Source organism: Kitasatospora phosalacinea, from assembly GCF_000716545.1.
In the GTDB taxonomy this organism is placed as follows: Bacteria; Actinomycetota; Actinomycetes; order Streptomycetales; family Streptomycetaceae; genus Kitasatospora; species Kitasatospora phosalacinea.
Map to the genome: position 1 here is coordinate 1 of NZ_JNWZ01000066.1, position 57,671 is coordinate 57,671.

The window sequence follows — 57,671 nt, forward strand, 5'->3', positions numbered from 1 at the left end:
GGCCCGCGCAGCCAGGAGACGCTGCACTGCCCGCTGGTCCCCAGGGACTCGGTCGCCCCACCGCCCCGGCTCTGACCCCGGGACGGTGAAGCACCCACTATCGACTCGAAACGGTAAGGTTCGGCGCTCGTTGATCCGGGCGTGACGGATCTGGTGGGGGACACTCGGCGGCTGCCACCGAAGGCTCGAAAAACTCTGCGAATGCGGGCGGTGGCGGCGCTTCGGGCGGGCCGCGAGCGGCACGAGGTGGCCGAACTCCCGGGCGTGACCGTGGAGTCGGTCGACAGCTGGTGGGCTGCCCGGCAGGTCGGCGGGCGGGACGCTCTGGTCTCCAGGACCCGTGGCCGACGGGTGGGCGAGCACCGGGTGCTCGATCCGGACCGGCAGCAGTGCGTCCGGCAGGCGTGGACGACGCGTGGTCCCTGGCAAGTCCCCAAATCTCCCGCTCCGATCTCATCGCAGTGATTGATCTGGGCCCCTCTCTACGGCTCTCTCAACTTGCCGAGCAGGTGCTCCCACGACGGGACAGCCCCCGGCTGCACGGGGTTGTCCCGCTCCCTCGCCGAGCAGGGCACGGCGAAGGCCAAGGAGGCGGTCCGGATCGAGGCCGGCCTCGCCAAGTGCAGAGCCGCGCGCGAACGCGATGCCCAGCGGCGGCAGCGCGAGCAGGAACGTGCGGAGCGGGAACGGGAGCAGGCCGAACACGAGGCACTGGAGCAGCAGTTGGAGGAGGGGGCCGAGCGGCGCAGCCATGAGGTCGCGGCCGTGCTCGCGAGTCGGAGGCGGTGCTGCGCGACCGGCCTGACCTGCCGCAGATGGACCCGTTCGCATTCGAGCGCCTGGTGCGCGAGCTGTTCACCGCCATGGGCTACGAGACCTGGCGCACCCGGAACTCCCGCGACGACGGCCTCGACGCCGTCGCCGTGTTGGGAGACCGCCCACCGCAACGGCCAGCGCCTGGATCTGATCGACGGCCGCAACCTGAAGGCCCTGCTCCTCGAACACCTCGGCATCGACGCCCTGACCGGGCTCCCAAAGATCCCGCCCGGCCGGCAGCCGAGTGACGTTGACTGAGCGGATCGGGCGGGTTGCACGCACGGCCCGTTTCCTCCGGGACGGCGTCCGCAATCGCGCCCCGGCCGATTTCACGATCCGTGTCGGCACAACCGTCTGCCGGTGGTACTTCAAGGGAGGTCATCCGTACGGCATGCGACCGGGTATCCGTCCCGATGGATCTGGCGAAGCGGAGGCGGTCGTCGGCCCAGGCCCGTCGGCGGTGCCGCGGCTCGAGTCCGGTGCTCAGAGTGCTGCGGGTGCCTCGTGCGTACCGCCGTGCCCACCCGTCGCGGCCCCCACGACGATCATGTCGGCGGCGCGAGGGCCCCGATGGGGTCGGCCGGTCAGGGCGCGGCGGGCAGTGCCATCACTGGCAGCACCGGAACAGCCGGCTGCGGACAGGGATGGGGCCGCTGCTCGACGGCCGAGCCGGGAGGGGAGTTCGACGACGTGGCACCCGGCGGCATTCAGACGATCACGGATGGCAGCCGCCTGGGCGTCGTCAAGGGAGAAGACCCACTGGCCCGGCACGAACACGACCTGGAGCATCCCGCGCTCTGTGGCGGTGAGCAGGTTCTGCAGGGCGGGTTTGTCGGCCGCCCGGGAGGGCACTCCCGAGTCGATGAGCAGGTACGGCGCCGAGAAGCCGTGCCGCAGTGCGAGGCGGCGCAGCGCGTCGGCGAAGTTCCTCGTCTCCCACGGATCGGCCGGGTAGGAGCGCAGGTAGCAGGCGGCCTGCGGGTTCGGGGCGTGCACCGTGGCGGCGGGTGCCCCGTGCAGGGGTGAGGTTTCGGTCTCCATGGTGGGGTTGCCTTTCGAAGGAGCCGAGAGGGTTCGAGCGGGCGGCAAGGGCACTGCTCGGCGCCGGTCGAGGGCCGCCGTCGGCGACAGCGGCCATGCGGTCAGTGGGAGGGTGAAGCAGCGGGCCCTGCCGTACGGCGGTCGTCGGTCTGTTGCGCGTTCCAGGGACTGGGGAACCGGTTCGGTCCCGGTCTCTTGGCGAAGGGCCGACGGCGGTGGCGAGGCCGTTGCCTCTCACCCAGTCCCCGGATGCCTCCGGTCCGGCTGCGGCGTCGGGCGGGAACCGGGTGATGAGCGACGAACGGCCCTGGCGGTCGCCCGGTCGGATCAGCCCCGTCGTCCCGCTTGAGGAGAGGCGCTGCACGGCGGCTCTTCCGTGGCCGCGGTGTCGTCGTCGAAGGTCATCTCCGGTGCGGGCCGTCGGAAGCCCTTGGTCAGGACGGCCAGGTAGACGATGCCGATCGCCAGCCAGACGCCGCCGATCTGGAGTGCGACGTGACCGAGCTTCGTGAGCAGGTAGAGGGAGACGACGGCGCCGACGGCCGGCATCACCAGGTACGAGAAGAGGTTGGGGGTGCGGCCGTGTCGGCGCTCTCGGACCAGGTGGGCGATCACGCAGACGTTCACCAGGGCGAAGCCGAGGAAGGCGCCGAAGTTGATGAACGAGGTGGCTGTGGTCAGGTCGAGGTTGATGGCGATGACACCTGCGGCCGCGGTCAGCAGCAGGTTCAGGACGGGCGTGCCGGTCTTCCCCGACAGTCTGCCGAAGACGGCCCTGGGCAGCGCGCCGTCGCGTCCCATGACGTACATGAGACGGGCGGCGGAGGCTTGCAGGGCGATGCAGGAGGCGATGGATCCGGCGATGGTGACGAAGTTGATGGTCTCGGCGTACCGCTGGCCGCCGACCTGGACCTTCAGGTGGTAGGCGGCCGCGTCGACGTCGGCGAACTCGGCGCCGGGGTGGACCAGTTGCATCACGAAGGACAGCACGATGAAGATCGCTCCGGCGGCGATGACGCAGCCGATGATGCCGCGGCCGATCGTCCTCGCACCGCCCCTGGCCTCCTCGCCCAGGGTGGAGACGGCGTCGAAGCCGAGGAAGGAGTACGCGGCGATGGCGGCGGCGGCGGTGACCGCACCGATCGAGGTGCCGGAGTTCCACAGGGCGTCCGTGGCGGGGGCGGACGAGCCGTGCTTGCCGAGGAAGACGACGCACAGGGTGGCGAAGAGGACCAGCGACCCGAGGGCGATGAACATCAGGACCTTGTTGACGCGGTCCGCGAGCTTCATGCCGAAGACGTTGACGGCGGTGGTGACGCCCACCGAGACGATCAGCCAGGCCCATTTGGGCACTACGGGGAACTGGGCGTGGAAGTAGATCGCCGTGATCAGCCAGCCGACCATCGGGATGAAGAAGTAGTCGAGCAGCATCGCCCAGCCGGACAGGAAGCCGATGCGGCTGTCGAGCATCCTGCGGGCGTACGTGTAGACCGACCCCGCGCCGGGCACAGCGCGTGCCATCTTCGCGTAGCTCAGTCCGGTGAGCAGCATCGCGAGGGTGGCGACGGCGAACGCGGTCGGGGCCGCGCCCCCGCTGGTGGCGGCGACCACGCCGAAGATCGTGACGACGATGCCCGGGGAGATGTAGGCCAGGCCGAAGAGGACGACGGAGAGCAGGCTCAGGTCGCCCTTCAGTCTCGTGGTGTTCGCAGTCGTCGCGCTGTTCATCGCGGGGGCTCCTGGGTGGGGCTGGCGGGGCGCCAGGTGGCGGGGTCGATGCGGCCGCCGTAGAGCGGGAGTTCGAGGACCGGGTCGCCGGGGCGGAACTGGTCCCAGATGCGGTTGAGACCGGCGGTGCCGTAGCGGCGGACGTTGCCGACCTCGTCGAGGTCGATCACGTCGGTGAGGGTGGAGTCGCCGGCGTCGACGGTTTCGGCGCGCACCGTGCCCTGGGGGTCGATGACGAGGCTGCGGCCGGTCCCGGAGGGGGCGGCGGAGTTGACGCTGGCGACGAAGACCTGGTTCGCGATGGCGTTGGCGCGGTTGAGGACGACTTCCTGGGCGCGGTCGCTCGTCGGCGTGCGGACCACGTTGACGATCAGCTCCGCACCCATCCAGGCCAGGTGGCGGGAGATCTCCGGGAACCAGGTGTCGTAGCAGATGGACAGTCCGATGCGGCCGATGCCGGCGAGGTCGACGACCTCGAACCCGGTGCCGGGCGTGGTCGTCTCGTACGGGCGCCACGGGCAGATCTTGCGGTAAGCGGCGACGCGCTCGCCCTGCGGCGAGTAGACCGGTGTCGTGTTGTGGACGCGGTCGTCGGCGCCCCGTTCGTAGACGCTGCCGGGTACCAGCCAGATGCCCAGATCACCCGCGAGTTCGGCGAAGACCGCGTCGCGTTTGCCGTCGAGCGGCTCGGCTCCCTCCTCGGGGGCGGCCGGGACGCCGGGGGCGCTCTCACCGAGGTGCAGTTCGGGGTAGACGACGAGGGCGCCGGGTGCGTGCAGTTGCACGCGCCGCTCCACGTCGGCGGCGAAGCCCGCGAGGTCGTCGACCGGGCGGCCGGGCGCCTGGGCGAGGATCAGGGGCAGGGGGCGGGCCATGGGGGACACCAGCCAATCGAAGGACTGTTCTGCGAAGAGAAGTCGGCGGGGATTCGGGTGCCGGTAACCAAAAGTTCCGGTGAGACAAGAATGCGACCAGCGGCCCATAGCCTCAAATACTTGGTGGGGCTTACTATCATGCCTCCGAGGCATGGAGGTGCCTGCCTCCCCCGTCGTCCGAGGGACCACCGCCGTGGAAATCCGAGTACTGCGCTACTTCCTGACCATCGTGGAGACCGGCTCCGTCACCAAGGCAGCTGAAGTGGTCCACGTCGCCCAGCCCTCGCTGTCGCGCCAACTGCGCAGCCTGGAAGGGTCCTTGGGGATGACGCTGTTCGACCGCGGCGGCAAGCAGATGGTCCTGACCGCAGCCGGCCGGCGCTTCCTCCCCCTGGCCCGCGACCTGGTCGCCCGCGCGGACACCGCCGAGGCCGCGGTCGGTGCGCTGGCCGCCGGCCGTGCCATGCGGATCACCGTGGCGGCACCGCCCACCACCATCACCGACGTGATCGCACCGTTCCTCGCCACCTGGGGGCCGGAGGATCCGCTGGTCACCGTGCAGGCGGAGAGTCCGGCACACGCGTACCAGGCGCTGGCGAGGGGCGCCGACGTCGCCATCTCCTCCGCACCTCCGCGGCGCCGTTTCGCCGGGCTCCCGGTGGCCCGCCTGCCGCTGTGGGCCTACGTCCGTGCCGACCACGCCTGGGCGGGCCGGGACCGCGTCACCATCGGGGAACTGGCCGCGGAGCCCCTCATCGTCCTCACCCTGGCGCACGGCACCCGCCGCATCCTGGACCACGCCGTGCAGGATGCGGACGCCTCGTACGACATCGTGCTCGAATGCGACACCCCGCACGTCGCACAGGCCATGGCGGCTTCGGGCCACGGTGTCGCGGTGGTCTCCGACGATCCCCGCTTCGACCTGCACCCGTTGCTGATCCTCGACAGCACGGGCGAGCCGCTGCAGATCCACCTGCACGCGGCGTGGGACCCCGGCCACTACGCGCTGCGCAGCATCGAGGCGTTCGCGGCCGGGTTGGCGCGTTTCTGCGTCGAGCGGTACGGTCCCCAGGTCTCCGCCCGGCTCTGAACTGCGGCGACACCAGTGCCGGAGGCGTGCCTATCGGGCAGCGGACCGGCGGGCACCGGACGGTGGCCCGAGCGCGCCGCACCAGGTGGGGGCCCACGTTCGCCGTCGGGTCACGCGCGTCGCACCGTACCGGCCGGTGATCGCCGGATTCGGAAGCCATCGATAACGATCCAGGTGCGCACCTTGCGTCACGGCTCGTCTCCTCTAGCCTCCGTGCATGGCATTCCTCTCAAGCCGCCGCAGACGGGCACGTCTCGTTCTTGAGCTCGACGACGCTGCCCTCGGCCGGCTGCTGAAGTCCTTCCAGGCGACGGCGGGTGCGGGCGCGATCGCGACGACAGACCTGGTCATGGCCCAGACATCCCGTCTTCTGGACCGGAGCGGGGCCGACTGGGACCGCCGCACCCACCGGCTCTCCGTGCTGGCGCGCTGCCTGTCCGAATCGCACGGGCCCCGTGGCTGGGCCACTCGTGAGCCGCGCAACGCGAGCGCGCTCGTCCTCTCCGCATGGGCGCAGGTCGAACGCGGACGCTCCCGGGGGCAGCTGGAGGACGCGGCCGGCACTGCCGACACCTGTCTGCGGGCCGCCGAACTCGCGCCCGCGGACCCCGCTCCCTGGGTGGTCCTGCTGGGACTGTCCCGGCTGGAGCGCCGCGGTCAGCGGGAGGTGTTCGGCGTCTGGAACGAGGTCCTGGCCCGCGACCCCTGGAACCGTGAGGCGCACCTGAGCATGCTGCGCTACCTGGGGCCGGAGGAGGTGGGATCGCGCGTCCAGGTACTGGAGTTCGTCGACGCGGTCCGCGCCCGCACTCCCGCGAACGCGCCCTGCGCGGCCACCGAGCTCACCGCCCACGTTCTGCAGTACCAGTCCGTCCTCGCCCGGGGCGGAGTCGAGGCGCTGATGGCGCGCCACCGCTGGTCCCAGGCATCGGCCGCCCAGGCCCTCGACCGTGCGGCGCACACGTGGGCCCGGCCGGGGTTCCTCCCCCACGCCGCGGCCCTCGCCGACCTGAACCTACTGGCCTACGCCCTGGTGGCCGCAGAGCGGCGCGACGAGGCCCGTCCGGTCTTCGAGGCGATCAACGGTACGGTCGCGGCCTGGCCCTGGAGTGCCGGAGGCGACGCCGTGTCCGAGTTCGAGAAGGCGCGGGTCAGGAGCGGGATCGGCGTGTGAGTTCCGGGGCCCCACCCCTCGGCCAGGCGGGCGGACGGCTCGCGACATCGTGGTCCGGTGGAGTCGGCGAGTCTCCGTCGTCACCCGGTGGGCGACCACGGGGGCGGTGGTCGCGTTGGACAGGAAGCCCAACTCGCCGCTGTGGAAGCAATTCCGGCCACGATCGACCAGTACGAACGGCTGGGCGGCGGGCGCTTGCCGCACCCCGGGTCGGCCCTCGGCACCGTCGGCGCTGCGGGTTCGCCGCGGAGGTCAGCCGGCGGTACGGGAGCAGGGCGGGGTCCGGGGCACGACGAACGGGCCCGGCCGGGCGGCCCCCAGGTGGGGCGGCCGGCCCCGGCCGGGGTGCGCGGTGCGCAGCCGTCCTCCGTGCTTCAGTCCGTGTCGGCGATCCGAAGCGATCAGCGGGTAAGAAGTCGCGCTGCCGGCGGTCGCCGGGCACGCCGAAGGCCCGGCGCAGTGGCCGGGTGCTCCGGGGGCCTTCAATCGCGGGTGGTCGGTGGTGGTGGCATCGGCCGGGTCCGCGCCCAGGCGCGAGGCGGTGCGGCTGACCGCCTGTGCCTGCCGGCGCTGACGACGGGCTTGGGCCGTGATCGGGTGGGGTGCGCGCAGAAAGTGCCTTCCCGCCGGAACCGACTGCGGTCTTGGACAGACCTCGTCGTTGCGGCTCAGAAGGCACTTTCGGATGAAGAGCGCAGCGATCGCTGCTGCGGTCAGTGGGCTTCGGCGGGCTCGGTCGGGGCGAAGAGGGGCCCGAGGCCCTGCATGACGGCGCCGGTGTCGTAGCCGAGCAGGGCCGGGGGGAAGGGCGGGGCGGCGTCGCGCAGTTGCTTCCACAGGGCGTTGAGTCCCGCGGTGCCGTGCTCGCGGACGGTCGTGACCAGGTCGAGGTCGAGGAAGAGCGTGAGGAACTCCTCTCCGGTGCCGCCCTCGGCCATCACGCGGCCCTCGGGGTCGGTGACGACCGATCGGCCGGTCCCGAACAGCGCTCCGATGTTGGGGTTGACGACGTATACCTGGTTGGTGATCGCATTCGCGCGGGCCAGGACGAGCTCCTGCGCGCGGTCCGAGGTGCGGGTGTACGTGGGCTGGAGGATGACCTCCGCGCCCATCCAGGCCAGCGTCCTCATGATCTCCGGGACCCAGCCGTCGTAGCAGATGGCCAGACCGAACCGTCCGATGCCGGGCATGTCGAAGACCACGTGCTCGTCGCCGGGCACCGACCGTTCGTACGGCATCCAGGGGAACAGCTTGCGGTAGCGTGCGACGATCTCGCCCTGCGGCGAGACGGCCAGCGCGGTGTTGTGCAGGTGGTCGCCGTTGCGCTCGGCGATCGTGCCGGGGACGATCCACTTGCCGGTCTCGGCCGCCAGTGCGCACAGCCGCTCGGTGAGCGGCCCGGGGATCTCCTCGGCGACGCGCTCGATGTAGCCGGGCGGCGGCGGCGCGTCGAAGCTGCCCATCCCCGTCAGGTAGTACTCGGGGAAGACCAGCAGGTCCAGGGCCGGCACCGAGGCGGCCAGCGTGCGGACCTCGCGCTCGAACTTGGCGAGGGTGGCCCCGGGGTCGTTGGGCACCGGCGCCACCTGCGCGGCGGCGATCCCGACGATGCGACTCACTGGCTGCTCCCCGTGCTGCTCGGTGCGCTGGGTTCGGATGCGGGTGCGGTCGCCGCACTGGAGGCGGATGCGAGTGCGGGCGCTGGTCCGGCCGCCCGGTCGGCACGGGCGCCGCCACCGGGAGCAGGGGCCCCCGCCCCCGCCTCGGCGCCGCCCACCAGGGCGGCCCTTCCCCGGCCGGGCACGGCGGCGATCAGCGCCCGGGTGTAGTCCGCCGAGGGCGCGTGCAGCACCTGCTGCGCCGGCCCCTCCTCGACCAGTCGCCCGGCGTGCATGACGCCGATCCGATCGGCCAGGCGCCGTACGACGCCGAGGTCGTGGCTGATCAGCAGGTAGGCCAAGCCCTGGCGCTGCCGCAGGTCGGCGAGCAGGTTGAGCACCTGCGCCTGGACCGACACGTCCAGCGCCGACGTCGGTTCGTCCAGCACCAGCAGCACGGGGTCCATGGCGAGCGCCCGGGCGATCGCGACGCGCTGGCACTGGCCGCCGGACAGTTCGTGCGGCCGCCGTCCCAGGAACCGGTCGGCCAGGCCGACGGACGCCAGCAGCGCCGAGACGGCCTCGGCGCGGCCGGCCGCGGTCAGGTCGGGCTGCGCGAGCCGCAGCGGCTCGTCCACCAGCCGGGCCACGGTCATCCGCGGGTCGAGCGCGGCGAACGGGTTCTGGAAGACGATCTGCACCCGCCGTCGCAGCGCCCGCAGGTCGCGGCCCCTGGCCCGGTCGAGCCGGACGCCTTCCAGCGCGACCTCGCCGGCCACTGGTCTGAGCAGGCCGAGCACGGTGCGGGCGAGCGTCGTCTTCCCGCAGCCGGACTCGCCGACGACGGCGTACGACTCGCCGGGCGCGATGCGGAAGCCGACGCCGTCCACCGCGCGGTGCCGGCCGTACGTGACGACCAGGTCCTGTACGCGCAGGACGTCGGAGGCGCTGGAGACGTCGACGGTGTCGGGGATGTGGGGGGTGTCGGGGATCACGCCGCGACCTCCGGATCGGCGAAGTGGCAGAGGGCGCTGCGGCCGCCGGGCAGCGTGTGCGCCGCGGGCGGCGTACTGCGGCACAGGTCCTCGGCCTGCGGACATCGGTTGGCGAAGACGCAGCCGGTCACGGCCAGCACGTCGGCCGGGACCTCGCCGGGCAGCGAGGCCAGCGGCGCACCGTCGTCGTCCACGGTGGGCACCGCGGCCAGCAGCGCCTTGGTGTACGGGTGCGCGGGAGCGGTGAACACCTCCTCGACCGGCCCGGTCTCGACCACCTCGCCCGCGTACAGCACGGCGACGCGGTCGCACAGGTCGCGGGCCTCGCCGAGGTTGTGGGTGACGAACAGCACCCCGAAGCCGTGTGCGTGCTGGAGCCGCAGCAGCAGCCTCCTGACCTGCTGGGCGACGGTCACGTCGAGCGCGCTGGTGGACTCGTCCGCGATGATCAGCCGCGGCTCGCAGGACAGCGCCAGAGCGATCATCGCGCGTTGCAGCATGCCGCCGGACAGCTGGTGCGGGTAGCTGCCCAGTACCCGGTCGGTGTCGTGCAGTTCGACCTCGGCGAGCAGTTTCGCGGCGCGGGCCCCGGCCTGCTCGCGCGAGCCGCCGCGGTGGCGCCGGATGACGCGCTCGAACTGGGTGCGCAGGGGGCGGACCGGGTCGAAGGCGGTCGCCGGGTTCTGGAAGACCATGGCGATCTCGGCGCCGCGTACCGCGCGCAGTTGCGACGGCGGCGCACCGAGCAGTTCGCGGCCGTCCAGCCGGATGCTGCCGCGGGCCCGCGCGGCGGGCGGCAGCAGGCCGAGCACGGCGAGGCCCGTGAGGGTCTTGCCGCAGCCGGTCTCGCCGACGACGCCGAGCGTCTGCCCGGGTTCGACGGTGAGCGTGACGCCGCGCACCGGCCGGGTCGTGCCGCCGGAGCGGCCACCGGGCCGTGGGAACTCGATCGTCAGGTCTTCGACGGTCAGCAGCGTCATCGGGTCACCGCCCTGGGGTCGAGGATGTCGCGCAGCGCGTCGCCGAGGACGTTGAAGGCGAGCACCGCCAGGAAGATCGCCGTGCCGGGCAGCGCGGACAGCCACCACTGCGACAGCACGTAGCTGCGCCCGTCGGAGACCATCAGGCCCCAGTCCGGCGTGGGCGCCTGCGCGGCGAGGCCGAGGAAGGCCAACGACCCGGAGGCGAGGATGACCGTGCCGATGTCGATGCTCGCCTGGACGACGATCGGGGCGGCGGCGTTCGGCAGCAGGTGGCGGGCCAGGATGACGGGGTCGGACAGGCCCAGTGCCCTCGCGCCGTCGACGAACGGCCGGTCCCGCAGCCCGGCGGCGAGGCCGCGGGCGAGCCGGGTGTACCAGGGCCACCAGGCGATGGCGAGGGCGATCCCGGCGTGCATCAGGCTGGGCCCGAGCATCGCCGCGATCACCATGGCGAGCAGCAGCGGCGGGAACGCCAGGAACATGTCGGCGATCCGCATGACGACCTCGTCCAGCCGCCCGCCGCGGTAGCCGGCGAGCAGGCCGAGCGGGACGCCGACGGCGACCGCGAGGGCCACCGTCAGCAGCGGCGTCAGCAGCGCGGGCCGGGCGCCGATGATGATCCGCGACAGTACGTCGCGGCCGAGCGGGTCGGTGCCGAGCAGGTGGCCGCCGGTGCCGGGCGCGAGGTTGCGGTGCGCCACATCGGCGACGCCGCGGCCCTGGTCGGGGAAGGGGGCGAGCCAGGGGCCGAAGACGGCGAGGACGAGCAGCGCGCCGACCAGGACCACGCCGAGCAGTGCGAGCCGGTCGCGCAGCAGCGCGGTGACGATCCGGCGCAGGCGGGTGGGCGCGGGGGTGTCCGCGGTGCGGACGGCGTCGGCCGGGCCGGTGGTTGCGGCGAGGAGCGTCATGCGAGCCTCACCCTCGGGTCGAGCCGGGCCTGCACGATGTCCACGGCCAGGTTGACCAGGATGTAGGCGGCGGCCCCGAGGACCGTGACGCCCATGATCGCCGGGTAGTCGGCGTTGAGCAGCGCGGTCGAGGCGAACTGCCCGAGGCCGGGCCAGTTGAAGACCACTTCCACGAAGAACGCTCCGGTCAGCGAGTAGGCCAGGGTCAGGCCCGCGACGGTGACGACCGGCGGCAGCGCACCGCGCAGGGCGATCCGGCCGACCGTCATCCGCTCGCGCAGCCCGTAGGCGCGGGCGGCGCGGATGTGGTCGGCGGCCAGCACCTCGATCATCGAGGCGCGGGTCATCCGGGCGATGACGCCGATGGGGTACGCGGCCAGCGTCAGCGCGGGCAGCACCAGGTGGGTGAGGGTGTCGGTGAACCCGGCGGCGTTGCCGGTGAGCAGCGCGTCGAGCAGGTGGAAGCCGGTGATGTCCCGGATCGGGTCGGTGAACTCCAGGTCCGGGTCGTTGCGCCCGGTCAAGGCGAACAGGCCGAGCTGCCCGAACACGGTGACCTGGAGCAGCAGTCCGAGCCAGAAGGCCGGCATCGACACGCCGCCGATCGCCAGCATGCGGATGACGTGGTCGACCAGCCGTTGCTGGCGCACCGCGGCGATCACGCCGAGCGCGATGCCGAGCACGAGCGCGATGGTCATGGCGGCGGCCAGCAGTTCGAGAGTGGCCGGGAGCCGTCCGAAGAGCTCGGAGGCGACGGGCTGCTTGGTGCCGATCGAGATGCCCCAGTCGCCGCGGACCAGTCCGCCGAGGTAGTGCGCGTACTGCACCGGGAGTGACCGGTCCAGGCCCAGCTGGTGGTGGATCTGGGCGATCTGCTCGGGCCGGGCCTTCGGGCCGAGGTAGGCGAGGGCAGGGTCGGCGGGTACCACGCGGGCCAGCACGAAGGTGACGACGGTGGTCCCGAGCAGGACGGCCGCCGCCGCCGCGGCCCTGCGGAACAGGAAGCGCCCCATGCTCAGGCCCCTGCGCGGGTCAGGGCGTGGAAGTTGAAGTTGGAGGAGTAGTCCTGGTTGCAGGCCACGCCCTTCACGGTCTTCGGCACGACCAGCGGGTTCGTCACGTCGTAGAGGAAGAAGCCGGGCGCCTGGTCGTACAGGCGGTTCAGCGCCTGGCCGTACTCGCTCACGGCCTTGGCGTTGTCGGTCGCGGTGTGGGTCCCGGCGTCGTCGAGCAACTGGTCGTAGGTGCTGTCCTTCCAGTAGCTGAGGTTGAAGGACGGCTTGTCGCTGGAGTGGAACAGCGAGTAGAGGTTGTCCGAGCCGGCGTCGGAGTAGGTCGGCCAGTACAGCAGCAGGAAGATGTCCTGCGCGGACTTCGGGTCGGCCTTCGCGCGGTCCCACTGCTGGTTGAACAGCAGCGCCTGGACGTCGGCGGTGACGCCGATCTTGGCGAAGGCGTCCTTGATCAGCGGCGCGAAGCGGGCCTGGGCCTGGTTCTCCGCGGCGTAGGTCACGCTCAGCGTGAGGCCCCCGCCGTCGGGGTAGCCGGCCGCCGCGAGCAGCTCCTTGGCCTTGGCCAGGTCCTGGTGGTACTGCGGGGTGCTGTCCGAGTACGGGAAGATGCCCTGCGGGACGGGGCCGCGGGACTGGGTGCCGAAGCCGTGGGCGCCGACGGTGATGATGTCCTGGTACGGGATGGCGTACGACAGTGCCTGCCGGACCCGGACGTCGTCCAGGGGCTTGCGGGTGGTGTTGAAGAAGCCGACGTAGTCCGAGGCGGTCTTGCAGTTGGTGACGGTGAAGCGCTCGTCGTTCTTGAACTGGTCGATGTTCTCCAGCGGCAGGCTGGTGGCCAGGTCCGCCTGACCGCTGGTGAGCATCTGCTGCTGCACCACGGATTCCGGGGTGATGGTGTTGACGACGGTGGTGTAGGAGTCCTTCTTCCAGCCGTCCCAGTAGCTCGCGTAGTTCTTGAGCACGACGCGCTGGCCCGAGGTGTACTCCCCGACCGTGTAGGGGCCGGTGCCGCCGTCCTTGCCGGAGTCGAAGTACTTCGGGTCGGCCTCGGCGGCGGCCAGCGCCTTCGGGCTGACGATCCACGCCCCGTACATGCTGGAGGCGATCAGGTCCATCGGCGCGGCCTGGCCGAGCTTCATCACGACGGTGTGCTCGTCGGGCGTCTCGACGCTCTTCAGCGGCGCCCAGATGAAGCTCGCGCCGCCGTGGTCCGCGGCGGCCTCGACGGACGCCTTGACCGCGGCCGCGGTCAGCGGCTCGCCGTCGTGGAAGGTGACGCCGGTGCGCAGGTGGAAGGTCCAGGTCAGCTTGTCGGGGCTCGCCTCCCACGAGGTGGCGAGCGCCGGCCGGTAGGGCTGGTCGGAGCCGGCGGGGTTCTTCCACAGCAGCGGCTCGTAGACGTTGGCGAGGTAGAAGACCTCGGTGGAGAACGACTTCACCGGGTCCCAGGTGGTGACGTCGGCGGTGGTCGCGACCTTCAGGACGGCCGCCGAGGCGGACTTCGATCCTGCGGAGCTGCTGCAGGCCGAGGCGGACAGGGCCAGGGTCAGGGTCAGGGTCAGGGCGCAGGTCGAGGCTCTGGCACGGCGCAGGGACAAATCGGGCTCCTCGAAATCCAGCCGCTTGCGGCCGGTGCCGCCGCGCTGCTGTGGGGGTTGCGCTGAATCCTGCTGGCCACTCACCATGTCGTCCAATGCCTGTTCGTGCTGCGTTCCATGCCTTTGAGGCATCGCCGGGATCAGGCACCGGACATGGCTCTGGACGCTGTTCGTCGGCCCAGCCGTCGCGAGGTCCGCAGATGAGGTCGGGCCGGGGATGCGGGCCGCCCACCGGCCGATCGTCGTGGAGCCGCGGTCGTGGACGGCGTTGACGTAGCGCTGCTGCCTGACCTGCACCTATGCCTCCAAGGCAGGCTCCGGTGCACACTTTTGGCATTGGACGGCACGGTGAGCGGCCAGCAAAATACCCGCAACCCCCACAGCAGCGCCGCGGCCCCCGCCGACGAGCGGCCTGCACACCCTCCTGGAGCCCTCCATGTCCCCGTGCTCCGCTCCGCCCCGCCCCGCGACGTTTCCCAGCCCTTCGGATTGACCCCGTTGGCTGCTGCCTCGGTCCGCACCGGGCGAAAGCGCCAGCGCGACGTAGCACGCCCGTCCCCGCCCCACCCTTCCAGGCCGTCCGGGCGGCGACGTCGTGCGCGGCCTCGGCCCGCCCGGGCGGCCCAACGGAACGACCGAGGCGTGCAAGAGCGACGAGGCCGCCACCCCACCATCACCACTCCGCACCCGGGTGCCCCCTCTGTTCGCACCCGACTCCACAGCCCCCACCCAAGGAGGAACCATGCACCGAAGATCAGCCGACCGCAGCCGCTGGCGCCGCTCGCTCCTGCTGCTCGGCGCGGGAGCGCTGGCGGCCACCGGCCTGATCGCCCCGCTGCCCGCGGCAGCGGCCACCGCCAACCCGGTACCCGGTGACCCGCTGACCGGGAACGGCGCCGTCACACGCACCCTGCTGCCCTACAGTCAGCTGACGACCCCCCGGAGCCCCGGTGCCCCGGTCGACGACGCCGCCTTCGCCCTGCCGTCCGCTGCCGCGCCGCCGCGGTTCACCTTCGAGGGAACCCTCACCCTCACCAACCCCGCCGGCAGCGGGGGGTTCAAGAGCATCAAGAGCTGTACCGGCTGCGGCAAGCACCTGCCGCCGATCAGCGTCGACCTCGTGCAGAACGGCAGCTACCTGATCCCGGCGGTCCAGGGCCTGACGGTCACCGGCGACACGCAGTCGGGCTCGACGTACAACCTCATCGTGGGGCCGGGACGCGCGTGGTCGGAGAACGGTGACACGGGCGCGGCCGGGACGTTCTCCCGGGCGTCCCTGCCGTTCGCGCTCGTCGACCGCAACCAGAACTGCGCCCACAACGGCGAGCTCAGCTTCCTGTACAACGCGACCTCGGTCTCGAACGTCGCCTACCAGGTGACGGCCGAGACGTGCGCGCTGCAGCAGTTCGACATGTGGGGCCAGCTCGCCGCGACCTACACCGCGCACACGGTGGCCAACGACGTCGCGCTGGAGAACGCCCAGGCGGCGGAGGTCGGAAACCGCATGCCGACCAAGCCGCTGTCCGCCCTCGCCACCGACTATCCGGCGGCGGGGCTCGACCTCGCCACCTTCGGCAGCGGCATCACGCCATCGGCGATGACGGCCTACGGAGTGGTCTACAACGGCGTGAACTACGTGGCGGACGGCGCGGCCGCGAACAAGGGCTGCCAGACCCGCTACGGCACCTACGCCTTCTGCAAGGACATGCGCCTGCCGTCCTACTCCACGGCCAAGTCGGCGTTCGCCGGACTGTCGATGGCCAGACTGGTGCAGGACTTCGGATCCGGTGTCCCGAACCTGAACCTCAAGGGCTACGTCCCCGAGATGGCGTCCAGCGGCAACTGGAACTCCGCGCCGGTCACGTTCGACAACGCCGCCGACATGGCCACCGGGAACTTCAACTCGGAGCTCTACGAGAGCGACGAGAACGGCGCCAACACGACCAACTTCCTCAGTGCCGAGCCCTACGGGAGCGCGACGACCGGGAAGATGGGCTACGCACTGGGTTACGCCCACCACACGGGCGAACAGGGCTACACCTGGGCCTACCACAGCGTCGACCACTTCCTGCTGGCCCAGGCCGAGACCGGGTACCTGCAGTCGCAGCGCGGACCGAGCGCCGACCTCTTCAACCTCATGCGCGACGAGGTCTACACGCCTCTCCACCTCACCGCCGGCACCCTGACCACCGAGCGCACCGACAACGCCTCCGCAGCCGGAGCCTCCCCGACGACCGGCCGCCCGTTCGGCTCCCACGGACTCTTCTGGACGATCGACGACATCGCCAAGCTCGCGACCCTGTTCCAGAACAACGGTGCTGTCGGCGGGACCCAGCTCGTGGACCGCGGACAGCTGCTCGCCGCCATGCAGCGCAGCAGCACCGACACCGGCGTCGCCGCCGTCAGCGCGGACCAGAGCGGTCACGGTGACGGGACGGCCGCGTCCGGCGGCTACCGCTACAGCAACGGCCTGTGGGCTTACCCCACGACCGGCCAGGTTCCCGGCTGCGGACTGCGCGTGCCGTTCATGTCGGGGTACGGAGGCATCACGATCGCGATGATGCCCAACGGCGCGACCTACTACTACGTCAGCGACAACAACGAGTTCGGCTGGTCCGCGACCATCGCCGAGCTCGACAAGCTCTCCCCGATGTGCGCGCCGACCACCACCACCGTCACCGCCTCACCCGCCACCGTCACCGTCACCGCGGGACAGCCGGTGACGCTGACCGCGAACGTCGGCGCGGCCACCCGGTCGTGGGCCGCGACGGGAACCGTCCGGTTCCGGGACAACGGCGTCGACCTCGGGACCCCGGTGGCGCTCGGCTCCACCGGCACCGCCTCCTACACGACCACCTCCCTGGGCTCGGGCCCGCATTCCATCACCGCCGTCTACACCCCGGACCTGTCCAACGACACCGGCACCGCCTCGTCCCCGTTCCGGACCACACTGACCAGCTCCTGCTCCAGCACCGCCACCACCTGCAAGGTGGTCGGCACCGCCGGTCTCAAGGTCGGCGACACGATCGGGATGGGCAGCGCCACGGCCACCGACGACACCCACGTGATCACCGCTCTCACCCCCACGTCGATCACCTGGGTCGGCGCCTACCAGCAGGCCAGCCACAGCAGCGGCCAGCCCGTCTGGCTGCAGAACACCGCCGGCGGCGGCTTCGCCGGCAGCACCAGTCCCGGCGTGCGGGTGACCGTGTCCTGACCCGGGAAGCGCACCTCGCCCCCGGCTGCTGAGGCGTGGTCCCCGGTCGCCACGACCGGGGACCACCTCGGCGCACGCCGACGCTGTTCCGGTGCGGCCTCGGTCGGCCCGGGCGAACGAGGGTGGTTCGCCGGCTTGGCTCCAACAGTCCAGTGGCCGCGCTGGTGGGTCCTGCCCCGACAGACCACCGCCGCTCGGCAATCGTGGGTCCCGGACGGGCTCGTGCGCCGGGCTCGCGCCCTCCCCGCGGCCGGGTCAGAGTGCGGCTGCCGGCCCCGGCGGCAGGTGGACGGTCATGACCAGTCGACAGGGTTCGGCGCCGGTGCCCCGGTAGGTGTGCGGGGCGTCGGCGTCGAAGGTGGCGGTCTGACCGGCTTCGATCGGGTGCTCCGTGCCGTCGAGGAGCAGGACCATGCTGCCGGCGGTGACGCTGATCGTCTCGACCACTCCGGCCTGGTGGGGGTGGCTGGGGTAGTCCTCGCCCGGCTGCAGCTGCCAGCGCCAGACCTCGACCGGGCAGGGGCCCGCGGTGGTGAGCATCAGTCTGGCCTCGCTGCCCAGCCTCCCGGTCCACAGGGGCGCCACGTCGTCGGCGGACACGACACGGACCCGCCCTTCGGACGGCCCCTGCATCAGGGCGGAGACCGAGATGCCGAGGGTGTCGGCGAGGCGGACCAGGGTGGCCAGGTTCGGGTTCCCCTGGGCCTTCTCCAGTCCGACCAGGGCACCCTTGCTCACCTGGGCGCGCCGCCCGAGCTCCTCCAGGGACAGGCCGGCCCGTGTGCGGGCCGCACGTACGTTCTGGGCCACCGTGCGCAGCGCCGCGTCCGCCTCGGTCATCCGGCCATCGTCCCTTCGAGGTCATTCGATCGAACCCGGCGGTCATTCCATTGGTCGAATCCGGTCGATCCGTTGTACCGTGGGGTCGTTCCAATGATAGCGAAGGACCCGTCCCGTGATTGCTCTGCTGCTCGCCCTCGGCAGCTCCCTCGCCTACGGGTGCGCCGACTTCCTCGGCGGCCTGGGCGCCCGCAAGGCCCACGTGCTGCGCACCGTCATGATCGCGGCACCGGCCAGCCTCGCCGTGGAACTGCTGCTGTGGCCGGTGCTGGGAGCCTCCTTCAGCCCGGGGGCCGTCGGGTGGGGCGCCGCGTCGGGAGTCGCCTCGGCCGCCGCGTTCGCGCTGCTCTACCGCACCCTGGCGATCGGGCCGATGAACGTGCTCTCGCCGGTGACGGCGCTGGTCTCCGCCGCGCTGCCGGTCGCGGTCGGGCTGCTGCAGGGCGAACACCTGGGCGTGGCGGGCCTGCTGGGCCTGCCGCTGGCCCTGGCCGCCGTCGTCCTCGTCAGCGCCGGGTCCGGCAGCGGTACCGCCCGCCCTTCCCGCACCGCGCTGCTGCTGGCGTTCGGCGCGGGCGCGGCCATCGCCCTGCAACTGGTCTTCCTGCACCAGGCCCCCTCCGATAGCGGGGTGGCCCCGCTGATCACGGGCCGGGCCGTCTCGTCCGCGGTGGTCCTGGCGGCCGCCGCACTGCTGCGCCGGAGCCTGGGGCCCGAGCGACCGGCCTACGCGGTCTCGGCCGTCGCGGGCGTGCTGGACTCGGTGGCGAACCTGCTCTTCCTGCTCGCGGCCCGCAGCGGGGACCTCACCGTCGTCGCCGTGATCACCGCGCTCTACCCGGCCGGTACGGTCCTGCTCGCCCGCGCGGTGCTCGGCGAACGCGTCCACCGCGGCCAGCTCGCCGGGCTCGGCGTGGCGGCCGCCGCCGTGAGCCTCCTCGCCCTGGCCTGACCGCCCGCACCCCGACCCGCGTGAACCCACCGAAGGAGGACAGCGTGTTCGTGCACCCCTGGGACGCGGCCCTGGACGAGGCCGAGTGGCGGGCCTGGATCGCCGACGGTCACGACTTCGGCCAGCTGTGCGTCAACGGCTCCCCCGGCCACCCGCCCACCGTCGTCCCCACCCACTTCGCCGTGGACGGCGACCACCTGCTGGTCCACCTCGCCCGCCCCAACCCGGCCTGCGAAGCGATCGAACGGGACCCGCACGTCGTCCTCGCCGTCGTCGGCGACCACGCTTTCGTCCCCGGACCGTGGCGCGCCGGGCCGGACACCCCGCCCCGCGACGGCGTCCCCACCAGCTACTACGCGGCCGTCCAGTTCACCTGCCGCGCCCGCCTCGTCGACGACCCCGAGGGCAAGGCCGAACTGCTGCGCCGCCAGCTCGACCACTTCCAGCCCGACGGCGACCACGCCCCCGTGGCCGTGGGCCTGCCCCCGTACGGCCGCATGCTGTCCGGCATCCGCGGCCTGCGCCTCGAAGTCGTCGACGTCCGGGCGAAGTTCAAGTACGACGACGAAGAACCGGTCGCCCTCCGCAGCGCCGCGGCCGGTCGTCTGACGGCCCGCGGCCAGGGCCTCGACCTGGCCGCCGCCGACCAGCAACTGCGCCGGCTGGACCGCATCGGCACCTGGCGGCCCCGACCCGCTCCCTGAACCCGAGGGGACGGAAGCCCTTGCCCGCGACCGCCTTCCGCCTCGTCCCTGCGCCGACGGATCGGGGCGGCCGCCGCCGGGTGATGTCACTGCTCGGACGGCGCCGGCCCCGTGGTGCCGCGCTGCACGAAGTGCGCCGTGGGCGACCAGCGTTCGGGGACGGAACGCCCCGCGATCCGTTCCAGGGCCGCTTCGGCGACCATCGCGCCGAAGCGGTGCACGTCGACGGTCATGGTGGTCAGCGGCGGGGCGGTCAGCCGGCACAGCGTGGAGTCGTCCCAGGCGATCAGGGACAGGTCGGCGGGGGCCTCCAGGCCGAGGTCCTTGGCCGCGGCCAGGCCCGCGACCGCCATCACGTCGTTGTCGTAGAGGACGGCCGTGGGGCGGGGGGTGCGGGCGAGCAGTTCGGTGGTCAGCCGCGCACCGGACTCGGCCGTGTAGTCGCCCTCGACGGTCACGGACTCGATGCCCGCCTCCCGGCACGCCTCCTGCTGGGCGAGGGAGCGGGCCTGGGTGTGCAGCAGGGACAGCGGGCCCGAGACCCGGGCGATGCAGCGGTGGCCCAGCTCGGCGAGCCGGGCGACGGCCTCGCGCACCGGGCCGCCGTCGTCGGTGCGGACGGCCGGCCGGGAGAGGTCCTCCGGCCAGGTGCCGACCAGGATCGCCGGCAGCCCCAACTCGTCCAGGGCGGCGGGGCGTTGGTCGCCCTCGGTGAGGTTGACCACGGCCACGGCGTCGACCAGGTCGCCCTTGGCCCACCGCTGGTAGGCGGCCATCTCCTCGTCCCGGGTGGGGACCACGTGCAGGAGCACCGACATGTCGTGCGTCACCAGGCGCGCCTCCATGCCGGCGATGAACTCCATGAAGAACGGCTCCGTGCCGAACAGCCGGGTCGAGCGCGCGAGGACCAGTCCCAGGGCGCCCGGCTGCGTGCGGTCGCGGTGGGCGAAGGTCATCCCGTCTCCAGGGTCGTGAGGTGGGCGCGGTGCACGGGCAGGGGCGGGAGGGCGGCCCGGGCGGAGGAGCGGACGGGCTCCCCTCGGCCGCGGCCGGTGCGGGTCCTCGTCCGGGGCCAGACTTTAGCACCGGGGGCGCCGCCCTCCCGGCACGATCGGCGCTCGGCCGCGGCGGCGCCGACCGGCGGCGCGTGGAACCGTGGACCGCCGACCGGGCTTCTTCGTACCATCCCACTCCCCTTGGTTCAGAGCCCGTCATCACCGGCCCTGGCGTCTTTCCTGCAGGGCGGATAGGCTTTCGATCATTCTTACGTTGATGAATTAAGTAAGTCAACGACGCGACCGACCCACTCCTGTCAGGAGGCGCCGCTGTGCCGGCCGATTCGTTCATCTCCCTGCCCGCCGTGGTCCACCTGCGTGCCGCGGGCACCGCCCTGGTCCTCGACACCTCCGGAACCCGCCTGCCCCGCGTCCTGCACTGGGGGGCCGACCTGGGCGAGCTGTCGGCGGAGCACCTGCGCGCGCTGCGGCTCGCCTCGCTCCGGCAGCCGATCGGCTTCTCCATCGACGACCGCGTCGAGGTGTCCGTCCTGCCGGAGCAGTCGGCCGGCTGGCTGGGCACCCCCGGCCTGGTGGGCAACCGCGGCGGGGCGGCCTTCTCGTCCGCCTTCCAGGTCACCGGCACCGACCTGGTCTTCGACGAGGGCGCCGAGGGCGACCGCCCGGGCACCCTGGTCGTGCAGGCCCACGACCAGGCGGCCGCGCTCGACCTGGCGCTGACCGTCCAGCTCTCCCCCGAGGGCCTGGTGCGCCAGCGCGCCACCCTGACCAACCGGGCGGGCACCCCGTTCTCCGTCGACGCGGTGAACCTGACCCTGCCCGTGCCGCCGGCCGCCGTCGAACTGCTCGACTTCACCGGCCACCACCTGCGCGAACGCAGCCCCCAGCGCACCGCCTTCACCCAGGGCCTGCGGGTCCGGGAGAACCGCACCGGCCGCACCGGCTACGACGCGGCCTACCTCCTCGCGGCGGGCACCCGGGGCTTCGGCAACCGCGGCGGCGACGTGTGGGCGGTGCACACCGCCTGGTCCGGCAACCACCGCACCTTCGCCGAGCGCACCTTCCACTCCGTCTCGCTGCTGGGCTCCGGGGAGCTGCTGCTGTCCGGCGAGGTGATCCTCGGCCCGGACGAGAGCTACTCCACGCCCTGGCAGTACGGCTCGTTCGGGCGCGGTCTGGACGAGGTCTCCGCGCGCTTCCACCGCCACCTGCGCGCCCGGCCGCACCACCCCTCCTCGCCCCGGCCGGTGGTCGTCAACACCTGGGAGGCGGTCTACTTCGACCAGGACCTGGAGCGGCTCAAGCAGCTCGCGGACCGGGCGGCCGAGGTCGGCGCGGAACGGTTCGTCCTCGACGACGGCTGGTTCGGCGACCGCCGCGACGCCCGGCGGGCGCTCGGCGACTGGTACGTCTCGGACGAGGTGTGGCCGGACGGGCTGGGTCCGCTGACCGACCACGTCACCGGCCTCGGCATGCAGTTCGGGCTGTGGGTCGAGCCGGAGATGATCAACGAGGACTCCGACCTCGCCCGCGCCCACCCCGACTGGATCATGGCCACCGGGGGCCGCCTGCCGGGCGCCTCCCGCCACCAGCAGGTCCTCGACCTGGCCAGGCCGGAGGCGTTCGCCCACATCCTGGAGCGGCTGAGCGACCTGCTCTCCAGCTACCCGATCTCCTACCTGAAGTGGGACCACAACCGCGACCTCGTCGACGCCGGCCACCAGCCCGGGGGGCAGGCCGGGGTGCACGACCAGACCGTGGCCGTCTACCGGCTGCTGGACGAGCTGCGCGCCCGCCACCCCGGAGTGGAGATCGAGTCCTGCTCCTCCGGCGGCGGCCGGGTGGACCTCGGCATCCTGGAGCGGACGGACCGGGTGTGGGTGTCCGACTGCATCGACGCGCTGGAGCGGCAGCGGATCCAGCGCTGGACCAACGCGCTCGTCCCGCTGGAGCTGATGGGCACGCACGTCGGCTCGCCCGTCTCCCACACCACCGGCCGCGGCCACCCGCTGGACTTCCGCGGCGGCACGGCCCTGTTCGGCCACTTCGGGATCGAGTGGGACCTCACCGCCGCGCAGCCACAGGAGCTGGAGCGGCTGGGGCAGTGGGTGGCCCTCTACAAGGAGCTGCGGCCGCTGCTGCACTCGGGGACGTCCGTCCACGGCGACCACCCCGACCCGGCCTACCAGGTGCACGGCGTCGTCGCCCGGGACCGCTCGGAGGCGATCTACGCGCTGGTGGCGACCGGCACGTCCGAGTCCTACCCGACCGGTTCGGTGCAGCTGCCCGGGCTGGACCCGCGCGCCGTCTACCGGGTGCGCCCGCAGGCCCCCGGCGACGTGCCGGACGGCAACGCCCACCACTGGGGCCTGTTCCTGCCCTGGTGGACGCCGGAGGGCGTGGAGCTCCCGGGCGCCGCGCTCGCCGAGGCGGGCCTGCAGGCCCCGGCGCTCCACCCCGAGCGGCTGATCCTGCTGCGGGTCACCCGCGTCTGACGCCCGCGCCGCCCGCCCGGCCCGACGCCCGACGCCCCGCCCCCGGTCCGCGCACCGGAGGGCGGGGCGTTCCCGCGGGCCGTGCCGACCGCTCGCCCGCGTACGAGTCAGCGTGCACCACCTCGTACGGGTGACCGTGCGCGAAGTTGATGCGGTGACCGGCTGCTGTTCGCGAGCCCGCTGCGGTCGGTTCGGGTTGTTTGCAGTGGAGGTCAAGCCCGGGAAAAGTGCGGGGATTGTGGGGGATTCCCCGGAGGGCCGATCAGCTGATCGAAGGGGAATGTCGACTGACTACCCTTCGGTGGTCACCGTTTCGGTGATCATTCGCATGTGTCTGCCACGGGGGGTTACCCGCTCATGTCCGCACCGCCGCCCTACCCGAACCAGCCGTACGGGCAGCCGCCGGCCCCGCAGCCGTACGGCGCTCAGCCCTACGGCGGTCAGCCCTACGGCGGTCAGCCCACCTATGGTCAGCCGCCCGTGTCCGGGTCGCAGCCGCACGCGCCGTACGTCCAGCAGCCCGCGCCCGGACCACGCCCGCCGGCCGGTCCGTCGGCGCCGCGGCGCCGGAGCCCGGTGCAGGCGTTGCTGTCCGCCGGCATCGTGCTGGCGGTCTTCGGTGGCGGTGCCTGGTACGTGTGGGACTACAACACGAGCCCCACCGGCGGAAAGGCCAAGGCGGAGGCGTCGCAGTCCGCGCGGGCGGCCGAGGCCAAGACGCACGATCCGGAGATCGGGGACTGCGTCAAGGTCGCCGATCCGGAGGGGCATCCGGTGCCGACCGTCGTGGACTGCGCCTCTCCCGAGGCCGAGTACAAGATGGCGGACCAACTGCTCGGTGAGGACAAGCACTGCGGCGAGAAGTTCGACTACGGCATCCGGTACGTCTCCAGCCGCAGGATCGACTCCACGCTCTGCTTCACCAAGATCCGCCACTGAGGCCGCCGCGGGCCTGAGCCCGAAGCGCCGCCCCGGCCCCGGCCCCGGCTACCGGAACGTGCGGTGCCGCCGCCGGGCGCAGGCGCGGCGGTACAGGGGGTACGCCGTGCGGTGGTGGGCGGCGAGGCAGACTTCGCTGAGCCAGGTCATGAGTGGTGCACCCGACCCCGTACGGACCGGAGCGCTCGGAGCAGTACGCCGACAGGACGTGCCGAAGTGCCGCGGAGGGGGTTCCTCCGCGGCACTTGGGGTGGGCCGGGGCAGTGTTGCGCCGCTGCCCCGGCCCGGTTCTCCGCCCCGCCGGGGTCCGGTCCGACGGGGCGGGGAACGGTCCGGGGCCCGGGCCGGTGCGGGCCGGGCCGGTGTTCGGCCGTGCTGTCAGGCGGCGGCGGGCTGGTCGGCGTCGATGTCGATCCACCGTCCGGCGTCGTGGTCGTAGGTGAGGTGGTCGCGGTCGGTGGCGGCCTTGGGTTCCGGCTCCGCCGAGCGCAGGCGTCCGCGCAGTTCGGGGTTGGGGGCGGCGGCGGCCAGGGTCCGGGTGTAGGGGTGGTGGGGATCGAGGATGACCGCGTCGGCGGGGCCGCGCTCGACGATCCGGCCGCGGTTCATGACCAGGATGTCGTCGGAGAAGTGGCGTGCGGTGGCGAGGTCGTGGGTGATGTAGAGGACGGCGAGGCGGTCCTCCTGCTGCAGGCGGGCCAGCAGGTTGAGGACGCCGAGCCGGCTGGAGACGTCCAGCATGGAGACGGGTTCGTCGGCGACGATCACCTGGGCGCCGGGGGCCAGGGCCCGGGCGATGGCGACGCGCTGGCGCTGGCCGCCGGAGAGTTCGTGCGGGCGGCGGTCCATCAGCGCGGTGGGGAGGTTGACCCGTTCCAGCAGTTGGGCCGCCTGTTCGCGGACCTCCTCGCGCCCCTCGGCCCGGCCGTGCAGCAGCAGGGGGCGGGCCAGGTGGTGCTCGATGCTGTGGAACGGGTTGAGGGAGGCGAACGGGTCCTGGAAGACCATCTGCACGTGGTCGCGGTAGGCGCGGTCGCGGACCGGTTCGCCGTCCGGGCCGAGGGCCGTGATGGTGCCGGAGGTGGGCTTCTCCAGCCGGGCGATCATGCGGGCGACGGTGGACTTGCCCGAGCCGGAGGCTCCGACGACGGCGACGGTGCGCCCCGGCACCAGGGTGAACGTGACCTTGTGCACGGCCCGCAGGGTGCTGCGGCGCAGCCCGGAGCGGAGGGTGAACTCCTTGACGAGGTCGCGTACTTCGAGTGTGGTCATCGGGTGCTCCCGGCGGGACGGGCCTGGTCGTGGGGAGCCGGGCCGGCGGCGGGCGGGCTGGCCGGGCCGGTGGCGCGGAGGAAGGCGCCGCGCTCGCCGGTGAGGCTCGGGAAGGACTCCAGCAGTTGCCGCGTGTAGGGGTGGCGCGGGTGCCGGTAGAGGGTCTCGGCGGTGTCGTACTCGACGATCTCGCCGCGCAGCATCACGGCGATGCGGTCGCTCAGTTCGAGCAGCAGCGGCAGGTCGTGGGTGATGAAGACGACGGCGAAGCCGAGTTCGTCGCGCAGCCGCAGGATCTCCCGCAGGATGCCGCGCTGGACCAGGACGTCGAGCGCGGTGGTGGGCTCGTCCATGATCATGACTTGCGGGTCGAGCAGCAGTGCCATCGCGATCATCACGCGCTGGCGCATGCCGCCGGACAGTTCGTGCGGGTAGGAGTGCATGCGGCCCGGTTCGACGCCGACGAGGTCGAGGACCTCGGCGCAGCGCGCCCTGCGCTGCTGCTTGGACATCCCGGGGCGGTGGGTGGTGAGCACGTCCTCCAGTTGCGCCCGCACGGTGGTGACCGGGTTGAGGGCGTTCATGGCGCCCTGGAAGACCATGGAGAGCTTCGACCAGCGGAAGCGGCGCAGCTCCTCGTCGCGCAGGGCGAGCAGGTCCAGGTCGTGCCCGTCGCGGTCGTGGAAGGTGACGGTTCCGGAGCTGACCTCGGCGGGCCATTCGTGGAGCCGGTTGACGGCGTAGGCGAGGGTGCTCTTGCCGCAGCCGGACTCGCCGGCCAGGCCGAGGATCTCGCCGCGGTGCAGGGTCAGGGAGACGTCCTTGACGGCGTGCACGGTCCGGTCGCCGCGGTAGACGACGTTGAGGTCGCGGACGGTGAGCACCGGTCGGGCCGCGTCGGGGGCGGGCGGCGCGGTGCGCGGCGGCGGGTTGTGGGTGGTCATGCGGCGGTGCTCCTGACGGCGTGGTTCGGGCTGCGGTCCGCCTTCTCGGGGGTGTTGCGTCGGCGGCCGGGCCTGCGCAGCCGGGGGTTGATGATCTCGTCGAGGCTGAGGTTGACCAGGGCGAGTCCGCAGCCGAGGGCGGCGATGATCAGGCCGGGCGGGACGAACCACCACCAGGCGTCGCGCTGGAGGGCGAAGCCGTTCTGGGCGAAGTACAGCATGGTGCCGAGCGTGGAGGAGTTGGAGGCGCCCAGGCCGAGGAAGGACAGGCCCGCTTCGCTGAGGATGGCCGCGACCACCGAGAAGACGAACTGGGAGGCGAGGACGGGCAGCAGGTTGGGCAGGATCTCCACGCAGATCACCCGCCAGGGCTTCTCGCCCGCGACCTTGGCCGCGGCGACGTAGTCGCGGTTGCGCACCGAGAGGGTCTGGGCGCGCAGGACGCGGGCGGCCGACGCCCAGCCGGTGAGGGCGAGGACGAGGACCACGGTCCAGGAGCCGCGCTGTTCGGCGGGGACGAAGCCGGAGATGACGATGACCAGCGGCAGGCCGGGAATGACCAGCATGACGTTGGACAGGAGCGAGAACGCCTCGTCGACGAGACCGCCGGCGTAGCCGCCGACCACGCCGACCAGGGCGGACAGGGCGGTGGCCAGGACGCCGACGAACAGGCCGATCTGCAGTGAGCCGCGGGTGGCGCGGGTGAGCTGGTCGAGGACGTCCTGGCCGGTCTGGGTGGTGCCGAGCCAGTGGTCGCCGCTGGGGCCGGTCAGCCCGATGTTGCGGATGGTGTTGGGGTCGCCGGCCAGCAGCGGGCCCAGCAGGCCGAACAGGGCGACGGCGGCCACCAGGCCGAGGCCGATGGCGAGTTTCGGCGTCCACGTCGGGAGCACGGCCCGCCATCCGGTGCGTCGGCCGGAGGGGGGCGCGGTGGTGCCCGGTGCGCCGGGCGGCAGGTCCGCCAGGCCGTCGGGCAGGGGGAGTTGGGTCGTCACGGGTGGTTCCTTCCGCTCAGTTGCCCGCTCGGGTACGGGGGTCGATCAGCCCGTACAGGAGGTCCACGAGCAGGTTGGCACCCAGGACCGCGACGGTGATGACGAGGAAGATGCCCTGCATCAGCGCGTAGTCGTTGTTCTCCACGGCCTGCAGGAGGCGGCCGCCGATGCCGGGGTAGGAGAAGACCTGCTCGGTCATGACCGAGCCGGACACCACGAACCCGAGGGAGGTGGCGAAGCCCGCGACGGAGGGGAGGGCCGCGTTGCGGGCGGCGTAGCGGATCATGACGCGGCGGTTGCGCAGGCCCTTGGCCCGGGCGGTGAGGATGTAGTCCTCGGCTGCGGTGGAGACCATCATGTTGCGCATGCCCAGCAGCCAGCCGCCGACGGAGGAGATCACGATGGTCAGCGCGGGCAGGATGCCGTGCTGGACGGCGGAGGAGACGAAGTCCCAGTTCCATCCGATGTCGTAGGTGACGTCGTAGCCGCCGAGGAGCGGGAACCAGTTCAGGGTGGAGGACAGCAGGGCGGCGAGGATCAGGGCCAGCCAGAAGTAGGGCACGGCCGCCAGCACGGTGGTGCCGGGGATGATCGAGTCGAGCCAGGAGCCGCGCTTCCAGCCGACCAGGGCCCCGAGGGTGAGGCCGAGGACGAAGGAGATCAGCGTCGCGAGTCCGACCAGGGCGATGGTCCAGGGCAGGGACTGCCCGATCACGTCGGACACCTTGGCCGGGTAGGCGCTGACCGAGATCCCGAAGTCCCCGTGCAGCAGGTTGTTCAGGTAGGACAGGTACTGCTGGGCGAGCGAGTCGCTGTGGTCGGCTCCGAGGAGGAGCTCGTACGATCTGCGCACCGATGGACCGACGGTACCGCCGCGCTGCTGCAGCTTCGCCATCAGGATGTCCACCGGGTTGCCCGGCATCATCCGGGGGATGAAGAAGTTGAGTGTGACGGCCGCCCACAGGGCGACGAGATAGAAACCGGTCTTGCGGGCGTAGTACCTCATCGGCTGCTACCGATCATGTTGCGCTCCTCCTCGACAGCGTGTTCACTTCCCTGCGCCTCACTTGGCGGGCTTGAGGTGCAGGAAGATCTCGGAGTTGTCGGGCCGGCCCCAGACGGCGGGGAACGCGTAGAGGTTGTCCTGGGTGGGCCATCCGGTGAACTTGCCGGTGTTGAACTCGCTGGTGGTGCCGCCGGTGAGCAGCGGGATGTAGGGCATCGACTTCTCGATCTCGGCCTGGATCGTGTCGTAGTAGGGCTGCCGGGCCGCGGTGTCCTCGGGGTCGATGACCTTGAGGGCGTCCAGGGCGGCGTCGACGTCGGCGTTCTTGAACCGGGCGAAGTTGGGGTTGGCGGCCTCGCCGACGGGGGCGGTGGTCTTGGAGGAGAAGAAGTAGCTGTACGGGTAGTAGGGGTCGGGGGCCGGGCCCTGCGACAGGGAGTCGATGAGCAGTTCGTACTGGCCGCGGCCGCGCGCGTCCGACCACTCGTTCCACGACACCTGCTGGACGGTCAGCTTGATGCCGGCCTTCTTGAGCTGTTCGCCGATGGTGGTGACCGCGGTGATGTAGTCGGTCCATCCGGAGACGACCTTGACGGTGAGGGTGAGCTTCTCGCCGTTCTTGGCGTAGACGCCGTCGGATCCCTTGGTGTAGCCGGCCTCCTCCAGCAGTCGGCTCGCCTTGTCGGCCTGCGGGTCCATCGGGGCGACCTGGTCGGTGAGCTTGGAGGACAGCAGCGCCTTGTCGCGCGCGACCAGGGCGTAGCCGGGCGAGATCTCGCTGGCGGTGTTCTCGAAGGCCAGCGCGTTGAGCTGGGTGCGGTCGATGGCGTAGTAGATCGCCTTGCGCACCGCCGGGTCGGTCTGCGGTCCGGTGCAGCCGAGTTCGGCGTTGGAGCAGGTGAACAGCGCGGCCTGGTTCATGGGCACGGTGATGGCCTGGTAGCCGGGGTAGTTCTTCGCGACGTCCTTGATGTCGGGGACCGGGCCCGTCTGCCAGTCGATCTGGCCAGCCTTCAGGGCGTCGGCGCCGGACTGGTTGCCGGAGAGCGCGACGAAGCGGATCTTCTTGAGCGCGGGGGCGCCCCCGTAGTAGTCGGGATTGGCCTCCAGGGTGAACGCCTGCGGCTTGAAGTCGGCGAGCTTGAACGGACCGGTGCCCACCGGGTTCTTCATGACGTCCTCGGAGGGCTTGGCGAGCGTCGACCAGATGTGCTTGGGCACGATCCAGAACCGGCCGAGGATCTGCGGGCCGTCGCTGAAGGACGGCTTGTCGAAGGCGATCTTCACGTGGGTCTCGTCGACCGCGGTGGCGGTGCCCGCGTACCCGGTGCTGTTCATCTCCGGGTTCTTGCGGATCATGTCGAGGGTGAAGACGACGTCGTCGGCGGTGAACTTCTGCCCGTCGGTCCACTTGGCGTCGGGGCGCAGCGTGACCGAGAGCTCGGTGCCCTCCTTGTTCCAGGAGTACTCCGTCCCCAGCCGCGGCGTGGGGTCGTCCTTGTGCGCGACGTTGTAGAAGAACAGCGGCTCGTACACCGTGCCGGGGCCGTCGATGACGGTCGGCGAGTAGGGGTTGAAGTTGATCTGGTAGTCGCCGCTCTGGCCGGTGTAGGCGATCAGCGTGTCGGAGTTGCCGCCGCCGGACTTGCTGCCGCCACCGCCGCATCCGGTCAGGACGAGACCGAGGGACAGCGCCCCCACGACGGTGAGGCGACGGGAGGCTCTGCGAAATCTGGACATGTCAGCCACTCTCTTGAGGCGGTGCGGGCCGGACGGCCGGGGGTTTCGGGGGGCGTCCGCAGAAGACGGAGCACGGTGATGTGGCAAGATTGTTAAGGTGGCGAATAAAGAAAGTCAACACTTCGACGCCACCGAGTTACCGGCACACCCGGCCCGGCACGCTCCCTCCGGGGAGCGGCGCCCACCGCGGTGGACCGGGCGTCACTGTCACTAAACTGGGCGGAGCCGGAGCATCCGGCCGAAAGCGCAGCGCCCGCACGGGCGCCGGGGAGGATCTTGATGGGCGGTCCGTCGAGGGACATGCCGCACGCGACCAGCCGTGCCGCCGTCCTGGACGTCATCAGGGCGGCGGGGACGATCAGCCGCGTCCGGCTGATCGAGGCCACCGGGTTCACCGGCGCCACGATCTCCACCGTGGTGCGGCGCCTGATCGACGACGGCCTGGTCACCGAGGTGGGACGTGCGGAGTCCACCGGTGGCAAACCCCGCACCCTGCTGGCCCTGAACGAGAGCTCCCGCTACGCCGTCGGCATCCACCTGGACCACTCCGGCATCACCTACGTGCTGACCGATCTCGGCGGCTCCGTGGTGGCCCGGATGTCGCGGGCCGGTGTGGGCACGGACGACCCGCCCGTGGTGGTGGCCCGGATGGCCGACGCCGTGCACAAGCTCGTCCAGGGCGTGGGCATCAGCCCCGACCTGGTCCTGGGGCTGGGCCTGGTGGCCCCCGGCCCGCTGACGCCCTCCAGCGGCATGCGGCTGACGCCGCCGACGATGCGCCACTGGGAGGAGTTCCCGCTGGACCAGGCGCTGGCCGAGGCCGTGGGCCTGCCCGTCATCCTGGAGAACGACGCCACCGCGGCCGCCCTCGGCGAGCACTGGTCGGGCGTCATGCGCGACGCCGCCAGCTTCGCGGCGCTCTACATCGGTACCGGCATCGGGTCGGGGCTGATGATCGACGGCGCCTCGTACCGCGGCGGGAGCGGCAACGCCGGCGAGATCGGGCACATCTGCCTGGACGCCAACGGCCCCGACTGCTGGTGCGGCGCCCGCGGGTGCACCGAGGCGCTGGCCGGCCCGGCCGCCGTGGTGACCCAGGCCCGGGCCGACGCGAACATCGCCCGCGCCGCCGGGCTGACCCAGGGCCCGGGCGGCCAACGCCCCTCGGTGGCAGCCGACTTCGACGCCGTCGCCCGGGCCGCCCGGCTCGGCGACACCGGCGCCCGCGACCTGCTGGAGACCTCCGCCCGCTGGCTCGCCCTGGCCGCCCGCACCCTCGCCAACATCATGGACCTCGAACACCTCGTGCTCACCGGCCCGAGCCTGGCCATCGCCGGGTCCTTCTACCTCCCCATCGTCCAGGAGGAACTCGACCGGGCCTTCTTCGCCCGCGCCGCCCACCCGGTACGGGTGCGGCTGTCGGCATCGCCCGCCACCGCTCCGGCGATCGGCGCGGCGACCATGATGCTGCGCGCCGAACTGGTACCCCTGCGGCAGAACGGCATCCCGCTCCCCGGCACCTACGGCGAGGCCGAGTCGACGGCCCCCGCCACCGCCCCGGCCCGCGCGGGCCGGTAGGCGCGCCCGCCGCACCGCACCGCTTCCGGCAGGCCACCCCGCCCGGAGAACTTTGTACGGTAGAAAAAGTTAGTCCCGCCGACCTCTTGCGGCCGGTGCTCCCGGCCTCCTAACGTCGGGGACACACGGACGGGAGCTCCGCCGCGAACCCCGGCGGGCGATGCGCCTCCCCTCCGTGCCTCTTGTCCCGGCCTCTCGTCCGGGCGCTCCCCCACCCTCGATCGGCACCCGGCCGGTGACCGCGCGCCCTCGCGCCCGCCCATCGGCCGAACCGTCCCTCGCGGAACCGGGAGCCCGGTGGGCCACCGCGGAAGGAAGCCAGCGGCATGTACGGAGCACTCGACGTCGGCGGTACGAAGATCGCCGGCGCGGTGGTGGACACGGACGGGAAGGTCCTGGTCCGCAGCGAGCGGCCGACGCCCGCCAGGGAGCCCGCGCCGGTGGTCATGGCCGCCGTCACGGCCGTGCTCGACGAGCTGGCCGCGCACGCCGCCTGGCGGAACGTCACCTGCCTGGGCGTCGGCAGCGCCGGGCCGGTGGACACCGCCGCCGGAACCGTCAGCCCGGTCAACATCCCCGGCTGGCGCGGCTTCCCCCTGGTGGCCGCGATCCGCGCCCACCCCGCCCTCGCGCCCGGCATCGAACCGGTCCTCGTCGGCGACGCGGTCGCGATGACCGCGGCCGAGCACTGGAAGGGCGCCGCCCGCGGCGCCGACAACGCCCTGTGCCTGGTGGTGTCCACCGGCGTGGGCGCCGGACTCGTCCTCGACGGACGCCTGCACCCCGGTCCCACCGGCAACGCCGGCCACCTCGGGCACATCAGCGTGGAACTGGACGGCGACCACTGCCCCTGTGGCTCCCGCGGGTGCGTGGAACTGCTGGCCGCCGGCCCGGCGATCGCCCGGTACGCGACCGCGGCCGGATGGCAGCCGCCCGCGGGCACGGAGGCGACCGCGGCCGCCGCAGCCGCCTCCGCCCGCGACGGCGACCCCGCCTCCCTCGCCGCGTTCGACCGCGCCGGACGCGCCCTGGCCGCCGGCATCGCCGCCACCGCCTCCCTCGTCGAACTGGACCTCGCGGTGATCGGCGGCGGGGTCTCCCAGGCCGGAGACCTCCTCTTCGCGCCACTGCGCCGGCACCTCGACACCTACGCCGCCCTGGACTTCACCAGGAACCTCCAGGTCGTCCCGGCCCGCCTCGCCCTGGACGCCGGCCTCATCGGAGCCGCCGCGGTCGCAGCCCTCCAGCACGGCGCGCCCGCCCCGGACACCGGACTGCGCCACCTGCACGGCGCCCCCGCCTGACCTCCGCCCCGACCGCCCCGACCTGATCCGCGACGGCACCGACCGCCCGGAGCGCACCCCGCGCGGCACCCCGCCCCCACCGACCCGGGACGGCCACCCGCCGCCCCGCCCCGCGCCCGCGCCCCCTGCTCACCGCCCGCGCCTGGCCAGGCCACCACACCGGACCGGCAGCTGCACCGCGCCCCGAGCAGGACGCCCGCGCCCCCACCCGGCACAGGAGAAGCACATGAGAACGCCACCCGGATCCACCGGACCGCGCCGCCGGCTGACCGCCGCGGCCACGGCCTGCGCCCTCGGCGTCGGCCTGCTCACCGCAACCGCAGCGAGCGCCGCAGCGGCCCCCGCGGACCACCGCCCCCCGTCGCGCACCGTGGACATCTCCGACCCCGACGCGACCGCGGAGACCCGCTCGCTGTTCTCCTACCTGCGGGACGGACACGACTCCGCCGTACTGTTCGGCCACCAGCAGACCACCGAGTTCGGCGTGACCTTCGCCAAGGCGGACGGCACCGCCTCCGACGTGCTCGCCGGTGTCGGCGACCACCCGGCGGTGTACGGCTGGGACATGAGCGACCAGGGCTACGGCTCCTCCCCCGGCACCCCCGAGGAGAAGTTCGACACCTACGTCGAACTGATCGAGGACGCCCACCGCACCGGCGGGATCAACACGATCAGCGCGCACATGAACAACTTCGTCACCGGCGGCAACTACGGCGACACCAACGGGAACGTGGTCCAGCGGATCCTGCCCGGCGGCGACCACAACGCCGACTTCACCGCCTACCTCGACCGCGTCGCACGCCTCGCCCACAGCATCACCGACGACGACGGCCACCCCATCCCGGTGGTCTTCCGCCCCTTCCACGAGAACAGCGGCTCCTGGTTCTGGTGGGGAGCAGCGCACGCCTCGCCCTCCCAGTACGTCGAACTGTGGCGCTACACCGTCGAGTACCTCCGCGACACCAAGGACGTCCACAACTTCCTCTACGCCTACTCGCCCGGCGGCGGCTACGGCGGCAGCGACGACGTCTACCTGCGCACCTACCCCGGTGACGACTACGTCGACGTCCTCGGCTACGACAACTACGACGGCACCGACGGCTCCCAGCAGTGGAGGAACGCCGTCGTCACCGACCTGGGCATGCTCGCCCGCATGGCCGAGGAACACGGCAAGGTCTCCGCCTTCACCGAGTTCGGCGAGAGCGGCGGCCTCAAGCCCAACGGCCACAACGGCGACCTCCAGTGGTACACCCAGCTCCTGGACGCCATCGCCGCGGACAAGGACGCCGCCCGCACCGCGTACATGATGACCTGGACGAACTTCAGCACCGACCAGTTCTTCGTCCCGTACCCGGCGCACGGCGACCTCCCGGACCACGAGCTCCTCGCCGACTTCCGCGCGTTCGCGGCCGACCCCCGCTCGCTGTTCAGCTCCGACCTGAACGCCCGGGACGTCTTCGGGCGACAGGTCCGCGCCGAACGGCACGCCCCGTCCGCCCACGCCGTCTCCCCCACCGACGGCCAGCGCATCACCACCCCCTCCACCACCGTCCGGGTCCGCGTCGCCGACGCCAAGCCGAAGCAGGTCTACTTCACGGTCGGCGACGACCCCACCCGGCACCCGCTGCGGCTCGACGCCGCCACCGGCTACTACACCGGCACCTGGGACATCGGCGCAGCGAACCTCGACAACACCATCACCACCCTCAAGGTCCGGGCCGACCTGCCCGGACACCGGACGCTCGCCGTCGACCACCGCGTCGCCCTCGGCGAGAAGCCCCCGCTGCCCGCTGGTGTCGTGGACGACTTCGAGGGCTACGTCGACGACACCGACCTGCGCTCCGCCTACAGCCCCTACGGCACCAACACCATCTCCCTGTCGCACGACCCCGTCGGCTCCGGCACGAGCGCACTGCGCTTCGACTACGACTTCGGCTTCCAGAACTACACCGGCATCGGACGGCGGCTCGACGGCGACTGGTCCGCCTTCACCGGCCTGTCGATGTGGCTCAAGCCGGACGGCTCCCGGCACAAGCTGGTCCTCCAGCTCGTCGCCGGCGGCATCGCCTACGAGGCGTACCCGTCCATGGCCGGCACCGAGGGCGGCACCCTGCGGATCCCGTTCTCCGACTTCCGCCCCGCCCCCTGGGACACCGCCCACGCCGACCGCCGCATCACCCCGCAGGACCTGGCCGACCTCTCCCAGTTCAACGTCTTCGTCAACCAGGCCGACACCGGCACCACCACCCGCGGCTCCTTCTACCTGGACGACCTGCGCGCCGGCTGAGCCACGGCACCGCCCCGGCACCACGGCCCGGTCCGGTCCGGCAAGGGCGAACACCCGCGTCCGCCGCAACAGGCCCCGTGGCGGGGCAGCACCCCACGAACGGCTGCCCCGCCACGGCCACCACGGATGCCACAACCGCCCCGGCCCCGTACCGCCCAGCACCCCACGCACCTCGTGACACCCGGCCGACCGGCCACGGCCCCGGCCGCGGACCCGAGCACCCACGGGCTCCCGCCGGCACCCCGGCCCCGCCGCTCGGCCACCCCGGACACCGGGCGCGGCCCCCTCGGGAGGAACGCCCCCCGACCCGCGCCCGGGCTGAAACCCGGCGCTCCGCCCCACGGCCGCGAGGCCGTCGGAGCACCGGTCACCCCCACCCCACGAGGAGGTACCGTGTCCACCCGTTCGGCCCTCTCCGCCAGACGACGGCGCGCACCGCGGCAAGCCGCCGTACTCGCGCTCCTGACGTCACTGGTCGCCGCCCTGCTCGGCGTCCTGGCCTCCCCCGCCACCGCGGCGTCCGCACCGATGGTCGGCGTCGGCTCCGGCCGCTGCCTCGACGTCACCGGCAACACCGACTCCCCCGGCACTCCCCTGGAGATCTGGGACTGCAACGACCAGGGCAACCAGTCGTTCGAGCCCACCGCCGCCGGCGAACTGCGGACCCTCGACGGCACCCGGTGCGTCGACACGGACAACAAGCGGAGCGTCACCGGCACCAAGCTCGTGATCCAGCCCTGCGACGGCACCGCGAGCCAGAAGTGGCAGCTGAACACCGACGGCTCCCTGACCGGCACCCAGTCGGGGTACTGCGCGGACGTGTACGGGGCCGGCACCGCCAACGGCACCGGCGTCGTGCTGTGGTACTGCAACTCCCAGACCAACCAGCGCTGGACGACCACCGCCACCCCCACCTCGCCGCCCGGCGGCACGTGCACCGCCACCCCGGTCGACCCGCAGGCCACCACCCAGGCCCGCAACCTGCTGTGCTACCTCTACTCCCAGTACGGCCAGCACATCGTCTCCGGCCAGCAGGAGACCAACGGCAGCGAGAACGAGATCGACTACATCCACACCAACACCGGCAAGTACCCGGCCATCCGCGGCATGGACATGTGCGACCGCCCCGGCTCCATCACCCGCGCCGCCGCCTGGTGGAACGCCGGCGGCATCCCCCTGCTGCGCTGGCACGTGGGCGCCCCCGCGACCGGCTACTGCAACTACGGCGGCACCGCCTCCATCACCAACACCCTCACCCCCGGCACCGCCGAATACACCTCCTACACCGGTGAACTCGACCAGGCCGCGGCTGCCCTCCTCGACCTCCAGGCCCAGGACGTCGCGGTCATCTGGGCCCCCTACCACGAGGCCGGCGGCACCTGGTTCTGGTGGAGCAAGGAGGGCGCCGACCCGTACAAGAAGCTCTTCGCCTTCCAGTTCGACTACCTGACCAAGACCAAGGGCGTGCACAACCTGGTCTGGATGATGCCCTACAACGGCGACCCCCAGGCGTCGTTCTACCCGGGCAAGGGCTACACCGACATCGGCGGCGCGGACACCTACGTCAGCGACCGGGGCCCGCTGACCTCGCTGTTCAACGCCACCAAGAGCATCGTCGGCCCCACCGTCCCGATCGCCCTCCACGAGAACTCCGCCGTCCCCGACCCCGCCCAACTCCAGTCGTCCCGCACCCCCTGGGTCCTCTTCAACACCTGGAACGGCAGCTTCATCACCGGCCAGGACCCCACCTACCTCAACACCGTCTACAACAGCGCCTACGTCGTCACCCGCGACGAAGTCCCCGACCTGAAGTGACCCGCCCCACCGGTCGGCCGGCACCCACGTGCCAGCCGACCGGCCGTGGACGTCCCCTCACGCAGCGGACGTCGGCGCACGATGCGCCGCAGCGGCTTCAAGGACGCAGCCGAGGCCGAGGCGCCGCTTCGACGCCCCCTGTCCGATCCGGACCGCAGCGGTGCGCTCGACACGATTCGCAGCGGCGTGCCACCGGGACAGGCATCGACGAGTTCACGTGCCGCCTCGTTCGATCGAACCAGTGCCGTGGAGCAGACAGCGGTGCCACTCCCCGGCCTGCTCGCTGTCCGCACGCAGGAGGCCGCGTTCTGCTTCACGGGCATGGCGACGTGGGGCTCGGCCGTGGTCGAGGCCGCCCGCGCCTTCCGGGGGAGGTACGGGACGGAGCCGCCGGACGGGGCCGAGGCGTCCGGCTCGTTCTCGGGTGTGACGACCTCCAGCTCCACCGTGTTCCACGGAGTGTGCCGCGGCCCTTTCGTGCACCCGGGCAGCAACGCGGCACAGGCCTGCGCGATCTCGTCGACCTGGCTCAGCACGCACGCGAAGCCAATGCTCACGGTGGAGGGTTCGGCGGGGGTCTCGCCCGGGACGAGCAGGGCGTCCTGGAACGCCCACCGCCGGACGTGCGTGAGCCGTCCCGGGATCGTGAACAGGTCGATGAACCCGAGCCCCCGGGTCCAGAACTCCACGGACGTCGCGAGGTCGGACGTCGGCACGGTCACGAACATCGGCATGCCGTAAATGCCCCGGTAGACCTCGGGCGGCTGCGCGTCGAGCGCGGGCGCGGGGACGGGGCTGATCTCGAATGCGTTGTAGTGCTCGGTCATGTGCCCATGCTGGAACATGACGCAACGTCAGGGTCAAGTGCCGGTTGGACGGCGGACGGCCGACGCGGGCCGGGAGAGCCTCGGCTCCCCCGGCCCGCGCCGGACGGAACCGCGGGATCAGCCGGCCAGCTGGGCCTGGAAGACGGCGATGTTGAAGTACGCCTTGGCCTCCCGGATGAGGCCGGCCTCGTCCAGCTCGTAGACGTTGATGCCGGACCAGTTGACCGGCCTGCCGTCCAGGGCGACGGCGGCCCCGCGCCAGGAGACGGCGACCTGGTTGCCGATGGTGTGGGCCTCGGTGGGGGTCAGCCCGAGGAAGGGCCGGAAGCCGGGCAGCACGGAGGCGATGAAGTCGCGGATCGCGGCGCGCCCGACGATCGGCGGGGCGCCGACCGGGTCGTGGAAGACCCCGTCCTCGGCGAACGCGTTCGCCCAGGCGTCGGCATCGCCTTCCTGGGAGGCGCGGAAGAACCGCAGGACGGCGGGTGGCATGGCCGGGAACGTCATCGGGAACGTCATGAAGATCCTTCGCGTCGATCGGTGGTCGGGTGTTCGGTTCGTTGGGTCTGCGACGTCGGGCCCGGCGGCGGGGGTGCCCGCGCCGGCGTCCGGCGGCCGTTCACCGCGGTGGGCCCGCGTACGACGCGAGGGGCTCCGCGGAGGGCGACTCCTCGCGTCCCCGGCGGCACCGGCCGTCGGCGAGCCGTGCGGTCAGGGCGAGGGCGGCGGCGAGGGCGATGAGGGCGCACACCCCGGTCCAGCCCAGCAGGGCGTAGGCGCGGATGGCGAGCCAGGATCCGGCGCTGCCGCCGAGGAACGAGCACGTCATGTAGGCGGTGTTGAGTCGGCTGCGGGCCTCGGGCCGCAGCGCGAAGATGCGGGCCTGATTGGCGACCTGGCTGCACTGCACCGCCACGTCGAGCAGCAGGAGCCCCAGGCCCACGGCCGCCAGTCCGGTGGCCCCGCCCGCGACACCGGCGCCCAGTGCCACCGCGGCGGCGAGGACGCCCCAGGCGCACCAGGTGTTCACGCGGTCCGCGCCGCGCCGGTCCACCCAGCGTCCGGCGGCGGGAGCGCAGCACATGCTGGCCGCGCCGATCAGCGCCAGGACGCCGACGGCTTGGGCGTCCATGCGGTAGTGCGGGCCGGTGAGCAGCAGGGCGAGCGCCGTCCAGGCGGCGCTGAAGGCGCCGAAGAGGGTGGACTGGTAGAGCGCGGAGCGGCGCAGGTCCGGCTCGGTGCGCAGCATCCGCACGGCGTCCGCCAGGAGAACCGGGTACCGGTCGCGGGTGGCGGACGCAGTGGCGGGCAGCGCCAGTCCGAGGACGACGGCGAGCAGTCCGGTCAGCGCGGCGGCAGCCAGGTAGGGGGCGCGCCAGCCGAGGTGTTCGCCCAGCACGCCGCCGAAGGTGCGGGCCAGCAGGATTCCGCCGATCAGGCCGCCCTGGAGGGTGCCGATCACCGAGCCGCGCCGGTCCGGGGCGACCAGGCCCGCGGCCATCGGCAGGAGCAGCTGCGGGACCACCGTGGTCAGGCCGACCGCGACGCCGGCGGCCATCAACGGCGCGGCGGCCGGGGCGAGCCCGGCGGCCAGCAGCGCGCAGGCGGTCACCACCAGCAGGACGGTGATCAGCGGGCGGCGCGGGAGCCGGTCGCCGAGCGGGACGAGCAGGAAGATTCCGACGGCGTAGCCGAACTGGGTCACCGTGGCCACGCCGGCCGCGGCGGACGGCGTGATGCCCAACCCGTCGGCGATGAGCGGGGTGAGGGCCTGGGGGAAGTAGACGTTCGCCACGCTGACGCCGCACGCCAGCGCCATCACCAGCGGCAGCCGCGGGCCCGGCCCCGCAGGACCGGGCGGGTGTCGGGCTCGGAAAGTCATCGCCGCAGGTGGCAGGTATAGAGCGACCTCGGCTGGCAGCATGTCCGGGTGATCGTTTCGACGCTGTACAAGGTCACCCGGAAGCTGCTGTCCATCCCCAAAGTGCTGCTACGCCGCGACACTGCCAAGGACGCGGAGTTGCTCGTGCTCAGGCACGAGAACGCGGTGCTGCGTCGCCACCTCGCCGGCCCGGTCCGCTATGAACCGGAGGATCGGTTCTGGCTGGCAGCGCTGTCCAGCCTGATACCCCGTCACCGGTGGCGGGCAGTTTTCCCGGTCACTCCCGGCACGCTGCTGGCCTGGCACCGCCGACTCATCGCGGCGAAGTGGGACTACAGTGCGCGGCGCGCCCGGACCGGGCGGCCGCCGACCAGAGCGGCACTCAAGAACCTGATTCTGCGACTGGCACGGGAAAATGCAGGGTGGGGCCACAGGCGGATCCAGGGCGAGCTCGCCCGCCTCGGGCACCCGATCGCCGCATCCACGGTGTGGGAGATCCTCCACGCCGCGGGCATCGACCCGGCCCCGCGCCGCACCGGCCCAACCTGGCGCGAGTTCCTCACGACCCAGGCCGAGGGCATCATCGCCGTCGACTTCTTCCATCTCGACACGATCCTCGGACAGCGCCTGTACGCGCTGGCGTTCCTCGAACACGGCACCCGTCAGCTACACATCGCCGACGTCACCGCCCACCCCACCCGGGAGTGGGCGGTGCAGCAAGCCCGGAACGTGACCGCCGACCTCGGCCGACGCGCGGAGTCCCTGCAGTTCCTGCTGCGTGACCGCGACGGCAAGTACGGGCAGTCCTTCGACGCCGTCTTCGAGGCCGAGGACATGGAGATCCTCAAGAGCGCGCCGCGGGCCCCTCGGATGAACGCCCACTGCGAGCGGGTGATCGGGAGCATCCGACGTGAGGCCCTGGACCATGTCCTCATCATGAACGAGGCCCACGCCCGGCACGTCCTGGCCGCCTACCAGCAGCACTACAACGAACACCGACCGCACCGGGCCCGCAACCAGCTACCGCCCGGGGTCCACGAGCAGCCCACTACCGCGCACGAGCTCGAAGGCCACAACCTCCTGCGCACCCGCGTCCTCGGCGGTGTCATCAACGAGTACCGCTATGCGGCTTGACCTGCAGCGACGACTTTCCGAGCCCCACACGGCACCGCGGTCCCCGGCTGGTCCCTGGCAAGATCGCCCGAAGCATGGCAGGGGCAGGTGGCGGCATCAAGAGGCGCGCAGCAGAAAAGGCCGCTGATCTGGGATTTCTCCCGATCAACGGCCTTCCGACATCACTGTCGGGACGACAGGATTTGAACCTGCGACCCCTTGACCCCCAGTCAAGTGCGCTACCAAGCTGCGCCACGTCCCGTGGTCGTCCACCCGGTGGCCCTGGCGGGCTCCTTGGCTTCTTGACCTTGCCCCCGATCTCTCGGCGACGTGGAAAACAATACAGCACGTCGGGGGGTGCTCGCTGCCAGGTTTCGGGGGTGGCGGGCCGGCGGGTCAGGGGGTGGGGTGGCGGGCGTCGTAACGGAGGAAGGCGGGGCGGCGGACGGCGAGGTAGAGGACGGCGGCGACGCAGGCGAGGCCGCCGGTGAGGATGGAGACGGTGGGGCTGGTGAGGGTGGCGACGGTGCCGGATTCGAAGTCGCCGAGGCGGGGGCCGCCGGTGACCACCACGATGAAGACGCCCTGGAGGCGACCGCGCATCTCGTCGGGGGCGGCGACCTGCATCATCGTGTTGCGGAAGATCATCGAGACGGTGTCGGCGCAGCCCGCCGCGGCGAGCAGGAGCAGGCCGAGCGGGAGGTTGCGGACGAGCCCGAAGGCCGCGATGGCCAGGCCCCAGGCGGCGACGGAGGCGAGGACGGCGATGCCGTGGCGGTGGATGCGGCCGATCCAGCCGGAGAAGAGGCCGCCGGCGAGGGCGCCGACGGCGGGGGCGGCGGCGAGCAGGCCGACGGTGCCGGCGTCGCCGCCGTAGAAGGGGAGGACGATCGCGGGGAAGAGGGCCCGCGGGAGGCCGAAGACCATCGCGGCGAGGTCGGCGGCGAAGGAGGTGCGCAGGTTGGGCTGGCCGCGCAGGAAGCGCAGGCCGTCGAGGACGGTGGCGCGCTTGCCGGTAGTGCTCTGCGGGCGCATCGCGGGCAGGCGCCACATCGCGTAGAGGGTGGCGGTGAAGGCGGCGGTGTCGATCAGGTACGCGCTCTGCGCCCCGTACGCGGCGACGGCGACGCCGCCGAGCAGCGGGCCGACGGTCTGGCCGAGGTTCACGCCGATGGTGTTGAGGGCGTTGGCGGCGGGCAACTGCTCGCGCGGGACGAGGCGCGGGATCATCGAGGACCTGGCGGGCGAGCTGACCGCGAAGAAGCCGCCCTGGAGCGCGACGGCGGCGTAGAGCAGGACGACGGAGCGCAGGTCCAGCAGGGCCTGGGCGGCGAGCAGCGCGGAGACCGCGGCGAGGCCGCCGGAGCCGATCAGGCCGAGGCGGCGGCGGTCGACGCGGTCGGCGATGGCGCCGCCGTACAGGCCGAAGACGACCAGTGGCACCAGGGAGCAGATTCCGACCAGGCCGGTGAGGAAGGTGGAGCCGGTGAGGTGGAAGACCTGGATGCCGACCGCGAGGGCGGTCATCTGCTGGCCGATCGAGGAGACCGTCTGTCCGAACCAGAGTCGCCGGTAGTCGGGGCTCTGACGCAGCGGGGTGAGGTCGGCGAAGGCGCCGCGGGTGAGGCGGCGCAGCCCGGACGGGGCGGGTCGGGGCGGCGGGGACGGTCGGGAGGGGGTCTCGGTTGGCACCCCGCCATGCTCGTTCAGTCGTTCGACGGCCGTGCGGGCGGGGTGCGGGTGGACATCCGCGGCAATGGACGGACATCCGCAGGAAACGATGTCCGTCCGCCGGGCAGGGGTGGCCACCCGCGCGAAACGGCGGACGCCTGCGGAAAACGGCGGACGCCCGCGCGAAACAGCGGACGTCTACGGAAAACGACGGACGCCCGCGCGAAACGACAGACGCCCGCGCGAAACGGCGGGCCGCGCCGGGGCATCCGCGGCCCCGGAGCGGCCGCCCCCCTCAGGCCCGCAGCAGGGTGCGGGTGAGGAGTTCGGCGAGCCGGTCGTCGAGGGGTTCGCGGGTGGCGAGCAGCCGGTACCAGAGGAGGCCGAAGGCGAGGTCGACGGCGGTGCCCGGGGTGAGGTGGGGGGCGAGCGCGCCGGCGGCGTGGGCGCGGGCGGTCAGGGTGCCGAGTGCTTCGCGGCGGGGGCGCAGCAGGGTGTGGTGGAAGCGTTCGCCGAAGGCGGGGTCGATCTGGGCCTCGGCCATCAGGGCGCGCAGGGCGTCGGTGGTGGGCGGGGCGGCGGCGGCGAACGTGGCGGCGAGGAAGGCGTGCAGGTCGGCGGCGTGGTCGCCGGTGTCGGGCAGCGGGATGTTCCGGCGGGCGTGCGCGGTGACGGCTTCGAGCAGGACGTCCGCCTTGCCGGGCCACCAGCGGTAGACGGTCTGCTTGCCGGTGCCGGCCCGGGCGGCGATGCCCTCGACGGTGAGGCGGGCGTAGCCGGCTTCGGCGAGCAGTTCGTACGCGGCGGTGAGGATGGCTCGGCGGCTCTCCTCGCTGCGACGGCGCCCCGGCCGCACGGGAGTCTGCGTCTCGTCGGCCGGACCGGCCGGGCCCTGGTTCGCTTGCTCGATCACGGGAGCCACGCTACCTTAATTCGAGACGAGACGTCGCGGTTCGAAATTAGGACCCGGCGGTTCGTCCGGATCGACGGACGCACCTCGATGGAACGCTTGGGGAGAGAGCACACATGAGCGAGCGCACTGCACTGGTCGTCGGCGGCACTTCGGGGATCGGGCTGGCCACCGCCCGCCAACTGCGCGCCAGGGGCGCCGTGGTGCATGTGGCGGGCCGGAGCAAGGAGCGGCTGGAGGCGCTGGCGGCGAGCGACCCGGAGCTGATCGGGCACCGGGCGGACGGCGGCGACCGCGGGAGCATCGCGGAAGTCCTGGACACCATCGGCACGTTGGACTGGCTGGTGGTCGCGCTGAGCGGCGCCGAGGGCGCGGGGCCGTTCGCCGAACTCGACCTCGGCGCCCTGCGCGGCGCCTTCGAGGCCAAGTTCTGGGGGCAGTTGACCACGGTGCAGGCCGCGCTGCCGCACCTGACCGAGGACGGATCGGTCACGCTGGTCACCGCGATCTCGGCCCGCACCGGCATGCCGGGCACCGCCGGGCTGGCGGCGGTGAACGGGGCGCTGGAGGCGATGATCCGGCCGCTGGCCGTGGAGTTGGCCCCGCGCCGGATCAACGCCGTCTCCCCCGGCCTGGTCGACACCCCGTGGTGGAACGGCCTGCCGCAGGACGCCCGCGAGGCCTACTTCGCCCAGGTCGCCGACCGGTTGCCGGCCCGCCGGATCGCCGCCGCGGAAGACGTCGCCGAGGCCGTCGTGCTCGCCGCGACCAACCGCAACCTCACCGGCACCGTCCTGGAGACCGACGGCGGCCTGCGCCTCACCACCCTCGACTGACCGCCCGGCAGGGCGAGTTCACCGCGCGGCCAGTGCCGTGGTCTGCGCGTAGCCGATGACGTGGCCGCCCATCCCGAACGCGGTGACGGCCGCGGGGGTGGCGGCGGGCTGCGCCAGGCTCGGCGTGTCCAGGGCGTAGACGGTGATCCGGTAGTGGTGCGGGCGGTCGCCGACGGGCGGGCACGGGCCCAGGTAGCCCTGCACGCCCGCGTCGTCGGCGCCGGCCACCGCACCGGCCGGCAGGGTCCTCCCCAGGCCGGTGGCGTCGGCGGGGACGTCCCAGACCACCCAGTGCCAGAAGCCGGAGCCGGTCGGCGCGTCCGGGTCGAACATGGTGACGGCGAAGCTCCGGGTGCCGGCCGGGGCGCCGCGCCACTCCAGGCGCAGCGGCTGGTTCCCGCCGTCGCACCCGAAGGCGTTCGCCCAACTGGCCTGCGGGAAGGCGCCGTTCACCAGGTCGGGGCTGCTGACCGTGAACCGCTTCGCGTCCGTCGGGATCCCGGAACGGACCGAGACCCGCCCGAAGTCCTTGGTCTCGCCGCGCACCTTGGCGCTCGAATCGGCGGCCCCCAGCAGCGTCAGCGCGGTGGCGGCGGACAGCAGGACGGCGGCGGCGCGGGACCGCCGCGACCACCCGGCGGCGGCAGGGACAGTGGCAGTGGCAGTGGCAGTGGCAGTGGTCGTACGGGGTGAACGTGACATGGCGCGGAACTCCCGGTCGGTCGTCGAAACTTGCTTCCGGCACCAACCCTCGCCCGCCGCGCCCCACTTGGGGAGGTCCTCCGGATGGTGGCACTCGGCGTACCAGCCTCGGCGCTGGACGGGTCGCCCGACCTGCGCCGATGATCGGGGGCATGACCGAACGCGTACCGCCCCGACAGGCCGAGCTGGCCGCCTTCCTCCGGGCGAAGCGCGCCCGGCTCCAGCCCGAGGAGACCGGTCTGCCGCGCGGGCCGCGCCGCCGCACCCCGGGGCTGCGCCGCCAGGAGGTGGCCCAACTCGCCGCCGTCAGCGTGGAGTGGTACGTCCGCCTGGAGCAGGGGCGGGTCGGCACCCCGGGCACCGCCGTCCTGGACGCCCTCGCCGAGGCGCTGCGCCTCACCCCGGACGAGCACCGGCACCTGCACCTGCTCGCCCGCGGCGAGACCCCCGTCCTGCCCGCGAGCAGCCCCCGGAACCCCGAGGTGCCCGCCTCGTTGCGCCAACTCCTGGACGGGATACCGCTGTTCCCTGCCTACCTGACCGACCACCGGCTCGACGTGCTGGCCCACAACGCGGCCGCCCGGGCCCTGTTCGGCCCGGAGTTCGGTACCGGAGCGACCGACAACACCGCCCGGATGCTCTTCCTCGACCCGGCGACCCGCGCCACCCAGCTCGACTGGCCCCGGGTCGCCCGCGAGACCGTCGGCCACCTGCGCACCGCCGCCGCCCACCATCCGGACGATCCCCACCTGGCCGCCCTCCTCGCCGAACTACGCGGCCACAGCCCCGAGTTCACCCTCTGGTGGGACGACCACACCGTCCTGGACCGCACCACCGGCACCAAGCGTGTCCAGCACGTCGAGGCCGGTCCCCTCCTGCTCCACTACGACATCCTCACCGCCGGCCCGCACCGCCTCTTCACCCTCACCCCCGCCGACCCCGCCACCGACCGCGCCCTGCGCCGCCTCGTCACCACCCACACCGCGGCCCGCACCACCACGGACAGCACCGTCCGCCCGATCACCGCGGCCTGAACCACGGCCGGAACCGCCGTCTGAACCACGACCTGAACCGCTGCCTGAACCGCCCGGGGCCCGTGCGCCCCCGGCGGTCCGGGCGCCCCCGGCGGTCCGGGCGGTCCGGTGGCCTCAGCCCAGGTGCTTCAGCAGTTCCTGCGCCAGCGAGGCCGAGGAGGCCGGGTTCTGCCCGGTGATCAGGTTGCCGTCGACGACGACGTGCGGGGCCCAGGGGGCGCCGGTGTCGAGGGTGAGACCGGCTTCGGCGAGGCGGGTCTGGAGGAGCCACGGGGCGCGGTCGGCGAGGCCGGCCAGGGTCTCCTCCTCGTCGGTGAAGGCGGCGACGCGGCGGCCCGCGAAGGCGTTGCGGCCGGTGGCGGGGTCGACGGCCGCGAGCAGGGCGGCGGGGCCGTGGCAGACCACGGCGAGCGGCTTGCCGGAGGCGAGGGCGCGGGTGAGCAGGCGGCCGGAGTCGGCGTCGCGGGCGAGGTCCTCCATCGGGCCGTGGCCGCCGGGGTAGAAGACCGCGTCGTAGTCGTCGAGGTCGACGTCGGCGACGGCCAGCGGGTGGTCGAGCTCGGTCATCGAGGCCAGCGTGTCGGCGATTTCGCGGGCCTGCTCGGCGCCGCCGTTGGCGTCGGCACCGAGGCTCGCCCGGTCGACGGGCGGGACGACGCCACCGGGCGTGGCGACCGTGACCTGGTGGTCGGCCGCGCGCAGGACGCGGTACGGGGCGGCGGCCTCCTCGGCCCAGTAGCCGGTGGGGTGCTTGGTGCCGTCGGTGAGCGTCCAGTGGTCGGCGCCGGTCATCACGAACAGGATCTTCGACATCTCGCGTTCCTCCGGGGGTGGTCAGTGTCGCGGTTGCGCCCCGACCGTAGACCGGCCGACCCATCGGTATCCAATGAGCGCGCCGATGACAGCCATCGGTTCTCCGATGACTCGACCACCCGCCCCGCCGGTACGCTCGCCCGATGGACGCCCCCCTGCCCCGGCCCGCCGCCGAACCGTCGGACCTCAACCAGTTGCGCACCTTCCTCGCGGTGTACCGCCTGGGCTCGTTCACCGCGGCCGCCCACCGGCTCGGCCTGTCGCAGTCGACGGTGACCGCCCAGATCCGCGCGCTGGAGCGGCGCCACGGGCGGGAGCTGTTCGAACGGCAGGCTCGCGGCGCGGCGGCGCTGCCCGCGGCGGACGAACTGGCCGCGCGGGTCGCCGAGCCGCTGGACCGGCTGGCCGACGCGGCGGAGCACCGGCCGGCGGCCGAGCCGGTGCACCTGGCCGGGCCGGCGGAGCTGCTCGGCACGCTGGTGCTGCCCGCGCTCGCCCCGCTGGTCGCGTCCGGGGTGCGACTGCGGGTGACCGCCGGGCTGACCGATCCGCTGCTGGAGGAACTCCGCTCCGGGCGTCACGACTTGGTGATCGCCACCCGCCGCCCGACCGGACGGGCGCTCACCGCCGTGCCGCTGGCGGACGAGGAGTTCGTCCTGGTCGCCGCACCCGGCTGGCCGGCCCCGGCACCCGCAGCGCCCCCGAGCGACCCGACGAACCCGGCCGATCCGGCCAGTCCGACCGACCCGGCCAGTCCGACCGACCCGGCCGACCTGGCCGAGGCGCTCCCCCGGCTGCCGCTGGTCAGCTACGCGGAGGATCTGCCGATCGTCCGCCGCTACTGGCGGCACGTCTTCGGCCGCCGACTGCACGCCCGGGCCGCCGTCACGGTGCCCGACCTGCGGGCGGTGCGCGCGGCGGTGGTGGCCGGCGCGGGCTGGAGCGTGCTGCCCGCGTACCTGTGCCGGGAGGAGCTGGCGGCCGGGGCGCTCGTCCCGCTGCTGCTGCCGGAGGACCCGCCGATCAACACCGCGTACCTGGTGCACCGCCCGGAGCCCGCCCCGAACCCGCACCTGGCCGCCGTCCGGGAGCAGTTGCTGGCCGCCGCCCGCCGCTGGTGACCCGGCCGGCCCGAACCGAACCGCGCCGGGCCGGAACACCTCGCACTGGAACACCCACGCTCTCCGGCTCCGCCGCTGATCCTGTGATCGGTGTCCGGGCCCGGTGCGCCTGGCGGGATCCCGGTGAACCGGCCCGGGGGCGCCGTGGGGAGTGCCGGCCGGTCACTCGAAGGCACCGCGCCTGCGGCGTGACCACCCCGCCCGATCACCGGCTCAGCGGCAGAACCCGCTCTCCCCCACCTCCCGGGGCCCTTGTCCACACAACTCGGCCCGAACCGGGCGTACTTGTCCGGACAACTCAAGTCGTTCGCCCGACGTACGCCGGTCGGCCACGAGCGGGACGACGGGCGGTACCCCGCGCGCGCTGTCCTGGTGGGCGCCCTCCGTCCACCCCTCGTCCGTAGAGGTCGTGCCCCCATGGCTGTCGAGCCGAATCGCCGTCGTTTCCTCCAACTCGCCGGTGCGAGCCTGGCGTTCTCCACGCTGGCGCCCAGCATCGCGCGGGCCGCCGCGATCGCCCCGCAGGGCGGCACCGGCACCATCCAGGACGTGCGGCACATCGTGGTGCTGATGCAGGAGAACAGGTCCTTCGACCACTACTTCGGCTCGATGAAGGGCGTGCGCGGCTTCGGCGACCCGCGGCCGGTGACGCTGCCGAGCGGGAAGCCGGTCTGGTACCAGGCGAACAGCTCGAAGAAGGAGGTCCTGCCGTTCCGACCGCAGGTGAACGACCTCGGGATGCAGTTCGTCCAGGACCTCAACCACGACTGGGCGGGCGGCCACAAGGCGTTCAACGGCGGCAAGTACGACCAGTGGATCCCGGCCAAGACGGCCACCACGATGGCGTACCTGACCCGGCAGGACATCCCGTTCCACTACGCGCTGGCCGACGCGTTCACGCTGTGCGACGCCTACCACTGCTCGTTCATCGGCTCCACCGACCCGAACCGCTACTACATGTGGACGGGTCACACCGGCAACGACGCGACCGGCGGCGGGCCGGTGCTGGGCAACCAGGAGGCGGGCTACTCCTGGACGACCTACCCGGAGCGGCTGGAGGCGGCCGGCGTCTCCTGGCGGATCTACCAGGACATCGGCGACGGACTGAACGCGGCCGGCTCCTGGGGCTGGATCAGCGACGCCCACCGCGGCAACTACGGCGACAACTCCCTTCTGTACTTCAACAACTACCGCAACGCCAAGCCGGGCGACGCGCTGTACGAGAAGGCCCGCACCGGGACGAACGCCAAGGCCGGCGACGGCCTGTTCGACCAGCTGCGCCGCGACGTCGCGGCCGGCACGCTGCCGCAGGTCTCCTGGATCGTCGCCCCCGAGGCGTACACCGAGCACCCCAACTGGCCCGCGAACTACGGCGCCTGGTACGTCGCGCAGGTGCTGGACGCGCTCACCTCGAACCCGGACGTCTGGGCCCGCACCGCGCTGTTCATCACCTACGACGAGAACGACGGCTTCTTCGACCACGTGGTGCCGCCGTTCCCGCCCGCCTCCGCGAGCCAGGGCCTGTCCACGGTCGCCACCGGCGCCGACCACTTCGCGGGCAACGCGAGTTACGCCGCCGGTCCGTACGGCCTCGGGCAGCGGGTGCCGATGCTGGTGGTCTCGCCGTGGAGCACCGGCGGCTACACCTGCTCGGAGACCTTCGACCACACCTCGATCATCCGCTTCATCGAGCAGCGCTTCGGCGTCGCCGAACCGCACATCTCCCCCTGGCGGCGCGCCGTCTGCGGCGACCTCACCTCCGCCTTCGACTTCACCGCGAGCAACACCGCCCCGGCCGCGCTGCCCTCCACCGCCGCGTACCTGCCCGCCGACCACAACCGGCACCCGGACTACGTCCCGACCCCGCCCGCGACCGGGACGATGCCCAGGCAGGAACCCGGCGCCAAGCCCACCCGCCCGCTCAAGTACGCGCCGTACGTGGACGGTTCGGCCGACACCGCGACCGGCAGGTACACCCTCGCGTTCAGCGGCGGACCGGCCGCGGGCGCCCAGTTCCTGGTCACCTCGGCGAACCGCACCGACGGCCCCTGGACGTACACCGCCGGGGCCGGGAAGTTCGTCTCCGACACCTGGAACACCGCCTACTCGCAGGGCGTCACCGACCTCACCGTGTTCGGCCCGAACGGTTTCCTGCGCCGCTTCCGCAACCCGGGCAAGACCGCCGGCCCCGAGGTCACCGCCCGCCACGAGGCCGCCACCGGCAACCTCGCCCTGACCTTCACCAACCCGGCCGGCGCCGACGCCGTCCTCACCGTCACCAACGCCTACGCCGGCTCCCCGCAGGCCGTCACCGTCCGCCGCGGCGCCACCGCCACCCTCACCGTCGACCTCTCCACCTGCCGCCGCTGGTACGACCTCACCGTCACCTCCAACCAGAGCTCCGACTTCGTCCGCCGCCTCGCCGGCCACGTCGAAACCGGCGCACCCTCCCTCTCCGACCCGGGCCTGCTCACCCACTGACGCCCGGAGCCCGCTGATCGCCGCCCTGCCCGGCCGCAGCCCGGCCGCCGTCCGACGGCAAGGACAGCGGCACGAACACGCCGACCCCGAACGCGTCGAGCACGGTCGCCGCCACGGTCCGCCGGTGCCCGGCCAGGTCGGGCACCCCGGACCGGGCCCGCCACCGGGAGACCCGGGCGGGCGAAGCGGGGGGGAGGGTGAAGGGGGGAGGGGCGAGCGGCGGGGGGCCCCGCGCTGCCGGTTCCGGCGAGGCCACCGGCCACGGCCCGCACCCTTTGACACCGGGCACCCCAATGGTCTAGACCTACTCCGGACTGGTCGGACGGGTGGGCGGAGGAACGGCGGCGATGCACACGGTGACCTGCCCCGGCCGCCGCACCCCGGGTGCCGGTTGAGATGCCCGTCGCCCTCCAGGCGTTCGGCCTGAGCGACCCGGCCGGCCGGCTGTACCGCGAACTGCTGCGCGCCCCCGACGCGACCGACGCCGGGCTGACCGCCCTCCTCGGCCTGACCCCGGACGAACTGCTCTCCGTCCGAAGCGAGTTGGCCGACCTGGGACTGCTCCGGCCGTCCTGGGACGACCCGGCGGTCCTCCACCCGGTGGTGCCGGAGCTCGGGCTGGCCGCGCTACTGGCCCGCCGCGAGGCCGAACTGCTGGCGCACCGGCAGGAGTTCGAGCAGGCCCGGGCGGCTCTCGGGCAACTGCGCGCCGAGACCGAGGCCGAACGCCGCCACACCCGCACCGAGGACCTGGTCGGGACGGACGCGATCCGCGACCGGCTGGCCGCGCTCGGCGCCGGAACGGTCTCCCAGGTGCTGGTCCTCTCCCCCGCGACCGGGCCGAGGACCGAACCGGCCGGCACCTCGGCCGGCGCCACCACCGACGCCGCCACGAACGCCACCAACGCCACCGCCGACACCCTGCCGGACGAGTCGCTCTGCACCGAACTGCTGCGCCGCGGCGTCGAGTTGCGTGTCCTGTTCGTCGACGCGGTACGCCGCCACCCGGCCGTCGTCGAGTACGCCCGCCGACTGGTCGAGCTCGGCGGCTCGGTGCGCACCGTGCCCACGCTGCCGCTACGGATGGTCGTGCTGGACCGGGAGACCGCCCTGCTGCCGCTCGACCCGGAACGCGCGGACACCGCCACCGTGCTGCACGGCCGCGGGCCGGTCGCCGCGCTGTGCGCGCTGTTCGACGGGCTGTGGCACAGCGCCGCGCCGCTCTGCCACCCCAGGGGGCGCGACCCGAACGGCATGACGGCGCAGCACTACGCGCTGCTGCGGATCCTCCAGCAGGGCGACACCGACGTGGTCGCGGCCCGGAAGCTCGGCATCTCCGAGCGGACCGTCCGGCGGCTGACCGCCGAGGCGCTGGAGGTGCTGGGCGCCCGCAGCCGCTTCCAGGCCGGGGCCCGCGCCACCGAACGCGGCTGGCTGCGTTGACCCGCGAGAGCCCCCGGACGCGGCCCCGCCCCACCCCCGGCAACCCGAAGGCGGAACGGGGCCGCAGCCGCCACTACTGCACCCGCCACTACTGCACACCGGCCACCACTGCACCCGCTACTGCCGCACCCGCCACTACCGCGCCCGCGGCGCCGGGGCGTACCCGGCGGGCCGGGTGCTGAACGTGCCCCGGCCCTGCGTGCGGCCGCGCAAGGTGCCCGCGTACCCGAAGAGTTCGGCCAGCGGGACGGTGGCCGTCAGCACCGCGCTGCCGCCGCGCGGCTCGGAGCCGTGCACCCGGCCGCGGCGGGCGGACAGGTCGCCGAGGACGCCGCCGACGCCGTCCGGCGGCACCGTCGCGGTGAGTTCCACGACGGGCTCCAGCAGCAGCGGGCCGCCGCGCCGCAGCGCCTCGCGCAGGGCGAGCCGTCCGGCGGTGCGGAACGCCAGGTCGGAGGAGTCCTTGACGTGGGTCGCCCCGTCGGTGAGGGTGACCCGGACGCCGGTGACCGGGTGGCCGAGCGGACCGTCCGCGAGGGCGTCCCGGCAGCCCGCCTCGACGGCCTGCACGAACTCCTGCGGCACCCGCCCGCCGGTGACGGTGGAGCGGAACTCGAAGCCGTCCGTGCCGGGCTCGCCGAGCGGGGCGACGTCGACCACGATGTGCGCGAACTGGCCGGAGCCGCCGTCCTGTTTGACGTGCCGCAGGACGAGGCCGGTCACCGCCGTGGAGACGGTCTCCCGGTAGGCGACCTCCGGCCGTCCGACGGTGACTTCGAGGCCGGCCCGGCGCAGCTTCTCCACCGCGACCTCCAGGTGCAGTTCGCCCATCCCGGACAGCGTCCGCTGCCCGCTCTCCGGGTCGCTGCCGACCACCAGCGAGGGGTCCTCCTCGCTGATCCGGGCCAGTGCGACGGCCAGTCGGTCGGTGTCCACCGAGCGGCGGGCCTCGACCGCGACGGTCACCACCGGATCGGCGGAGACGGCCGGTTCGAGCACCAGCGGGGCGTGCGGGGCGCACAGCGTGGTGCCGACCTTGGCGCCCTTCGCGCCGACCACGGCGACGATGTCGCCGGCCACCGCGGCGTCGGTCTCGGTGTGCCGGTCGGCCTGCACCCGCAGGATCCGGCCGATCCGTTCGGTGCGGCCGGTGCGCGCGTCGAGCACGGTGTCCCCCTTCCGCAGGGTGCCGGAGTAGATCCGCAGGCTGCTGAGCCGTCCGGTGGTGCTCGCGGAGACCTTGAACACCAGGGCGGAGAACGGCTGTCGGGCTTCGGCGGTGCGTTCCTGCGGCACGCCGTCGAACTCCCCGCGCACCGGCGGGACGTCCAGCGGCGACGGCAGGTACGCGGTGACCGCGTCCAGCAGCGGTTCGACGCCGCGGTTGCGGTACGCCGAGCCGCACAGCACCACCACCGCCTGTCCGCTGCCGGTGAGTTGGCGCAGCGCGCCGGTGAGGGCGGCGGCCGTGAGGGTGCCGGTGGCGCAGTACTCCTCCAGCGCGGCCGGGTGCAGTTCGGCCACCGCCTCGGCCAGCGCCTGCCGGCGCCGGGCCGCCTCGGCCGCCAACTCCTCCGGCACGTCGCCGACTTGGTAACCGTCACCGGGTCCGGTGCCGTCCGGCCAGGTCAGCGCGCGCAGTTCGACCAGGTCGACCACGCCGGTGAAGCCGCCCTCCCGGCCGATCGGCAGCTGCACGGCCAGCGGCGCGGGGTGGAGCCTGTCCCGGATGGAGGCGACGGCGGCGTCCAGGTCGGCGCCGGGCCGGTCCATCTTGTTGACGAACGCGATCCGCGGCACGCCGTGCCGGTCGGCCTGCCGCCACACCGACTCGCTCTGCGGCTCGACGCCCGCGACGGCGTCGAACACGGCCACCGCGCCGTCCAGCACCCGCAGCGAGCGCTCCACCTCGTCCGCGAAGTCGACGTGGCCGGGCGTGTCGATCAGGTTGAGCAGGTGGCCGTCCCACTGGCAGCTGACGGCCGCGGCGAAGATGGTGATGCCGCGGTCGCGCTCCTGCGGGTCGAAGTCGGTGACCGTGGTGCCGTCGTGGACCTCGCCGCGCTTGTGGGTCTCCCCGGTCAGGAAGAGGATCCGCTCGGTGACGGTGGTCTTGCCGGCGTCCACGTGGGCGAGGATGCCCAGGTTGCGGACCGCGGCGACGGCGGAAGCGGTGGCGGTGGTGGTGGCGGTGACGAGGTCGGTGCGCATGGCGCGTGGCCCTTCGGGGTTCGTTCCTGGAATCGGCAGCGCGATTCACGGCACCACGAGGGACGTCCGCCGACCCCGTGCACACCCGCCGGACGCCCACCGCCGCCGCGTCGAACGACATGCGGGACGACGTGCGGAACGTCGTACGGAACGACGTACGGAACGGGATGGAACAGGGGGACGGACGGGAAGCTCGCGGTTCCTACCGGCACCGGCCGCGCAGCGGGCGCCGGCCCGCCCGGGACACCAGGATCACCTCGAACCGCGACGGGGGAACGACAGCAGCGGTGCCACGCACGACCGGTCCCTCCCTCTCCACTCACGTCACGGTGCGCCCGATCGGCCGTCCGGCCCGGGCGTTGTCCAGCGAGCAGAGTCTAGGGACGCCCGCCCCGGACGTCACCGCATTTTCGAACCGGTCACCGATACCTCGGAACAACGCAGTTGACGCTCCATCAGGAACGCGGGCCGCCCGGACGGCCCGGGGGCGGCCGCCGCACCCACCCCCGAGCCGTACCCGCCCCCGAGCCGTACCCGCCCCCGAGCCGCGGCAGCGCCAGCTACCGCGGCAGCGCCCCGTCCCGGATCACCCGGGCGTACCAGTGCGCGCTGTCCTTGGGCGTGCGGCGCTGGCTGGCGAAGTCGACGTGGACGATGCCGAAGCGCTTGCTGTAGCCGTACGCCCATTCGTAGTTGTCGAGCAGCGACCACAGGAAGTAGCCCCGGACGGGGGCGCCGTCGGTGATCGCGCGGTGCACGGCGGCGAGGTGGGCGTGCAGGTAGTCGATCCGCTCGGGGTCGTGGACGGCGCCGCTGGGGTCGGTGTAGTCCTCGTACGCGGCGCCGTTCTCGGTGACCAGCAGCGGGACGCCGGGCAGGTCGTCGCGCAGCCGGGTGAGCAGTTCGTACAGGCCGTCGGCGTCGACCGGCCAGTCCATGGCGGTGCGGGTGCCGGGGGCGGGCAGGAAGCGGATGCCGTGGTCGGCGGGCCAGGGGCTGCCGCCCTGGTGGCCGTCGCCGCGCGGGGCGTCCGCCTCGGCCCCGGCGGGCTCGGTCCGGTCCGCGGCGACGACCGTCGGCGTGTAGTAGTTGATGCCCAACGAGTCGACGGGCCGGGAGATCTCGGCGAGGTCGCCGTCGTGGACGAAGGACCAGTCGGTGACGTGCGCGGTGTCGGCGAGGACGTCCTCGGGGTAGCTGCCGCGGAACACCGGGTCGAGGAAGATCCGGTTGGCCAGGCCGTCGATCCGGCGGGCGGCGTCGAGGTCGGCGGGGTCGGTGGAGAGCGGGCGGACGGCGGCCAGGTTGAGGGTGAGCGAGACCTCGGCGGTGTCGGGGAGTTCGGCGCGCAGCGCGGCGGTGCCGAGTCCGTGGGCGAGCAGCAGGTGGTGGTGGGCGGCGAGGGCCGCGGCGGGGTCGGTGCGGCCGGGGGCGTGGACGCCGTTGCCGTAGCCGAGGAAAGCGCTGCACCAGGGCTCGTTGAGGGTGGTCCAGGTGGGGATGCGGTCACCGAGCCGGTGGGCGGCGAGGTGCGCGTACTCGGCGAAGCGGTACGCGGTGTCGCGGTTGGTCCAGCCGCCCTCGTCCTCCAGCTCCTGGGGCAGGTCCCAGTGGTAGAGGGTGGTGACGGGGGTGATGCCGGCGCCGAGCAGTTCGTCGACCAGGCGGTCGTAGAAGTCGAGTCCGGCTTCGTTGGCGGGGCCGCGGCCGCCGGGCTGGATGCGCGGCCAGGCGAGCGAGAACCGGTAGGCGCGCAGGCCGAGTTCGGCCATCAGGGCGACGTCGTCGCGGTAGCGGTGGTAGTGGTCGGCGGCGATGTCGCCGGTGTCGCCGTTGCGGACGGCGCCGGGGCGGCGGGCGAAGGTGTCCCAGATGGACGGGGTGCGGCCGTCCTGGTCGGCGGCGCCCTCGATCTGGTACGCGGCGGTGGCGGCGCCCCAGACGAAGGCGGCCGGGAAGCGGGCGGGCTCGGCGGCGTCGGAGGCCGCGGGGGAGGAAGTGGTCACGGGAAGAGTGTCGATGGTCATGTCGCGTTCCGTCCGAATGAATTGAGGGTGGGTCAGCTCGACGGGTGACCGGGTTCAGCCCTTGACGGCGCCCTGCATGATGCCGCCGACGATCTGCCGGCCGAGCAGGGCGAACACCACCAGGACGGGCAGGGTGCCGATCAGGGTGCCGGCCATCACCACGGACTGGTCGGGGACGTAGCCCTGGCCGAGCGACTTCAACGCGACCTGGACGGTGGGGTTCTGCGAGCTGAGTGCGACGATCGGCCAGAAGAAGTCGTTCCAGGTGGCCATGAAGGTGAGCATGCCGAGCACGGCCATGCCGGGGCGGGCGACGGGCAGCACGATGGAGCGGAAGATCCGCAGCAGCGAGGCGCCGTCCATCCGGCCGGCCTCGACGAGTTCGTCGGGCAGCGCCTGCACCAGGTACTGGCGCATGAAGAACACGCCGAACGCGGAGACCAGCGAGGGCAGGATCACCGAGGGCAGCTTGTTCTGCAGGTCGAGCTTGACGATCACCATGAACAGCGGGATGACGCCGAGCTGCGGCGGGATCATCATCGTGCCCACCGTCAGTGCGAGCAGCGCGCCGCGGCCGCGGAAGCGCAGTTTGGCGAAGGCGAACCCGGCGAGCGTGGAGGAGAGCACCACGCCGGCGGTGACCACGCTCGCCACGATCAGCGAGTTGAGCAGCGCCTTGCCGATCTCGGCCTGCTGCAGCGCCTCGCCGATGTTGTGGAACAGGTTCGGCCCGGGGGTCAACGCGGGCGTGGCGGAGCTGAGTTCGGAGTTGGAGCGGCTGGCGGCGACCAGCGTCCAGTAGAACGGGAACACCGCGAGCAGGGTGGCGCCGATCAGCACGGCGTAGGCGAGCGGTCCGCCGTGCAGCGGCGAGCGGCTCCTGCGCGCGGAACTGCGCGGCGCGGCAACGGGCTTGTCGAGTGCCTGGGTCAGTTGGGTCATCGGGTCACCGGTCCGTGCGGTTGCGGCGGGCGGCGATCGCCGCGTTGAGCAGGGCGAGCAGGACGATCAGCAGGAACATCACCCAGGCCACCGCGGCGGCCCGGCCGAGGTGGAAGAACGTCCAGCCCTGCTCGTACAGGTAGAGGCCGAGCGTCTGGTACTGGTGCGAGATGCCGCCGCCGGAGTTGCCCTCGTACAGCAGCGGTTCGCCGAACAGCTGGGTGGCGCCGATAGTGGAGACGACCACGGTGAACACGATGGTGGGGCGCAGCCCGGGGACGGTGACGTGCCGGAACTGCTGCCAGCGCGAGGCGCCGTCGACGGCCGCGGACTCGTACAGCTCGCCGGGGATGGACTGCATGCCGGCCAGGTAGATCAGCGCGTTGTAGCCGGTCCAGCGCCAGGTGACGATGGCGGAGACGCCGAACTGGGAGGCCCAGGTGTTCGCCTGCCAGTCGACCGGGTGCACGCCCAGGCTGCTCAGCACCCAGTTGATCAGCCCGTAGTCGCGGCCGAAGAGTTGGGCGAACACCAGGGTGGCGGCGGCGACCGAGGTGGCGTACGGCATCAGCATCGCGACCCGGAAGAAGGTGCGGCCGCGGAGCCGGTAGTTGAGCAGGTGGGCCAGGCCCAGGGCCATCAGCAGCTGCGGGACGGTGGAGAGCACGCCGATGGTGAAGGTGTTGCGCAGCGCGTTCCAGAAGAACGGGTCGGACAGCAGCCGGCTGT

At 72.8% G+C, this 57,671-nt stretch carries 44 protein-coding genes, 1 tRNA gene and 1 pseudogene (1 of these 46 running past the window's edge); 18 read left to right on the forward strand and 28 right to left on the reverse strand.

Annotated elements, in window-relative coordinates; translation table 11 throughout:
• Positions 1-546: 546 nt before the first annotated feature.
• Entirely contained in the window at positions 547-1,074 is a 528-nt protein-coding gene (locus OO48_RS41265; protein WP_425338588.1) for a hypothetical protein, read from the forward strand.
• A 225-nt stretch (positions 1,075-1,299) separates the two neighbouring features.
• On the opposite strand, the gene OO48_RS27130 is transcribed toward OO48_RS41265, so the two are convergent.
• From OO48_RS27130 to OO48_RS27140, 3 genes are all read right to left on the reverse strand, one after another.
• Positions 1,300-1,857 carry a hypothetical protein gene (locus OO48_RS27130; protein WP_033220910.1) on the reverse strand — a complete coding sequence of 186 codons (558 nt, stop codon included), beginning with the start codon at positions 1,855-1,857 and terminating at the stop codon, positions 1,300-1,302.
• Positions 1,858-2,184: 327 nt separating this feature from the next.
• Positions 2,185-3,585 carry an APC family permease gene (locus tag OO48_RS27135; protein ID WP_033220912.1) on the reverse strand — a complete coding sequence of 467 codons (1,401 nt, stop codon included), beginning with the start codon at positions 3,583-3,585 and terminating at the stop codon, positions 2,185-2,187.
• Positions 3,582-4,460: a carbon-nitrogen hydrolase family protein gene (locus OO48_RS27140; RefSeq protein ID WP_033220914.1), complete on the reverse strand. Its 879-nt coding sequence runs from the start codon at positions 4,458-4,460 to the stop codon at positions 3,582-3,584. Before OO48_RS27140 ends, OO48_RS27135 begins: the two co-directional genes overlap by 4 nt.
• A 193-nt stretch (positions 4,461-4,653) precedes the next feature.
• Here OO48_RS27140 and OO48_RS27145 point away from each other — a divergent pair, with 193 nt between their 5' ends.
• Together OO48_RS27145 and OO48_RS27150 are read left to right on the forward strand one after the other, a co-directional pair.
• Positions 4,654-5,550, forward strand: coding sequence for a LysR family transcriptional regulator (locus OO48_RS27145; RefSeq protein WP_033220916.1), 897 nt, complete (start codon positions 4,654-4,656; stop codon positions 5,548-5,550).
• Between the two features lie 217 nt (positions 5,551-5,767).
• Positions 5,768-6,724, forward strand: a complete 957-nt coding sequence (locus OO48_RS27150) for a hypothetical protein (RefSeq protein WP_033220919.1) — start codon at positions 5,768-5,770, stop codon at positions 6,722-6,724.
• 713 nt (positions 6,725-7,437) lie between these two features.
• On the opposite strand, the gene OO48_RS27155 is transcribed toward OO48_RS27150, so the two are convergent.
• Genes OO48_RS27155 through OO48_RS27180 form a run of 6 tightly spaced genes read right to left on the reverse strand, consistent with a single transcriptional unit; the run spans position 7,438 to position 13,825 of the window.
• The gene (locus tag OO48_RS27155; RefSeq protein WP_051732896.1) at positions 7,438-8,343 is read right to left on the reverse strand and encodes a carbon-nitrogen hydrolase family protein; all 906 of its coding nucleotides are present in this window, start codon (positions 8,341-8,343) and stop codon (positions 7,438-7,440) included.
• Complete coding sequence (locus OO48_RS27160) at positions 8,340-9,317, reverse strand: ATP-binding cassette domain-containing protein (RefSeq protein ID WP_051732898.1); 978 nt, start codon at positions 9,315-9,317, stop codon at positions 8,340-8,342. The genes OO48_RS27155 and OO48_RS27160 overlap by 4 nt, the downstream gene beginning before the upstream one ends.
• Positions 9,314-10,297, reverse strand: coding sequence for an ABC transporter ATP-binding protein (locus tag OO48_RS27165; RefSeq protein WP_033220921.1), 984 nt, complete (start codon positions 10,295-10,297; stop codon positions 9,314-9,316). The genes OO48_RS27160 and OO48_RS27165 overlap by 4 nt, the downstream gene beginning before the upstream one ends.
• Entirely contained in the window at positions 10,294-11,211 is a 918-nt protein-coding gene (locus OO48_RS27170) for an ABC transporter permease (protein WP_081952420.1), read from the reverse strand. Before OO48_RS27170 ends, OO48_RS27165 begins: the two co-directional genes overlap by 4 nt.
• Positions 11,208-12,224, reverse strand: a complete 1,017-nt coding sequence (locus OO48_RS27175; RefSeq protein WP_033220923.1) for an ABC transporter permease — start codon at positions 12,222-12,224, stop codon at positions 11,208-11,210. Before OO48_RS27175 ends, OO48_RS27170 begins: the two co-directional genes overlap by 4 nt.
• 2 nt (positions 12,225-12,226) lie before the next feature.
• Positions 12,227-13,825: an ABC transporter substrate-binding protein gene (locus tag OO48_RS27180; protein ID WP_051732900.1), complete on the reverse strand. Its 1,599-nt coding sequence runs from the start codon at positions 13,823-13,825 to the stop codon at positions 12,227-12,229.
• 742 nt (positions 13,826-14,567) lie between these two features.
• On the opposite strand from OO48_RS27180, the gene OO48_RS27185 reads away from it, so the two are divergent.
• A complete protein-coding gene (locus tag OO48_RS27185) occupies positions 14,568-17,042 on the forward strand; it encodes an Ig-like domain-containing protein (RefSeq protein WP_051732902.1) in 2,475 nt (824 codons plus the stop codon).
• Positions 17,043-17,297: 255 nt separating this feature from the next.
• On the opposite strand, the gene OO48_RS27190 is transcribed toward OO48_RS27185, so the two are convergent.
• Entirely contained in the window at positions 17,298-17,882 is a 585-nt protein-coding gene (locus tag OO48_RS27190; protein WP_033220925.1) for a helix-turn-helix domain-containing protein, read from the reverse strand.
• A 115-nt stretch (positions 17,883-17,997) separates the two neighbouring features.
• Here OO48_RS27190 and OO48_RS27195 point away from each other — a divergent pair, with 115 nt between their 5' ends.
• Together OO48_RS27195 and OO48_RS27200 are read left to right on the forward strand one after the other, a co-directional pair.
• Positions 17,998-18,834, forward strand: a complete 837-nt coding sequence (locus OO48_RS27195) for an EamA family transporter (protein WP_033220927.1) — start codon at positions 17,998-18,000, stop codon at positions 18,832-18,834.
• 44 nt (positions 18,835-18,878) lie between these two features.
• Positions 18,879-19,538: an FMN-binding negative transcriptional regulator gene (locus OO48_RS27200; protein WP_033220929.1), complete on the forward strand. Its 660-nt coding sequence runs from the start codon at positions 18,879-18,881 to the stop codon at positions 19,536-19,538.
• 86 nt (positions 19,539-19,624) lie between these two features.
• Here OO48_RS27200 and OO48_RS27205 read toward each other — a convergent pair whose 3' ends face one another.
• The gene (locus tag OO48_RS27205; RefSeq protein WP_033220931.1) at positions 19,625-20,494 is read right to left on the reverse strand and encodes a LacI family DNA-binding transcriptional regulator; all 870 of its coding nucleotides are present in this window, start codon (positions 20,492-20,494) and stop codon (positions 19,625-19,627) included.
• 371 nt (positions 20,495-20,865) lie between these two features.
• Here OO48_RS27205 and OO48_RS27210 point away from each other — a divergent pair, with 371 nt between their 5' ends.
• Positions 20,866-23,049, forward strand: coding sequence for an alpha-galactosidase (locus tag OO48_RS27210; protein WP_033220932.1), 2,184 nt, complete (start codon positions 20,866-20,868; stop codon positions 23,047-23,049).
• 576 nt (positions 23,050-23,625) lie between these two features.
• Positions 23,626-23,988 (forward strand): LppU/SCO3897 family protein, encoded by a 363-nt coding sequence (locus tag OO48_RS40240; RefSeq protein WP_245194822.1) that lies wholly within the window; start codon positions 23,626-23,628, stop codon positions 23,986-23,988.
• Positions 23,989-24,366: 378 nt separating this feature from the next.
• On the opposite strand, the gene OO48_RS27220 is transcribed toward OO48_RS40240, so the two are convergent.
• From OO48_RS27220 to OO48_RS27235, 5 genes are read right to left on the reverse strand one after another with little or no spacing between them, the layout of a single operon-like run.
• On the reverse strand, positions 24,367-25,260 hold the full coding sequence (locus OO48_RS27220; RefSeq protein WP_033220936.1) for an ABC transporter ATP-binding protein: 894 nt from the start codon (positions 25,258-25,260) through the stop codon (positions 24,367-24,369).
• Positions 25,257-26,204, reverse strand: coding sequence for an ABC transporter ATP-binding protein (locus OO48_RS35460; protein WP_081952424.1), 948 nt, complete (start codon positions 26,202-26,204; stop codon positions 25,257-25,259). The genes OO48_RS27220 and OO48_RS35460 overlap by 4 nt, the downstream gene beginning before the upstream one ends.
• Entirely contained in the window at positions 26,201-27,199 is a 999-nt protein-coding gene (locus tag OO48_RS35465; protein ID WP_245194823.1) for an ABC transporter permease, read from the reverse strand. Before OO48_RS35465 ends, OO48_RS35460 begins: the two co-directional genes overlap by 4 nt.
• Before the next feature lie 16 nt (positions 27,200-27,215).
• Positions 27,216-28,205, reverse strand: a complete 990-nt coding sequence (locus tag OO48_RS27230) for an ABC transporter permease (protein WP_033220938.1) — start codon at positions 28,203-28,205, stop codon at positions 27,216-27,218.
• A 57-nt stretch (positions 28,206-28,262) separates the two neighbouring features.
• Positions 28,263-29,906, reverse strand: coding sequence for an ABC transporter substrate-binding protein (locus OO48_RS27235; protein ID WP_033220940.1), 1,644 nt, complete (start codon positions 29,904-29,906; stop codon positions 28,263-28,265).
• A gap of 318 nt (positions 29,907-30,224) precedes the next feature.
• Here OO48_RS27235 and OO48_RS27240 point away from each other — a divergent pair, with 318 nt between their 5' ends.
• From OO48_RS27240 to OO48_RS27255, 4 genes are all read left to right on the forward strand, one after another.
• A complete protein-coding gene (locus tag OO48_RS27240; protein WP_051732906.1) occupies positions 30,225-31,523 on the forward strand; it encodes an ROK family transcriptional regulator in 1,299 nt (432 codons plus the stop codon).
• A gap of 326 nt (positions 31,524-31,849) precedes the next feature.
• Positions 31,850-32,827, forward strand: coding sequence for an ROK family protein (locus OO48_RS27245; protein WP_033220942.1), 978 nt, complete (start codon positions 31,850-31,852; stop codon positions 32,825-32,827).
• 226 nt (positions 32,828-33,053) lie between these two features.
• On the forward strand, positions 33,054-35,114 hold the full coding sequence (locus tag OO48_RS27250; protein ID WP_051732908.1) for a glycosyl hydrolase: 2,061 nt from the start codon (positions 33,054-33,056) through the stop codon (positions 35,112-35,114).
• Between the two features lie 393 nt (positions 35,115-35,507).
• Positions 35,508-36,929 carry a glycosyl hydrolase gene (locus OO48_RS27255; protein ID WP_209439546.1) on the forward strand — a complete coding sequence of 474 codons (1,422 nt, stop codon included), beginning with the start codon at positions 35,508-35,510 and terminating at the stop codon, positions 36,927-36,929.
• 416 nt (positions 36,930-37,345) lie between these two features.
• On the opposite strand, the pseudogene OO48_RS40245 reads toward OO48_RS27255, so the two are convergent.
• The 3 genes and pseudogenes from OO48_RS40245 to OO48_RS27270 all read right to left on the reverse strand — a co-directional run.
• Positions 37,346-37,756: pseudogene (locus OO48_RS40245) on the reverse strand (VOC family protein); the annotation flags it as partial.
• Positions 37,757-37,873: 117 nt separating this feature from the next.
• Positions 37,874-38,275: a nuclear transport factor 2 family protein gene (locus tag OO48_RS27265; protein ID WP_033220946.1), complete on the reverse strand. Its 402-nt coding sequence runs from the start codon at positions 38,273-38,275 to the stop codon at positions 37,874-37,876.
• A gap of 100 nt (positions 38,276-38,375) precedes the next feature.
• Positions 38,376-39,638 (reverse strand): MFS transporter, encoded by a 1,263-nt coding sequence (locus OO48_RS27270; RefSeq protein ID WP_033220948.1) that lies wholly within the window; start codon positions 39,636-39,638, stop codon positions 38,376-38,378.
• Between the two features lie 48 nt (positions 39,639-39,686).
• Between OO48_RS27270 and OO48_RS27275 the strand changes: the two genes are divergently transcribed.
• The gene (locus OO48_RS27275) at positions 39,687-40,772 is read left to right on the forward strand and encodes an integrase core domain-containing protein (protein ID WP_033220949.1); all 1,086 of its coding nucleotides are present in this window, start codon (positions 39,687-39,689) and stop codon (positions 40,770-40,772) included.
• Between the two features lie 167 nt (positions 40,773-40,939).
• On the opposite strand, the gene OO48_RS27280 is transcribed toward OO48_RS27275, so the two are convergent.
• From OO48_RS27280 to OO48_RS27290, 3 genes are all read right to left on the reverse strand, one after another.
• Positions 40,940-41,013: transfer RNA gene (locus OO48_RS27280), tRNA-Pro, on the reverse strand.
• 134 nt (positions 41,014-41,147) lie between these two features.
• Positions 41,148-42,386, reverse strand: coding sequence for an MFS transporter (locus tag OO48_RS27285; RefSeq protein WP_483413976.1), 1,239 nt, complete (start codon positions 42,384-42,386; stop codon positions 41,148-41,150).
• Between the two features lie 331 nt (positions 42,387-42,717).
• Positions 42,718-43,335 (reverse strand): TetR/AcrR family transcriptional regulator, encoded by a 618-nt coding sequence (locus OO48_RS27290; RefSeq protein WP_081952426.1) that lies wholly within the window; start codon positions 43,333-43,335, stop codon positions 42,718-42,720.
• A 113-nt stretch (positions 43,336-43,448) separates the two neighbouring features.
• On the opposite strand from OO48_RS27290, the gene OO48_RS27295 reads away from it, so the two are divergent.
• Positions 43,449-44,168 carry an SDR family oxidoreductase gene (locus tag OO48_RS27295; RefSeq protein ID WP_033220953.1) on the forward strand — a complete coding sequence of 240 codons (720 nt, stop codon included), beginning with the start codon at positions 43,449-43,451 and terminating at the stop codon, positions 44,166-44,168.
• A gap of 18 nt (positions 44,169-44,186) precedes the next feature.
• Here OO48_RS27295 and OO48_RS27300 read toward each other — a convergent pair whose 3' ends face one another.
• On the reverse strand, positions 44,187-44,870 hold the full coding sequence (locus OO48_RS27300) for a YbhB/YbcL family Raf kinase inhibitor-like protein (protein WP_106970429.1): 684 nt from the start codon (positions 44,868-44,870) through the stop codon (positions 44,187-44,189).
• A gap of 152 nt (positions 44,871-45,022) precedes the next feature.
• Here OO48_RS27300 and OO48_RS27305 point away from each other — a divergent pair, with 152 nt between their 5' ends.
• Entirely contained in the window at positions 45,023-45,904 is an 882-nt protein-coding gene (locus OO48_RS27305; RefSeq protein ID WP_051732910.1) for a helix-turn-helix transcriptional regulator, read from the forward strand.
• Positions 45,905-46,018: 114 nt separating this feature from the next.
• Here the strand turns inward: OO48_RS27305 and OO48_RS27310 are convergent, their stop codons facing one another.
• The gene (locus OO48_RS27310) at positions 46,019-46,717 is read right to left on the reverse strand and encodes a type 1 glutamine amidotransferase domain-containing protein (protein ID WP_033220957.1); all 699 of its coding nucleotides are present in this window, start codon (positions 46,715-46,717) and stop codon (positions 46,019-46,021) included.
• Positions 46,718-46,860: 143 nt separating this feature from the next.
• Between OO48_RS27310 and OO48_RS27315 the strand changes: the two genes are divergently transcribed.
• The 3 genes from OO48_RS27315 (at position 46,861) to OO48_RS27325 (ending at position 51,762) form a co-directional block, all read left to right on the forward strand.
• Complete coding sequence (locus tag OO48_RS27315) at positions 46,861-47,838, forward strand: LysR family transcriptional regulator (protein WP_033220959.1); 978 nt, start codon at positions 46,861-46,863, stop codon at positions 47,836-47,838.
• A 417-nt stretch (positions 47,839-48,255) separates the two neighbouring features.
• Positions 48,256-50,319: a phosphocholine-specific phospholipase C gene (locus OO48_RS27320; protein ID WP_033220962.1), complete on the forward strand. Its 2,064-nt coding sequence runs from the start codon at positions 48,256-48,258 to the stop codon at positions 50,317-50,319.
• A gap of 396 nt (positions 50,320-50,715) precedes the next feature.
• On the forward strand, positions 50,716-51,762 hold the full coding sequence (locus OO48_RS27325; RefSeq protein ID WP_033220963.1) for a helix-turn-helix domain-containing protein: 1,047 nt from the start codon (positions 50,716-50,718) through the stop codon (positions 51,760-51,762).
• A 135-nt stretch (positions 51,763-51,897) separates the two neighbouring features.
• Here the strand turns inward: OO48_RS27325 and fusA are convergent, their stop codons facing one another.
• The 4 genes from fusA to OO48_RS27345 form a co-directional block, all read right to left on the reverse strand.
• Positions 51,898-53,973 carry an elongation factor G gene (gene fusA / locus OO48_RS27330; RefSeq protein ID WP_033220964.1) on the reverse strand — a complete coding sequence of 692 codons (2,076 nt, stop codon included), beginning with the start codon at positions 53,971-53,973 and terminating at the stop codon, positions 51,898-51,900.
• A 560-nt stretch (positions 53,974-54,533) separates the two neighbouring features.
• Complete coding sequence (locus tag OO48_RS27335; RefSeq protein WP_033220965.1) at positions 54,534-56,000, reverse strand: GH1 family beta-glucosidase; 1,467 nt, start codon at positions 55,998-56,000, stop codon at positions 54,534-54,536.
• A gap of 54 nt (positions 56,001-56,054) precedes the next feature.
• Positions 56,055-56,942 (reverse strand): carbohydrate ABC transporter permease, encoded by an 888-nt coding sequence (locus OO48_RS27340; protein WP_033220967.1) that lies wholly within the window; start codon positions 56,940-56,942, stop codon positions 56,055-56,057.
• A 4-nt stretch (positions 56,943-56,946) separates the two neighbouring features.
• Positions 56,947-57,671, reverse strand: partial view of a carbohydrate ABC transporter permease gene (locus OO48_RS27345; protein ID WP_033220971.1) — the 3' portion only. Its footprint extends 217 nt past the window's final position; 725 of the gene's 942 nt are visible here — the last part of the coding sequence; the start codon falls outside the window, past its right edge — the gene reads right to left on this strand; it ends in the stop codon at positions 56,947-56,949.

What these genes read in the sequence shown, in the direction of transcription:
- fusA (WP_033220964.1), bottom strand. Translation starts at nt 53,973, where the DNA reads ATGCGCACCGACCTCGTCACCGCCACCACCACCGCCACCGCTTCCGCC.
- OO48_RS27295 (WP_033220953.1), top strand. Translation starts at nt 43,449, where the DNA reads ATGAGCGAGCGCACTGCACTGGTCGTCGGCGGCACTTCGGGGATCGGG.
- OO48_RS35460 (WP_081952424.1), bottom strand. Translation starts at nt 26,204, where the DNA reads ATGACCACCCACAACCCGCCGCCGCGCACCGCGCCGCCCGCCCCCGAC.
- OO48_RS27185 (WP_051732902.1), top strand. Translation starts at nt 14,568, where the DNA reads ATGCACCGAAGATCAGCCGACCGCAGCCGCTGGCGCCGCTCGCTCCTG.
- OO48_RS27175 (WP_033220923.1), bottom strand. Translation starts at nt 12,224, where the DNA reads ATGGGGCGCTTCCTGTTCCGCAGGGCCGCGGCGGCGGCGGCCGTCCTG.
- OO48_RS27250 (WP_051732908.1), top strand. Translation starts at nt 33,054, where the DNA reads ATGAGAACGCCACCCGGATCCACCGGACCGCGCCGCCGGCTGACCGCC.
- OO48_RS27230 (WP_033220938.1), bottom strand. Translation starts at nt 28,205, where the DNA reads ATGAGGTACTACGCCCGCAAGACCGGTTTCTATCTCGTCGCCCTGTGG.
- OO48_RS27130 (WP_033220910.1), bottom strand. Translation starts at nt 1,857, where the DNA reads ATGGAGACCGAAACCTCACCCCTGCACGGGGCACCCGCCGCCACGGTG.
- OO48_RS27335 (WP_033220965.1), bottom strand. Translation starts at nt 56,000, where the DNA reads ATGACCATCGACACTCTTCCCGTGACCACTTCCTCCCCCGCGGCCTCC.
- OO48_RS27320 (WP_033220962.1), top strand. Translation starts at nt 48,256, where the DNA reads ATGGCTGTCGAGCCGAATCGCCGTCGTTTCCTCCAACTCGCCGGTGCG.
- OO48_RS27300 (WP_106970429.1), bottom strand. Translation starts at nt 44,870, where the DNA reads ATGTCACGTTCACCCCGTACGACCACTGCCACTGCCACTGCCACTGCC.
- OO48_RS27205 (WP_033220931.1), bottom strand. Translation starts at nt 20,494, where the DNA reads ATGACCTTCGCCCACCGCGACCGCACGCAGCCGGGCGCCCTGGGACTG.
- OO48_RS27150 (WP_033220919.1), top strand. Translation starts at nt 5,768, where the DNA reads ATGGCATTCCTCTCAAGCCGCCGCAGACGGGCACGTCTCGTTCTTGAG.
- OO48_RS27305 (WP_051732910.1), top strand. Translation starts at nt 45,023, where the DNA reads ATGACCGAACGCGTACCGCCCCGACAGGCCGAGCTGGCCGCCTTCCTC.
- OO48_RS27220 (WP_033220936.1), bottom strand. Translation starts at nt 25,260, where the DNA reads ATGACCACACTCGAAGTACGCGACCTCGTCAAGGAGTTCACCCTCCGC.
- OO48_RS27190 (WP_033220925.1), bottom strand. Translation starts at nt 17,882, where the DNA reads ATGACCGAGGCGGACGCGGCGCTGCGCACGGTGGCCCAGAACGTACGT.
- OO48_RS27340 (WP_033220967.1), bottom strand. Translation starts at nt 56,942, where the DNA reads ATGACCCAACTGACCCAGGCACTCGACAAGCCCGTTGCCGCGCCGCGC.
- OO48_RS27265 (WP_033220946.1), bottom strand. Translation starts at nt 38,275, where the DNA reads ATGACGTTCCCGATGACGTTCCCGGCCATGCCACCCGCCGTCCTGCGG.
- OO48_RS27135 (WP_033220912.1), bottom strand. Translation starts at nt 3,585, where the DNA reads ATGAACAGCGCGACGACTGCGAACACCACGAGACTGAAGGGCGACCTG.
- OO48_RS27315 (WP_033220959.1), top strand. Translation starts at nt 46,861, where the DNA reads ATGGACGCCCCCCTGCCCCGGCCCGCCGCCGAACCGTCGGACCTCAAC.
- OO48_RS27325 (WP_033220963.1), top strand. Translation starts at nt 50,716, where the DNA reads ATGCCCGTCGCCCTCCAGGCGTTCGGCCTGAGCGACCCGGCCGGCCGG.
- OO48_RS27270 (WP_033220948.1), bottom strand. Translation starts at nt 39,638, where the DNA reads ATGACTTTCCGAGCCCGACACCCGCCCGGTCCTGCGGGGCCGGGCCCG.
- OO48_RS27170 (WP_081952420.1), bottom strand. Translation starts at nt 11,211, where the DNA reads ATGACGCTCCTCGCCGCAACCACCGGCCCGGCCGACGCCGTCCGCACC.
- OO48_RS27140 (WP_033220914.1), bottom strand. Translation starts at nt 4,460, where the DNA reads ATGGCCCGCCCCCTGCCCCTGATCCTCGCCCAGGCGCCCGGCCGCCCG.
- OO48_RS27240 (WP_051732906.1), top strand. Translation starts at nt 30,225, where the DNA reads ATGGGCGGTCCGTCGAGGGACATGCCGCACGCGACCAGCCGTGCCGCC.
- OO48_RS27165 (WP_033220921.1), bottom strand. Translation starts at nt 10,297, where the DNA reads ATGACGCTGCTGACCGTCGAAGACCTGACGATCGAGTTCCCACGGCCC.
- OO48_RS27310 (WP_033220957.1), bottom strand. Translation starts at nt 46,717, where the DNA reads ATGTCGAAGATCCTGTTCGTGATGACCGGCGCCGACCACTGGACGCTC.
- OO48_RS27245 (WP_033220942.1), top strand. Translation starts at nt 31,850, where the DNA reads ATGTACGGAGCACTCGACGTCGGCGGTACGAAGATCGCCGGCGCGGTG.